This window comes from Acinetobacter sp. YH12116 (assembly GCF_013418895.1).
Classification (GTDB): Bacteria; Pseudomonadota; Gammaproteobacteria; order Pseudomonadales; family Moraxellaceae; genus Acinetobacter; species Acinetobacter indicus.
In genome coordinates this window covers 57,672-115,342 of record NZ_VPBE01000008.1, presented here as the reverse complement: position 1 = coordinate 115,342, position 57,671 = coordinate 57,672, and the positions used below count along the sequence as shown (strand labels likewise).

Here is a 57,671-nt window from a genome sequence, read left to right as displayed (position 1 = left end):
ACTGAATTTCTGTTTTGATTAATATAGAATAAAATTTCATAATACGAAATTATTTCTTTAAAAATTTAAATTTAAGGATGAATATTAATCAGAAATGATTAAGGGACCATAAAATTAGGCACTAAACAATAAAATTCATTACTTTATTGGAGGTTTTACTCTAAAAGTACAAACGTTACTTTTATCGTGTTATAAAAATTTATCGCAACCTGTTTGGCCGCGATACAGAATAAAAATCATTTATTTTTTGTGCAATTTATCAATAATTTATGTGTTTTATTTTGTATCGTGAAACTAAGTTGCTATCATATTCATTAATTTACTCTATTTATGCTGAACATGACAAAAAATAAAACAGGTGAAATCCCTAACTTTGATGAAATTCGCTTGGATCCGATTTCGCATATTCACCGCGAAAATAATCCGCAGTTCATTGCCTCTATTGCACGTGGACTTGAGATTTTAAGATGCTTCTCGGCGACCAATCAGTTGTTAGGTAATCAGGAAATTGCGCAAATGACCAATTTGCCCAAACCGACCGTGGCGCGTATTACCAGCACCCTGGTTTCTCTGGGCTATTTAAAACAGTTGCCAAATACGACCAAATATCTACTTGATGTAGGCGTACTGGCATTGGGTTATTCGGCATTAAGCAATATTTCTGCGCGAACGCAGGCTCATCCGTTCATGGAAGAAATGTCACGCTATGCCCAGGCGCCGGTCGCCATGGCCACCCGTGACCGTCTGAATATGATTTATCTGGAAGTAGTCCATACTGACACGACCCTGACCATGCGCCGTTCGGTCGGTTCAACATTACCGATTCATTCCAGTGCCATGGGACGTGCCTGCCTAGCCGCTATGGACGTGAAAGAACGTGAATATCTGTTTGATGCGATCAAGAAAAGACACGAAGAGCAATGGACGACCATTAAACGTAATCTGGAACGTGCGATCCGCGACTATCAGGATTATGGCTACTGTCTGTCTTTAGGTGACTGGGCCAAAGATGTCAACTCTGTGGCGGTGCCATTGATTCATCCTAAACATGGTATTTTGACCTTTAACTGCGGCGCGCCTAGTTATCTGTTAAATCAGGAAAAACTGGAAAACGAGATTGGCCCGCGTCTGATTCATATGGTCAACAATATTGCGATGAATCTCAATAATATCTAAGCACATCATAATCAGGGCGACACAGGTCGCTCTTTTTATTTCGTTCGATATAACCTAATCCAACACCGCCCTTCCCATGCAAAGCAGCTTTTCTCCTGCGCAACAAAGCTCACAAATCTAAACGTTGAATACAGTCCTATTTCAAATAAAAAGTTAAAAAATAAACTTCAAAACCGATTTATATAATGATATAAATATCGTATAGCGAAACAGGATTTCTTATTATGGAAGATATTAACCGAGAAGCCATGGAGTTTGATGTCGTTATCGTAGGTGCTGGCCCTGCGGGTCTGTCTGCGGCGATTAAAATCCGTCAACTTGCAATTGAAAATAACCTGAATGATCTGTCCGTTTGTGTCGTAGAAAAAGGCTCCGAAGTCGGTGCGCACATCTTGTCAGGTGCGGTGCTGGAACCACGTGCCATCAATGAGCTGTTCCCGAACTGGAAAGAAGAAGGTGCACCTTTAAATGTACCGGTGACAGAAGATAAAACGTTCTTCCTGCTGTCTGAAACCACTTCGAAAGAAGCGCCACACTGGATGGTACCAAAAACCATGCACAACGATGGCAACTATGTCATTTCACTGGGCAACGTGGTGCGCTGGTTAGGCCAGAAAGCCGAAGAACTGGAAGTGTCTATTTTCCCGGGCTTTGCGGCGTCTGAAATTCTGTACCATGAAGATGGCACAGTAAAAGGCATTCAAACCGGTGATATGGGCATTGGTAAAGATGGTGAACCGACCCACAACTTTGCCCCAGGTTATGAACTGCATGCCAAATACACCCTGTTTGCTGAAGGCTGTCGTGGTCACTTAGGCAAACGCCTGATCCAAAAATTTAATCTGGACAAAGATGCCGACCCTCAACACTACGGTATCGGCATTAAAGAGCTGTGGGAAATTGATCCGGCCAAACATAAACCAGGTCTGGTGATGCACGGTGCCGGCTGGCCATTGTCTGAAACCGGTTCTTCCGGCGGCTGGTGGCTCTACCACGCGGAAAACAACCAGGTCACGCTGGGGATGATCGTCGATCTGTCTTATGAAAATCCGCATATGTATCCATTTATGGAAATGCAGCGCTGGAAGACTCATCCTCTGATTAAGCAATACTTGGAAGGCGGTAAGCGTATTTCTTATGGTGCGCGTGCCGTAACCAAAGGTGGCTTTAACTCGCTGCCTAAATTCACTTTCCCGGGTGGTTCTTTAATTGGTGATGATGCAGGCTTTCTGAACTTTGCCAAAATCAAAGGCTCTCATACCGCAATGAAATCCGGCATGCTTTGTGGTGAAGCAGTCTTTGAAGCGATTGCTGCTGGTGTCGAAAAAGGTGGTGACTTGGCGATTGCCCGCGTGACTGAGGGTGAAGATTTCTTTGTAAAAGAATTAACCTCTTACACTGAGAAGTTCAACAACAGCTGGCTAAAAGAAGAGCTTTACAACGCGCGTAACTTTGGCCCGGCAATGCACAAGTTTGGTCAATGGTTTGGTGGTGCGTTTAACTTTATCGACCAGAACATCTTTAAAGTGCCATTTACCCTGCATGACTTGGTGCCTGACTTCAGTGCGCTGAAAACCGTAGATGCGGTAAGCTTTAAGCCGAACTATCCAAAACCGGATGGCAAGCTGACCTTTGACCGTTTGTCTTCGGTGTTTGTATCCAATACCGTACACGAAGAAAACCAGCCAGCGCACCTGAAACTAACCAATGCCTCGATTCCGGTCGATGTGAACTTGCCTAAATGGGATGAGCCGGCACAGCGTTACTGCCCTGCGGGTGTGTATGAAATTATGGAAAATGATGATGGTTCCAAGCGCTTCCAGATTAACGCAGCCAACTGCGTACACTGTAAGACTTGCGACATTAAAGATCCATCACAGAACATCACCTGGGTAACACCGGAAGGTGGTGGTGGTCCGAATTACCCGAATATGTAAGGTAATTCCGATGAGTCAGAACGAAGCTTCTGGCTCATTTACCCAATCCTGAAGACGTTATGAATAACTCTTCACTTTAATTTTGTAGGTAATCCCAGTTCCTTCGGGAGCTGGGATTAATACATTTTAAGCGCGGATTTCATCATCAAAATGGGGCTGTATTGAAACGACAATCGCTGAGCCAAGTGGCTCTGATTTTATAATCAGTCCAGCATTGAAAAATCACTGATTTAATTTAAACACTAAACATCAACGCCAAAGACAACAGCAAGCATAAAAATAACATAGCTGAAACCGCCTGCCAGAATCTAACAGGATTTTTATCCAGCAAGGAAGACTGAACCGGCTTTAAAAAATACCGGTTAGGATGCTTAAGATCATACAGAAATTCCGACAATACCTCATAGCGTTCATTTGGCATCAGGGCCAAGGCCTTATGCAAGGCTCCATCAATCCACACCGGAATATCTGGCCGATATTCTAAAATTGAATGATAACGCACCGTTTTTAGCTGTTTAAGCGTCTGACAACGCGCCAGTTCGGTGCCATAGGGTAACTGTTTGCTAAGTACATAATACAGTACCACGGCCAGTGAAAACTGGTCTGAACGGGTGGAAACCGGCCGCGAGCAAAAATATTCCGGCGCCATAAAGGCTAAGGTGCCCAAAGCCGCGGCATGTTGCGGCTGTGATTCGGAAATCCCCTTGACCAGGGTTGCACCAAAATCAATCAGTTTTAGCTCTAACTGTGCATTCAGCATGATATTTTCAGGGCGAATATCCTGATGCAGCATGTCCAGCCGGTGAAAAGCCTGCAAACCTTTAATGATCTGTTCCGTAATCTGGATGGCGGTTTCAAGCGCAATCGGCTGGCGCTGCTGATGCAGCCAGGTATTTAAGGTCTGGCCAGATAAATATTCATAGGTTTGAAAATAATAAGATTTACTGCGCTGATGCGGATAGGCCGCTAAAACTTGTGGATGCTGAATCCGTTTCGCCACCCACTCTTCCAGCAAAAAACGCTCCAGTGCCTGCACATCGTGGGTTAAATCCAGTGACGGAATTTTAATGACCAGTTGCTGCTGCCACGTTTCATCCCAAGCCAGATATAAACGGCTACGATGGTTCTGGTGCAGTACATTTTGAATCCAGTAGCCTTCAAACTGCTGACCTATGCTTAAATCCGGGGCCAGACTTAGCTGGTTGTGACTTGGCTGAAATTGTGACTGGGCCTGTTGTGGCAGCTGCTGTACCTGCACAATTTGCAGGGTTAAATTGTCAGGACTGCCCTGCGCATCGGCCAGATGGACCAGCATTTCTGCTACCTGGTCAAGATCTAAAGTTTCGGGGCTGTGAAGTGCCTCGATAATTTGGCTGTCCGACAGATATTCATATACACCATCGGTCATCAACAGGAAAATATCATCCTGTGCCAACGGCAGACTCAAATAATCCACCTCTACTTTCTGCGCCACGCCCAAAGCCCGGCTTAAATAGCTTTCCCGGGAAGATAACCAGACTCGATGATCGACACTGAGCTGTTCCAGCTGTTGCTCACGCAAGCGGTAAATACGGGCATCACCAATATGAAACAGATGTACAGTTTCATGTTTGAATACCAGCGCGCTAAAAGTGCAGACATAGCCGCGGTCTTTATCGACACGGCTCTGACTTTGCTGGGTCTGGGCATAGAGCCAGGAATTGGTGGCACGAATCACCCGGTCGACCGAAGTTTTGACGCTCCAGGAATCGGGCGTCGAAAAGTAATCGGCCAGAAAACTGGACACAGCGGTTTCACTGGCGATATGACTGACATTGCTGCTGCTAATGCCATCGGCAATGGCGCAGGCAATGCCCTTTTGCTGTGCCAGATAGCCCTCCGGAACAGCCGCGCCGTGAAAATCCTGATTGCTCTCTTTGCGGCCGGCAGCACTATATTGCCCAAGCCGAATTTGAAGTGAAGTCTGGTGTGAAGATGGCAAAGTGGACATGCGCTGATCTCAACTGGCTGGAATCTTCCCTGATTCCAAAATTCATCCTGTGGGCTTAAAACTTAGAACTCGCGTTTTGGTGCAGTGCGGACATGCGTGGTATAAAGCGCAAGACCAGTTAAAGCCAAACCACCTACCAGGTTCCCCAGCGCTACCGGTAACTCATTCCAGATAAAGTAGTCCATCACCGAGAAATCGCCGCCCATCATCATCGCGAACGGGAACAGGAACATATTCACCACCGAATGTTCAAAGCCCATGGCAAAGAACAGCATGATCGGCATCCACATCGCAATAAACTTGCCACTAACGGTGGTCGACATCATCGCGCCAATCACGCCAAGCGACACCATCCAGTTACAGAGCATGCCGCGAATGAAAATTGTGATCCACCCAGCTACGCCATATTCTTTGTAGCCCAGCGTCCGGTCTTCACCAATATGTGCAATCGCCAGACCGACCTTGTTTGGTTCGGTCGAAAAGCCGTAGGTATAGACCGCTGCCATCATCACCGCCACAATCAGCGCACCAGTGAAGTTGCCGACAAACACCACACCCCAGTTTTTCAGGATTCTGGCCCAAGTCACGCCCGGACGTTTATCCAGCCAGGCCAATGGTGTCAGGACAAATACCCCGGTCAGCAGGTCATAGCCCAGCAGATACAGCATACAAAAGCCCACCGGGAATAATAATGCACCAATTAAAGGCACGCCGGTTTGCACTGCAATGGTGACTGCAAAAACCGCTGCCAGCGCCAGAATAGCCCCGGCCATGGTGGCGCGGATCAGCACATCACGGTTTGCCATATGTAGTTTCGATTCACCGGCATCCACAACTTTGGTTGCAAATTCGGAAGGTGCAAGATAAGCCATTGCGAGTACCCCTCAACGATTGAAATTTAGCGGTGGGATGATTTGCAAATAAAAAGCGCCCAAGACGACTTTCACGTCTTAGGCGCCATTGCCTGAATCATCCAGCATGTTTTAAAAAATTATGGCGTCGTTGCCATCAGTTCAGTGGAGATACAGCAAGGAACGTACCAACTTTGTGTGAAAGATAAATTTACGCCATGGTCAGATTCAAGATCTGAGCTGATTTCAAGCTGGCATACATTGTGCTTTTCCCTTCTCAGTGTTTTAGCCATAAGCAGTTGAGGAAATAGATATGATTAGCCATCGCCAACAAGTGACAGACATGATTTTATCTGCCAAGGTGCTGAACAATATTCAGTGGTCCAGCGTGGCGCAGGAAATTGGTTTATCCAAAGAATGGGTAACGGCAGCCTGTTTGGGGCAAATGGCATTGAATAAGGAACAGGCCGAAAAAATTGGTCAGATATTTAACCTGAGTGATGAAGCCGTGGCCTGGTTACAGATTGTGCCGTATAAAGGCTCTCTGCCAACCAGCGTTCCGACCGATCCTTTAATTTACCGCTGGTATGAAGTGGTGAATGTCTATGGTTCTACCATTAAAGAGCTGATTCATGAAGAATTTGGCGACGGGATTATGAGTGCAATTGATTTTAGTATGGATATTCAACGGGAAAGCCATGAAAATGGCGACCGGGTAAATGTGGTGCTATCCGGGAAATTTTTGCCGTATAAATCCTATTAAGATGAGTTTGTGTTGAGCTTAAAACTCTAAGCAATCACAAAAATCTGCGCTTACCTTATTCATAAAGATGATCAAGTAAAGATCAAAACCACATTCATTCCCCCATAAAAATAGGCTTAATCTTCCCGGACAAAAACGATTGCTGTTTTATCCGGTCAGATTAAGCCTATGTTTTTTAGCAAGCTGTACTAGTCCGAGGTAAAGCGTCCATAACGGTCGCGTTTACGTGTGCCCGAAGATGAGCTACGACCACGACCTCTGCCACGGCCACGGTAATCGTCGTCATCATCATCGTCATCGCGGTTGCGACCACGGCGATTGTCATCGTTTATATGACTTCTGGCGCCGGCACGGCGTGCTTCTTCTGACGTAAACTCATGCGCATTGCCGCTGGCATGGGCTGCGCGGCCGGCTTCACGCGCTTCTTCGGATGTAAATTCATGCGCATTGCCGCTGGCATGGGCTGCGCGCCCACCACCACTGGCAATTTCTCTTTGTTCATCTGGATCCATACTCGCAAATCCACGATTTGAAGTACCCTCATTACGTGTATTGGCCATGATTCACCCTTCCTGTTATTTATTTTGATTGTCTATGTTGCGACTCTTTTAAGATAAGAGTGAAAATTAAAATAAACAGCTAGGCTTTGTTTCAGATCATTGGAATGTAGCAGGTCTTTTTTATTTTAAAAAATTAACAGGCTGTATTTAAAATAGTAAAATTTTATTCCTTTAAATATCTTTTTAAATTTTTTACTATTTTTATATTTCAGCTGTTTTTATTTACAAAATTAAATAATAGACGCGTTAAGATGAGGTAGTTTATTTTTCTAAAAATAAAAAATATTTAAATAGATTCTATAAATTTTAAATATATTCTCTAGTCCCTTGATTTCACTTTTTATTGTCTTAGTTATTGCTGCTTAAATATAAAAAAAGCCAGTCAGTGAGCGCTGACTGGCAAAAAAGGAAGACACAGATAAGTAAGTGAATGTCCGATTTAGTCGACCTGGGTAAAGCGATTTAAGACAGCAATCGACAGCAGCAATAAGGCCACCAGCGCAAAGACGGTGCTCAGGCCAATGGCTTCACTTAGGAAACCGACCAGCGCCGGGCCACTTAATGAACCGCTATAGGCAATGGTCGATACCAGCGATAAAGCAGCCGCTTTAGGCATAATATTCTGACGTCCGACACGAGAGAACATCACTGGTACAATATTGGAACAACCAAAACCGAGTAAAGCATAGCCCAGCAGGACCACCGCCCAGTGCGGCGCCATCACAATAATGCCTAGACCCAAGGCCGCACACAGCGCGCTATAGGTGATGATGTTTTTCTCGCCCCACATTCTTAATAAACGACGTCCGGAAAAACGGCCGATGGTCATGGTAATGGCAAAGAAGGTATAGGCCAGACCGGCAAAAGAAGCGTCCATCCCAAAGTTGCTAACCAGATAAATTCCGCTCCAGTCCATTGCTGAGCCTTCTGATAAAAAGGCAATAAAACAGACCAAACCAATTAACAGAATCATCGGGCTTGGGCGAAATTTCTGCTTCGCTGATGGTGCGGTGTCTTCTGGGGCTGTGTCTGATTTTTTCTCAATTTCAGACAGGCTGTTGGGAACGGCCAGAATGGCAATAAAGGCCAGCACCGCGCTCATGATTAAAGCGCTCATTAGCGGTGAAACACCCAATGACAGCAGCACAGTCACAGTCAGCACACCAAGTAAACCGCCCAGACTGCACATACCATGGAAGCTGGACATCATATTTTTCAGGCTGTTCTTTTCAACAATCACCGCCTGTAAATTAATGGCCACACCAAATGCACCCACCGCGGTCCCAAAGATAAACAGCACAATTGCCATGCTTAAGGCAGTACCAAATACCGTCAGTAACGGCAAAATGATCATCGCTGCAACCAGCGCAATCCCGATTAAAATACGGCAGCCAATACGCTGGATTAACAGACCGGCCGCAGGCATGGCCAGCATCGATCCAATCCCCATACAGAGTAGCAACAGGCCAAAGTCTGCATGGTTTAAAGAAAGACGTTGTTGTGCAAATGGAATGAGCGGTGCCCAAGATGCCGTACTTAAACCCAGACCAAAAAAGCTGAGTTTGGTTGCCAGACCTTGTGCATTGAGCTGGGCAGATGCATCGACGACTGTGGTTTTGGAAAACAACATGTATGTGCCACCTTCTAAAAACAGGGCATCCCATTCCAAAAAATTGTCCATAGAAAAACCCCTGCACACTTATAGGAAAATCTATAAACTTGCAGGGGCTTTTGTTGGCGGAATTATACACAATTCACAGCGCTGTACAGCCCTTTTTTGTCTATTTTACAAACAATTTTGTAATGACAAAAAGTACTTCATTTTTCTCGTTTTTTTGAAAAATTCCAGCTGTAATATTTTTATATAATTATTAAGAAACAAACACTTAATACACTTATTGTTTTATTCAATCAGTTTAATGAGTTTTAGTGATTGCCTGAAAATTGGTTTATATACAGAAACACAGCACTACCCCTTCAGTTTTGATTATTCCGACCACTCAACCATCTAGCTGATGCAGGATTAAGCGTTTAAACCAATAAGTAGCTAGAGATCTTCTGTAGTTTATAATTTTTATTTAAAAATAATAAAATGAGATTTATAAATATATGATTTTTGATTATCTCAACTCATCTATTTCAATATAACAATAGCTTTAATTATTTAAATTTAGCCTCAATCATTTAGATATTTCATAATGTGTAATATATATCTGCATGTAGTGAATTGTTATACTCTATGGCGGAGTTGTTTCGATTTTAAATAAAGCTATTTTTATCTCTTTGAGGCGTTTAAATTAAATAGAGATATTTATTTCATCTGAAATGGAGTAATAAAAATGGCTGATATTAATTTAAATAACATTCAGAAACATAGCGAAGTTATTGCCTCCTGCGGCACCCATGTCGGTACGGTCGATCATCTGGAAGGCAGCGATAAAATCAAACTGACCAAGCAGGATTCTGGCGATGGGATGCATCATTACATTCCGACCTCTTGGGTGGAAGAAATTCGTGGCAACCAGATTATCCTGAACAAGAATTCTGAAGAAGTCACCCGTCAGTGGGAAGCGGTATAACTTCTAAAAAGCACGATCTGCCCAGACTCGTGCTTTTTTATCGCTAAAAATTGCATCTGATTGAGCAAAACAATAAATCGACCCTAAAATTTGGAGAACTCCATGAATCATTATCCTGACAGCCCATCTCCGCAAGAGAAACAGGAGCATCAGCCCGGTGTGCAATATAAAATGACGCCCGAACCTGAAATTATTAAAAGCAATTATCAGGGCAGTCAAAAACTCAAAGACAAGGTGGCCTTAATTACCGGCGGTGATAGCGGCATCGGCCGATCTGTGGCGGTGCTGTTTGCCCGCGAAGGTGCCAATATTATTATTCCCTATTTAGAAGAAGATCAGGATGCGCAAGACACCAAGCGACTGGTTGAGCAGGAAGGTCGTCAATGTCTGCTGATTCAGTGTGACCTGCGCCAACATGCGGCAGTACAGCAGATGGTGGATTTGGCCTTACAGCAATTTCCGCATATTAATATTCTGGTCAATAATGCTGCTGTGCAATATCCACAAAAAACCATTGAAGATATTAATCCCGAACAGCTGCATAAAACCTTTGAAACCAACCTCTACCCGCTGTTTTATGTGACCCAGTTACTCATTCCTCAAATGCAGCCCGGTGACAGTATTATCAATACCACCAGTATCACCAGCTATCAGGGCCATAATGAGCTCATTGATTATGCCAGTACCAAAGGGGCTATTACTGCCTTTACCCGTAGCCTGTCGACCAACCTGCTAAAAAATAAAACCGGGATTCGGGTGAATGGTGTCGCACCTGGCCCAATCTGGACGCCGTTAATTCCAAGCAGTTTTGATGAAGAACAGCTAAAAGGTTTTGGTGAAGATACCCCCATGGGCCGCATGGGTCAGCCAAGTGAAGTTGCGCCGGCTTATCTGTTTTTAGCCTCCGATGAAGCCAGCTATATTTCCGGTCAGGTGATTCATGTTAATGGCGGTACCATTGTCAATGGTTAACGGCATTTAAAGGCACACAAGCAATGTAGATAACATTTTGAGTTTTATTGAAACATGCAGATCTATACAGGAGTGAAACTGATGTCTAGAGGTGATAAGTCGGCCTATACCGACAAGCAGAAACGTCAGGCCCGCCATATTATTGAATCGGAAAAAGAGCGAGGCCATTCCGAAGAAGAAGCAGAACGCATTGGCTGGTCTACCGTCAATAAACAGGATGGCGGCGGTAAAAAGAAATCCCACTAAATGCCCTTCTGTTCTGCTGGAACCCTTTTAAACTTCTATAAAAATGCCAATCCTTAGGATTGGCATTTTGTTAGGTGATGACAAGTAGATCATCAGATTTTATTGAATCTGCTGCAGCGCCTGCGGGAATAAAAACTGGGTCAGTTGACGCGTGGCCCATAAACCAGTGGGATTATGATGCTGATGCGGCGCCAAGTAAGGCAATAGCAGATTGATTTTTTCTTCCGCGCTACGCGCCAGTTTTAATTGCTGCTGCAAGGCCTGCTGTTCGCTTGAATTGAAATAATCGACAATATAATCATCGACCTGCTGCACCGGGGTTACTGCCTTAAACGGCACACGGCGTTCGGTATAGGCTTGGGCAATCCAGTCATAAATAATCTGCTGTTCAGCGACTGAAAACACCCCAAACATTTTACCTTCTTCATTGTGAATCAGCTGCCAGAAGCGGCTTTCACTCGGATGCTGGCCGCGTTTAATCCACTGTTTATCCTGTAATACCTGAAGGAACTCGACCACTTTCTGGTCATTGCTGAGCCATTCATTCACCGATGCCTGGGCAAAGCGGCAGCGGTTATTATGAATCAGCTTGCCGACCACGGCTTTTTTCTTGAAAATCTTTTCAATCAGCGGGGTTAAATCACTGTTTTTAATAATTTCAGTCGAGCCTAGGCCAACATCATTCAGAGCATAGCCGCGTTTCAGTTTGTCAATAAACTCTGTTTTATTGGCGGCCTGACTATAGCCATATTCCAGTGCGGCGACTGAACGATGCGCGTGACCATTGTCCAGGTTATCAATGGTAATGTGCACATTAAAATACTGATGATCCAGCCCCAGTTCAGCCAGTTCATAATTACTGATCAGCAAATGCAACGGCAACTGTTCATAGCCTAAATTAAAACCAATCACTTCCGGCAGATATTGCTGCGGCGCATAGGCCAGCGCCAGTTGTACCACGGGCTGATAATAGTATTCATCTTCCAGTCCTTCGACCAGATCTTGCAGATTCAGACTGCTGAGCAATTGCTGATACATCGACACGTGATTGGCTTTGGCTGAACCGAGGCCCAGCTCTTCCAGATAAATCATGATCAGATGCTGAAAATTCGGATCAGACCAATGTTTTAAGGTGCTATACAGCCAGGAACCATCGACATATTTTACTGGCGCGACTTTCACCAGAAAGTCATAGGCTGCTGCTACATGCTGAAAGTATTCACGCTGACCACCAGCCTGACGCCGGCTTAAATACTGCTGATAGCGTTCACAATTCTGCATATTCTGCTGAAAAAGCCAGTCTTTGATCTGGACTGGCTCATCGGGTAAAGGAATAGATGGGGGATCTATCTGGTGAAGCTCGCGCTGTAAAAGCTGGGCCGAAAGCTTTTCTTTTTCTGGTGCTGGCGTGCTTTCATCCAGAAAGAAATGAAACAGCTCCCGATAGCTTTTTTGTCGTTCGAGTTTTAAGGGGCGATAACTGTTCTGAGAGACAACTGACATCTTGTTATTTTCCATTATTTTTCACTCAAACCAGCTTAGGAGATTCGCCAAAATCACCATAGTTCAGTTTTGTTAAACCACGTTAACTTGCCAGCTGCTCAAAAATAAAGCGCAGAGATATCAGAAATTTATAAAGATAATTCAGTTACATAATCGGCAAGACCGGGCGTTTTTCTGTAAAAATAGCTCATGCTCCTGTAGCGCTGTTGCACTCAAGTTTGAGTCTTGAGTAAAAAATGCAGCAGTTATGCAAAATAAAAAAGACCAAAAGACATCTTATCTTCTGGTCTTATAAAAGCTGGCTAAAATCTGCTGTTACTGGAATTTGGCTTTCAGCTGGGCCAGACAGGTACGAATCAGGTGACCGCCCTGCCCGATTTTGTCCTGCCAGTGATTTGGCACCGAACACTTGGCCAGACGCACCCAGACACTGGAAAACTGCTGGATAAAATTGGCTTCATTATAATGAATACCATATTCTGCACACAGCGCTTTAATTTTTGGCGCTACTTCGGCATAACGGTTGGCCGGCATATCCGGAAATAAATGGTGCTCAATCTGATGGCTTAAATTTCCACTTAAAATATGCAGCCACTGGGTGCCACTAAAATTACTCGAACCGCGAATCTGGCGGATATACCATTCAGCCCGGCTTTCATTTTCGGTGTTGTCGGCTTCAAAATTTTCCGCATCTTCAGTGAAATGGCCATTGAAGATGACTGCAGATGCCCACAGGCTGCGAATCACATTGGCGACAGCATTGCCGGCAAAAACCGGAATGGCATTTGGCCCGGCAAGCAGCGGGAAAAAGACATAATCTTTGACCACCTGACGGCGCATTTTCTTTCTTAAACCGGCCGCTTCATCCCAGACCTGTTTCCAGGTTTTGGTTTTATAAACCAGTACATCTTCTAAATGCAGACGTTGCAGCCCCACATACCATTCAAAAAATACCATCAGCTGAATGGCCAGCGGAATATTCATCAAAAAACGCGGTTCCCATTTTTGTGCTTCGCTAACCCGTAGCAAGCCATAGCCGACATCGTGGTCTTTGTCGACAATATTGGTATAGGTGTGATGAATATAGTTATGGGTATATTTCCAGTCGTCTCCGGTGGCAATGGTGTCCCAGTCATAACTGGCACCGTTCAGGGTCGGATCATTCATCCAGTCAAACTGGCCATGCATGACGTTATGACCCAGCTCCATATTTTCAACAATTTTGGATAATCCTAGTAAACCAGTCCCCAATAACCATACTGGCGGAATCCAGCCGCCAAACATCAGCATCCCACGTGAGGCAATTTCACTATAGCGGACAAAATTACGGATTTTATAAATATACTGGGCATCTTTTTCCCCCAGATCGTCCATGACTTCACGGCGGATGGCTTCCACTTTGGCACCAAATTCCTGAATCTGAGCCTCGGTTAAATATTTTGACTTGCTGTTCGGATGTAACGCGGCAGGCATATTCATGTAATGTTCCCTCCAGATTATAAGTTAATCACGACAGGACTGATTGCCTGCGTCACACAAAGTTTGATTTGGGTATTATGGTTATGGTCAATTTCACCGGTCAGCAGATTACGCACGCTGCCGCTGACTTTGGTACAGGAACAGGTATTGCAAATACCCATGCGACAGCCATGGGCCGGTCTTAACCCGGCGGCTTCGGCACTGTCCAGCAAATTGCTGTTGGCCTGAAAATCCTGCTGCGAGCGCAAGAACTGCACCGGCTGCGCCTCCAGAGTTTCATCTGCGGTCATTTGAAAATACTCGGAATGAAACTGCTCGCTTAAATCCAGCTGCTGACAAATCTGCTGGGCAGCCTGCATCATCGAGGCTGAACCACAAGCATAAATATGTCGCTCACCCAGTTGCTCGACCGTGTTTTGCAGTAAGCTCAAAGACAGATGCTGATGCTGTTCTACAGTATTAAAATGATGATATTTAAAATGCGGATACATCAGCGCCAGGGTTTTAATTTCGGCATGGAAGGCATCATCCCGGGTGAAATACAGCAGGTCTATCGGCTGGGTCGAGCTGACCACGGCTTTTTGTAATAAGGAATAAATGGCGGTAATCCCACTGCCCGATGCAATAAAACATAAGGATGGAACTGGTGCCGGCAGTACAAAATTGCCCTGCGGCTGGGACAGCTCCACCACAGCCCCTGCCGGTAACCGGGTCAAGGCATTGGACATTTTGCCTTGCCGTTTGATGGCCAGAATCACATCGCCGTTATCGAGCAAAGTGACAATGGAATAGCTGCGCTGCTGGCGGACCCCATTCATCGCCAGCGTGATCAGAATACTTTGTCCGGCCTGAAAACGCTGTGCCTGAAAATTCTGGTTGGGACGTAAATGAATTTTATAAAAGTCTGGACTTAATGCCTGAATTTCAACAACGCAGGCTTTGACTTTTTTCAATGCCCAGACTGGATTTATTTTTTCTGCAATAAAATCAATAAAATCTTCTCGAATCCACTCGGGTTTATACTCTACAGAAGTGCTCATAACGGCCTCATGATTTTTTCAATGAACGGATGTTCTTTTTTTAATGTTCATGCCCACTATATAGATTCATGATCTCGATTCCATGTGAATGCAGGACAAAACTTGTCTTTTCCTTATGTTTTAGCTGGTTTTGTCTGACAAGATTCTGCACTTTTTCGGTCCCAACTTCGATGGGAGAAGTTTTATTGTTCTGATTTGCTTTTGTGCAGGCGCAGGATTTTTCATGAAAATGTCGTATGCTTTTGTCAGACTCGGTGAAAATGCCTGATATTTTTGCTGTAATTGTCCCCCACATTAGACTTAAGTCCAAAAAAGTCTAAAAACAAAAAAGCCAGAAGTGTCCTTCTGGCTTTTTTAATCTATAGCGTGTAATTAGAAGTTATAGATGGCCACCATATTAATACGGTTGTCTTCGCCTGTACGACCGCTAACTGGTTGATCGTCTTCATCTAAAACAGGACCATAGGCTTTACGTTCACCATAGACATATTCTAGACCGAAGCTAAGTGGTTTACGTGGGCTATAGAATATATTGGCCCATGCCTGCCAAAGATCTTTATTCGCAGCACTCTTGTTACTTAAAGCATTAATGTAATCTTGATCATCATCAAACTTCATATAGCCATAGCCCAAAGTACCACGCAATTTGTCATTAAACTTCTGGGTCAGACCGACAGTAATCGAATCAAACTCGCTTTGGGCTGCGATAGCGCTCGTTGCAGTAATCACACCTTTGTCATCAAGGTTGGTTACAGCAACACCTTTATTGGCAAATGACACAAAGCTGCTATCACCCTTCACATGGTAGTAGTCCGCTTTTAAAGTCGTGCTTGGGGTCACATCATATTTAGCGCCCAAGCCAACGCCCCACGCCATTTCTTCATCAGAATTGATGCGTTTTTCATGGCCCATGGCACGTGCGCTCACGCTCATGTTATCGGCGAACTGATGATTTAAGCGCGCAGTCAAAGCCGGTAAACGCTGGGTGATGCTGTTATCTTTTGGGTCTTCAGCAGCCACCACCAGATTGGTTTGCGGGCTGAATTTCGCGGTATAACGCACTTGCGGGGTACGTTTAACTGCGCCACCGGCATAGGCCAAAGCATCGACTGTTTCCGGCATATAATCCGGTACCGCAAAGTTAGACCAGGTTTGACCAATTAACCAGTTGCCATAATTTAAGTAAGCATGACGAATACGTAAGTTATCAAAATTTGAACCGCCCAAGAAGTCGACTTCAATTTTACCTTTTACGTCTTGATCACCCACAGGGCTTTTGAAATCCAAACCTAAACGTGTAGCAGAAAGCGTTGATCTTAAACGATCACTACTTTCATTATTGCCTTCTAACGCTACGGCATTAATATGGTTATATGGCAAATCTCGGCTACTGCCCTCAACCTGATAAGAACCATCCATACGGACGTTTCCATACAGGTTAAATTCAGCATTACCCAGCGTCATACCCAAGCCGCGCTTTTCAGTGCTGGCTTTTTGTGCAACAGGTGGTTGTACCGCAGTATTGGAAAGTTGGTTTAAATTCGCTTGAACCGTTTGATTTTGTTGAGCATATTGATGAACAAGTGCTTTCAGTTGTTGCACTTCCTGACGAAGCTGCTCAACTTCCTGGCTGCTTTGCGCATTGGCCATTACACTCATTGTTAAACCGACAGCAATTACTAAAGGTTTGATCATCATTGTTTTCATGGGCACACTTATCCTGTGACTATCCGTTTTTGTCGTTCCTGACAAAGTTTCATTGTTTTAAAGTTTGGCTAGCCTGAAGAACTCAAGCTAGCGGTTTGCTCAGAGATTAATGTGCAGAGCTTTTGACTGCTTTGACATTGCTGTTGGCGAAGCTTTCCTGCTTGGCTTTGGCACCATCTACCGAGACTTTCAGATTTACCATAAAGATCGCTACGGCTGCAATTAGACCAGGGATGGCAATCATCATGAAATTCATCTGGTGTGGCAGGTTTAAAGTCAGCAGTGCACCAGTCAGCACAGGCCCGACAATCGCGCCGATCCGGCCAATTCCAGAGGCCCAACCCATACCGGTTGAACGTACTGTAGTCGGGTAAAACTGTGCGACGAAAGTATATAGTAAAATTTGTGATCCAATGGTGGCTGCACCGGCAATGGCAATTAAGGTATACAGCACTGGCTGTGGACTGTTAAAGCCAAGCAGGATTAGCGCAATTGCCCCCACGGTGAACATAATGGTCAATACCGGTTTCAGATGGAAACGATCTGACAAGGCACCGCCACCAATTGCACCGACCATACCGCCAATATTCAGCGCGAACAGGAACAGCATACTTGCACCGAGTGAATAACCGGCCTGAATCATCAGTTTTGGTAACCAGCTGCCCAATGCATAGACCATTAACAGACACATGAAGAACGCAACCCAGAACATTAAGGTACTGAAGGTACGACCTTGCTGGAACAGTGCACGTAATGGGGCTTCATCACCGGCCATCACTTCATTCAGCACAAACTGGGTATTTGGCGCAATATTCTGTTCTGGAGCAATTTTCTGTACAAAGGTGCGGACCTGTTCTGTTTCACCTTTTTTGGTGAGGAACATCAGGGATTCTGGCAAGAATTTCCACAGCAGCGGTAACAGCAATAATGGTATACCGGCTAGGAAGAACATGATTTTCCAGCCATAATCTGCCACCAGCCATGCACCTAACAAGGCAGAGGTCATCCCGCCAATGGCATAGCCACTGAACATCACGGCAACCAGAGTACTCCGAATCCGTTTTGGTGCGTATTCGGTCATCAGTGCCACCACGTTTGGCATCACACCGCCAATGCCTAAACCGGCAAGGAAACGTAAAATACCAAACTCAATCGGGTTACTGGCAAAAGCACCGAGGAAGGTAAAGCCACTGAAAATGGCCACACAGATCATAATGGTCTTTTTCCGGCCCAGTTTATCGGAGAGCGTTCCGAAACTCATGGCACCGAACATCATCCCGAACAGCGCGGTACTGGCCAATAGCCCTGCCTCTACCGCACCAAGTGACCATTCCTGCATCAATAGTGGTAAAGCCACCCCGTAAATAACCAGGTCATAGCCGTCGAAGATAATAATTAATAAACACCATAAAAGTACGCCCCAGTGAAATGGCGTAAATTTCGCGTTATCAACTACCGTATTGATGTTTACTGAATCTGTTGTATTCACGATAAGCCTCCTGCTTGTGAAACCGTCCAAATTTTTGTAAACAATGACCCAATGCGTTATTTTTGTCCAAAACCGATTGCATATATATTCATACCTAAAAAGTTAGGCGAAAAAATTAGTTTTATAAACAATTGTTTATGTTTTAAACAATCTATCTTTATGTAGGAAATATAAATTAAAGTTTATTTTTAAACTGTGAAACATAAAAAAAGGTCTGAACAAAAGCGCGCCGTTCAGACCTGTTGCAACTTTATCTATATAAAGGATGGAAAGAGCTAAACTTCAACGCCCTTAAATTACAGTACGATCATATTTAATCGCTTCCAGATCATAGACCTGATAAATACTGTCAAACAGTGAGCGGATATCTTCGCTTTCATCCATACTGCGAATCGCCAGGAAAATCGGGCTTTTAGCAGCATCATCGAGTAAAGGAATATAGTTCAAATGCGGCAACTGTATGGTACGCGCGCTTTCCGGGACTATACACATACCTTCGCCGGCAGCTACCAGCCCCAAAGCCAGCTGAATTTCACGCACTTCTTTTAAACTGCGTGGCTCCAGACTGTATTCGGAAAACAGTCCGCGCACCTGGGTCGAAAAATTCGGTTTGGGATGGTTTGGATAGAGAAAAATATTTTCTTCGACAATATCTGAAAGGTATATACCCTGCCGCTTTGTTGCAAATATATGACTGTCATGCACTGCCACCATGAGCGGTTCTTCACGTAATAAAATACGTCGAATGGCCGGATCGGAAATGCGTAAACGACCAAATCCGACATCTATACGACCTTCCTTTAAGGCCTGAATCTGGTTGGTGGTAGTCATTTCAACCAGTTCTATCTTTAAATTAGGATGTTGTTGGCGGAATAAATAGACTATTCTGGGGAGTAAACCATAAAGTAAAGAGCCCACAAAACCAATGGTCACGGTTTTCTCGACCATTCCCACCCGCTTGGTCATGGTTTTGATCTCTTCCGCATTAGACAAAAGTTTTACGGCATGCTGATAGAAAAATTGGCCTGCCGGAGTGGTCTGTAATGGGCGGCTACCGCGCTCAAATAGCTGAATTCCAAGCTCACTTTCCAGATTTTGGATCTGACGGCTTAAAGGTGGTTGCGCAATAAACAGTTTTTCAGCTGCTTTGGTAAAACTCTGTTCTTCTACCACAGCAACAAAGTATCTGAGATGTCTAAGTTCCATACCCTTTCCATACCTTTAGAATATAATAAAATGCCAAAATGATCTTCGACAGTGCGTTTCTATTCTTTTAAGGTATATCACATCAGATACACAACGCAAGATTGCGAAGAGTAAAGTGATGTATAAATCCATTGAAACCATGCTTGTCGAGATTCCTACCATTCGTCCACACAAAATGGCGGTGGCGACAATGCAGACGCAAACCCTGGTATTGGTAAAGATCTCCACAGACGATGGTTTTGTGGGCTGGGGCGAAGCAACCACAATTGGTGGATTAGGCTACGGTGAAGAAAGCCCAGAAAGCGTAAAAACCAATATTGATACTTACTTCGCACCTTTACTAAAAACATTGGCTGGTTTGAACTTTGCACAAACCATGCGCGCCCTGAAAAAGAATATTAACGGCAACCGTTTTGCCAAATGTGCCATCCAGACTGCTTTACTGGACATTCAGGCACAGCGCCTCGGTTTACCACTGAGTGAAATTCTTGGTGGCCGTTTACGTGACAGCGTTCCTGTGCTTTGGGTATTGGCTTCAGGCAATACTGAAAAAGACATCGCTGAAGCGCAGAAGATGATTGAAATCAAACGTCACAATGTGTTCAAGCTGAAAATCGGTTCTCGTCCGGTTGAAGAAGATGTTGAACACGTGCTGGCAATCAAAAAAGCATTAGGCAAAGACGTTTCTATTCGTGTTGACGTCAACCGTGCCTGGTCAGAGCTTGAAGCCATTAAAGGTATTCAGCTGCTGCAAGATGGCGGTGTTGACCTGATTGAACAGCCATGCGGCATTGAAAACCTCGATGCGATGCGTCGCCTCACCCGCCGTTTCGATATTGCCATTATGGCAGACGAATCGTTAATGGGTCCAAACAGCGCTTACCAGATTGCCCGTAACAATAGTGCATCAGTTTTCGCAGTGAAAGTTGCACAATCTGGTGGTCTAATCGAAGGATGTGAGGTTGGCAAAATTGCCAAGCTAGCCAATATCGACCTATACGGCGGCACCATGCTAGAAGGCCCGGTAGGAACCATTGCTTCAGCGCATGTGTTCTCGACGTTTGAAAGCCTGGCTTACGGCACCGAACTGTTTGGTCCATTGCTACTGACGGAAGAAATTTTAAAAACACCATTGCAATATCAAAACTTTGAATTGGTGTTACCAACCACTGCCGGTTTAGGTATTGAACTGGATGAAGACAAGCTTGACCGCTTACGTCGTCAATAAAGGAGCTAGACATGCTTTTTCACGTACGCATGGATGTCAATATTCCACTCGATATGCCAGCTGAACGCGCTAATGAAATTAAAGCCGTTGAAAAGGCATATTCGCAGGAATTACAGCGCCAAGGTAAATGGCGTCATATCTGGCGCATTACAGGCCAGTATTCAAACATCAGTATTTTTGATGTTGAAAGCAACGAAGAACTGCACAACCTGCTGCAAGGTCTGCCGTTGTATCCATACATGAATATTGAAGTGATGGCGCTTAACCGCCACCCATCTTCTGTCCGTGATGATGACACCTGATTCACAGTTCATATCGGTATTTTAAGAATTTAAAGCCGCTATCGGGGTAGCGACTTTAGAAGTCCAAAGGGTAAATAAACAAGGATTGTGGCCAGCCAGATCAGCCAGCCAAACAAGCATTCAGGCAGCCACGACAACTATATACATACATTCAAGGAGTAATTGTATGGATCGTCAAACAATTGAAAACGTAGTTAAGGCTTGTAACGTGGACACTTCAGAAGGTCCAGTAAATGCACGTGTACAACAGGTACTTGTTCGTTTAGTTACAGATTTATTCCAAGCGATTGAAGACTTAGATTTAAGCCAATCAGAAGTTTGGAAAGGTATTGAAACTATCATTGATATTGCAAAAGCTGATGAGTTTGCATTGATGGGTTCTGCTGTAGGTCTTGAACACTTCCTAGACTTACGTGCTGACGAAGCTGACGCGAAAGCAGGCTTGACTGGTGGTACGCCACGTACAATTGAAGGTCCATTGTATGTTGCAGGTGCGCCTGAATCTACTGGTTTTGCTCGTATGGACGATGGTTCTGAAGAAGGCAAAATCCCGACTTTAATCATTGAAGGTACAGTAACTGACACTGACGGCAACATCATTCCTGGTGCTAAAGTTGAAGTATGGCATGCAAACAGCCATGGTAACTATTCATTCTTTGATAAGTCACAAAGCCACTTCAACCTACGTCGCTCAATCTTAGCTGACGAAAAAGGTCAATATGTTGCTCAAACAACTATGCCTGTAGGTTATGGCTTAAACCCTGAAGGTCCACTTCAAGGTGTATTGAACCAAATCTCTCGTCACGGTCAACGTCCAGCTCACGTGCACTACTTCATCTCTGCACCTGGCTACCGTAAGCTTACGACTCAGTTCAACATCGAAGGTGATAAATACCTTTGGGACGACTTCGCATTCGGTACTCGTGAAGGTCTAGTTGCTGAAGCTGTAGACGTAACTGACGAAGCTGAAATCGCACGTCGTGGTTTGAAAGGTCCTTTCAAATACATCCAATTCAACGTTGTTCTTCAGAAAGATAAAGAAGGCGCTCCTTCTACTGAAGTTGAACGTCGCCGCGCAAGCGCATAATTTGAATGGAATCGGGATGTAATCATTAGATTCATCCCGATGACTTCCCCTCCTTGGAAAGTCGGAGAAAGGACATGCCTCGTATTCCTGTAATTAACACCAGCCACTTAGACCGCATTGATGAGCTATTGGTTGATGATTTTGAATCTGGTGAATTTAAACTACACCGTTCAGTATTCACAGACCAAGCCCTGTTTGACCTAGAAATGAAATACATTTTTGAAGGCAACTGGGTTTATTTGGCACACGAAAGCCAAATTCCAAACAACAATGACTACTACACCACTTACATTGGCCGTCAGCCAATCATCATTGCACGTAACCGCAATGGCGAATTAAATGCCATGATCAATGCGTGTTCACACCGTGGTGCACAGTTATGTCGTTACAAGCGTGGTAACAAAGCAACTTATACTTGCCCATTCCACGGTTGGACTTTCAACAACTCTGGTAAGTTGTTAAAAGTGAAAGACCCTGCCGATGCGGGTTATTCAGATTGCTTCAATAAAGACGGTTCACACGACTTGAAAAAAGTTGCCCGTTTTGAAAGCTATAAAGGTTTCTTGTTTGGTAGCTTAAACCCAGATGTTCCTTCTTTAGAAGAATACCTAGGTGAAGCAACTAAAATCATTGACATGATTGTGGGTCAATCACAACAAGGTCTTGAAGTTTTACGTGGTTCTTCTACTTACACTTATGAAGGTAACTGGAAGTTAACTGCTGAAAACGGTGCCGATGGTTACCACGTATCTGCAGTACACTGGAACTACGCTGCAACAACTCAGCAACGTAAAGAAAAAGAAGCTGGCGACAATATTCGTGCTATGAGTGCAGGTTCATGGGGCAAACAAGGCGGTGGTTCTTACGGCTTTGAAAATGGTCACATGCTACTTTGGACACAATGGGCAAACCCTGAAGACCGTCCTAACTTTGCCAAGAAAGATGAATACACCGAGCAATACGGTGAAGCGATGGCGAAATGGATGATCGAACGTTCACGTAACTTGTGCATCTATCCAAACGTGTACTTCATGGATCAGTTCGGTTCACAAATTCGTGTGTTACGTCCGCTGTCTGTAGATAAGACTGAAGTGACTATTTACTGTATCGCACCTGTGGGTGAAGAGCCAGAAGCACGCGCACGCCGTATCCGTCAATACGAAGATTTCTTTAACGCATCAGGTATGGCAACCCCAGACGATCTTGAAGAATTCCGTGCATGTCAGGCAGGTTACGCAGGTATCGCACTTGAGTGGAACGATATGTGCCGTGGCTCTAAGCACTGGATCCAAGGTCCAGACGATGCAGCCAACGAAATTGGTTTAAAACCAAAACTTTCAGGTATTAAAACTGAAGACGAAGGTTTATACCTTGCTCAGCACCAACACTGGTTAGAACTCATCAAACAAGGCATCGCAACTGAAAAAGAAATTGCGGCATCTACTGAAGGAGAAAACGCATGAGCGACATCACTTTAGAAAAAGTTGCACAGTTCCTTTATCAAGAAGCTCGCTTTTTAGATGATGAACAATGGGATGAGTGGTTACAGTGCTACGCTCCTACTGCTTCTTTCTGGATGCCAGCTTGGGATGACGATGACCAATTAACTACAGATCCACATTCTGAAATCTCTTTGATTTACTACCCAGACCGTCAAGGTTTGGAAGACCGTGTGTTCCGTATCAAAACTGAACGTTCGTCTGCAACCATGCCAGACACACGTACGAGCCACAACATCAACAACATCGAAATTGTTGAACGTGATGGCGATAAAGTGACTGTACGTTTTAACTGGAACACCTTAAGTTTCCGTTACAAAACCAACTACAGCTACTTTGGTATGTCACGCTACGAAATCGACTTTTCTGGCGACAAACCACAAATTTTAAGCAAGTACGTGGTGCTGAAAAACGATTACATCAACCAAGTAATCGACATTTATCACCTCTAAGACTGTATTGATTTACAGCTAGGTAAAAACCTTTCAGCCAGATGGAATTTTGGCTGAAAGGTCAAGTTTTAAAGATTTCTATAGGATATTCAGCCATGTCAAACCACAATGTTGCACTTCAATTTGAAGATGGCGTTACACGTTTTATTTCTGTTACAGATGGTGAAACACTGTCAGACGCAGCTTACCGTCAAAAGATCAATATTCCTTTGGACTGCCGTGACGGTGCATGTGGAACGTGCCGTGCGTTTTGTGAATCAGGTTCGTATGACATGCCTGAAGAAACTTATATTGAAGATGCATTGACACCAGAAGAAGCTGAACAAGGCTATATTCTTGCATGCCAATGTAAACCAACTTCAGACGCAGTATTCCAAATTCAAGCCACTTCTGATGTATGTAAAACTGAAATTCATGCATTTGAAGGTACATTGGCACGTGTTGAAAACTTATCTGACTCGACTATTACCTTTGATATTCAGTTAGATGAAGGTCAACCAGATATTCACTTCCTTGCAGGTCAATATGTGAATGTGGGTATTCCAGGCACAACAGAAACTCGTTCGTATTCTTTCAGCTCTAAGCCTGGCAACCGCTTAACTGGCTTTGTGGTACGTAACGTACCAAACGGCAAAATGAGCGAATTCTTAAGCCAAAACGCTAAAGCTGGCGACAAAATGACCTTTACGGGTCCATTTGGTAGCTTCTACTTACGTAATGTAGCACGCCCTGTGGTGATGTTAGCGGGTGGTACGGGTATTGCACCATTTATGTCTATGCTGCAAGTGCTTGAAGAAAAAGGTTCTGAGCACCCTGTACGTTTAGTCTTTGGTGTGACCAATGACTTTGACTTGGTTGCAATTGAAAAATTAAACGAACTACAAGAAAAATTCTCTTGGTTCGAGTACCGCACTGTTGTGGCAAATCCAGAATCTGCACACGAGCGTAAAGGTTACGTGACTGGCCATATCGAAAACGAATGGCTCAACGGTGGTGATGTAGACATCTACCTATGTGGTCCAGTGCCAATGGTAGAAGCGGTACGTGGCTGGTTAGATGCAGAAGGTGTTAAACCTGCAAGCTTCCTATTTGAAAAATTCTCTGCCAACTAAGTTTGTTAGACAGTCTAGAAACATAGTCGGAGAATACAATGAATCGCTCAAAAAGATTTGAAAACAAAGTTGTAATCGTGACTGGTGCTGCTCAAGGCATTGGTCGCGGTGTGGCTTTACAAGTGGCTAGCGAAGGCGCACAAGTAGTCATGGCTGACCTTTCTCCTTATGTAGAAGAAGTGTTGGCTGAAATTGAAGAGCTTGGTGGCGATGCTGTTACTGTAAAAGCCAATCTTGAAACTTTTGCAGGTGCAGAATCTGTCGTTGCAAAAGCACTCGATACCTATGGCCGTGTAGATGTACTCATCAACAACGTCGGTGGTGCAATCTGGATGAAACCTTTCCAAGAATTTTCTGAAGAAGAAATTATCAAGGAAGTGAATCGTTCATTGTTCCCAACCCTATGGTGCTGCCGTGCCGTGTTGCCAGAAATGATTAAGAATCAAAAAGGTACGATTGTAAACGTATCTTCTATTGCAACACGTGGTATTAACCGTGTGCCGTATTCGGCTTCAAAAGGTGGTGTGAATGGCTTAACCGCTTCCCTTGCCTTTGAACACGCCAAAGACGGTATTCGCGTCAATGCAATTGCCACAGGCGGCACTGAAGCACCACCACGCAAAGTACCACGTAATGCCAACCCGCTTTCTGAATCAGAACAAGCGTGGATGCAAGAAGTGGTAGATCAAACAATTGATCGTACTTTCTTGGGGCGCTACGGCACCATTCAGGAACAAGTGAATGCGATTTTATTCCTTGCTTCTGATGAATCATCGTACATGACAGGTACGGTTGTACCTGTAGGTGGTGGTGATCAGGGTTAACCTGATCATCTTTTTTGTACAGGATCATTGCCAGACTTGCACGGAGGCAAACAATGAGTCACCTGTTAGATACCTTAAGAAAAGACTGGTCCTTATCAGCCACAGTTGCAGGATTTTTAGCTGTACTGATTTCCTATGCCGGTCCTTTAATCATCTTCTTCCAGGCAGCCCAACAGGCTCAAGTGTCCAATGCCATGATGATTTCATGGATTTGGGGCATTTCTATTGGCGCAGCCGTTGCCGGTATCTTCCTTTCAATTAAATTCAAAGTTCCGGTGGTCACCGCCTGGTCGGCACCCGGAACGGCCTTGCTGGTCACCCTCTTTCCTGATATTTCCCTGAACGAAGCCGTTGCAGCCTACATCACCTCAGCCGTGGTGATTTTCATTATTGGGATTACCGGTTATTTCGACAAATTGCTGGCCTTAATTCCGCAAGCAGTTGCAGCAGGCATGATGGCCGGCATTTTGTGCCAGTTTGGCTTTGGTCTGTTTACCGCCAGTAACAACATGCCGTTTATTGTATTTGGCATGTTGCTGGTGTTCTTACTGGCCAAACGTTTTAGTCCGCGCTATGCCATGCTGTATGTACTATTGACCGGAATTGGCCTGAGCCTGTTGCTCGGCACCATGAATCCGGTCGAAATGAGTTTTAGCCTGGCAGTGCCGCAGTTTATTGCGCCGGAATGGACCTGGAACTCGACCCTTAACCTGGCCTTACCGCTGATTTTAGTCAGCCTGTCTGGTCAGTTTCTACCGGGGATGGCCATTTTAAAGCTCAGTGGCTACGACACGCCGGCTAAACCCATTATTACCACCACCAGTATCGCTTCGCTGGCGGTGGCGTGTGTTGGCGGGATCACTATTGTCCTGGCCTCAATTACCGCCGCGCTGTGCATGGGCAAAGACGCGCATGAACTGAAAGAAAAGCGCTATATCGCCGGGATTGCCAACGGCCTGTTCTACATTTTAGGCGGTTTATTTGCCGGCAGCATTGTGATGCTGTTTAGCCTGCTCCCGAAAGAATTGGTGGCAGCATTGGCCGGTCTGGCACTTCTAGGAGCCATTGGCATCAATTTAAATGCCGCCATGCATCAGGAAAACCAGCGTGACGCAGCACTTATTACCTTCCTGGCAACTGCATCGGGTATGCAGTTTTTAGGTCTCAGCTCAGTTTTTTGGGGAATTTGTCTGGGTATTCTGGCTCATGTCATTTTAAGCAGAACCGGTTTATCAGGACTGACCTCACCTTCAAGCCCAAGCAAAAGCACGGGTCAATGAAGTTTGTTTGACTAGGAAACAACTATGATTGATAAAAGCTCAGCATCTTTAAAAGATGTGCTCTCTCAAATTAAAGATGGTTCAACCATCATGATTGGTGGTTTCGGTACAGCAGGTCAGCCTGCTGAACTGATTGATGGCCTGATTGAACTGGGCATCAAGGATTTGGTCATCGTCAATAACAATGCCGGTAATGGCGACTACGGTTTGGCCAAATTACTCAAAGCAGGCGCTGTACGTAAAATCATCTGCTCGTTCCCTCGTCAGTCTGACTCTTATATTTTTGATGAACTGTATCGTGCTGGCAAAATCGAGCTGGAACTGGTGCCGCAAGGTAACCTGGCTTGCCGTATTCAGGCTGCAGGTATGGGTTTAGGCCCAATCTACACCCCAACTGGCTTTGGTACTTTACTGGCTGAAGGTAAACCGACCTTAAATTACGAAGGCAAAGAATTCGTTCTGGAAAACCCGATTAAAGCCGATTTTGCTTTAATTAAAGCCTACAAAGGCGACCGTTGGGGCAACCTGGTGTACCGTAAATCTGCTCGTAACTTTGGCCCGATTATGGCCATGGCGGCAGATGTCACCATTGCACAGGTCGCAGAAGTGGTTGAACTGGGTGAGATTGATCCTGAGCACATCATCACTCCGGGTATTTTTGTACAGCATGTGGTGTCAGTTGCTGCCAAACAGCCTGAACAATCAGCATAAATACGTGAAGGAGAACACGATGAGCTATACCAAATTAACACGTGACCAGATTGCTGAACGCGTTGCCCAAGACATTCCAGATGGTGCCTATGTCAACCTCGGGATTGGCCTGCCAACCAAAATTTCAAACTACCTGCCTGCAGATAAAGATGTATTCCTGCATTCTGAAAACGGTTTATTGGCCTTTGGTCCAAAACCTGCGCCAGGTGAAGAAGATCCGGAACTGATCAATGCCGGTAAAGAATATGTAACCATGCTAACCGGTGGCTGTTTCTTCCATCATGGAGATTCTTTCGCGATGATGCGTGGCGGTCACTTGGACATCGCTGTATTGGGTGCCTTCCAGATTGCAGAAAATGGTGACCTGGCCAACTGGCATACTGGTGCCCCGGATGCAATTCCTGCAGTAGGTGGTGCAATGGACCTTGCAGTTGGTGCCAAGAAAGTCTTTATCACTACCGATCACGTGACTAAAAAAGGCGAGCCGAAAATTGTAGCGGAGCTGAGCTATCCAGCAACTGGCCTGAAATGTGTAGATCGTATTTATACCGACCTGTGCGTGATTGATGTGACTGCTGAAGGCATGAAAGTGATTGAGAAAGTTGACGGTCTGTCATTTGAAGAGCTGCAATCCCTGACCGGTGCGAAGCTGATTGATGCGACACAGGGTTAAGTAATCCCTCCCAACCTCCCTGAGCGAGTTTTAAAGCACGGCTTTAAAAACTCAGCGCAAGCAAGGGAGGAAAAGTCCCTCTTTTCTAAAGGGGGATTTAGGGGGATTAAAAAAGAATTTAGGAAACAGAAAAAATGAAAAACGCATATATCATTGATGCTATTCGCACCCCATTCGGTCGCTACGCAGGCGGACTTGCCCCTGTACGTGCAGATGACCTGGGTGCCATTCCCATTCAGGCGCTGATGGAGCGTAACCCAAGTGTTAACTGGGAAAAAGTAGATGACGTGATTTACGGCTGTGCCAACCAGGCCGGTGAAGACAACCGTAACGTCGGCCGTATGTCTGCGCTATTGGCGGGTGTGCCGCATCAGGTGCCTGCAACAACCTTAAACCGTTTATGCGGTTCATCACTGGATGCAGTTGCCATGGCAGCGCGTACCATTAAAGCTGGTGAAGCACATCTGATTGTGGCGGGTGGCGTAGAAAGCATGTCACGTGCGCCATTTGTGATGGGTAAATCTGAATCTGCCTATGGCCGTAGCCAGAAAATTGAAGACACCACCATGGGCTGGCGCTTCATTAACCCGAAACTCAAAGAAATGTATGGTGTTGAAACCATGCCTCAAACTGCTGAAAATGTGGCAGAACAATTCAACATTAACCGTGAAGATCAGGACAAGTTTGCGTTTGAAAGCCAGCAACGTACTGCTGCTGCACAAGCCAAAGGTTTCTTTAAAAATGAAATCGTACCTGTAGTGATTCCACAGCGTAAAGGCGAACCAGTTGTGGTCGATACCGATGAGCATCCACGTGCATCAACCACGTTAGAAGGTTTGGCCAAGCTAAAACCTGTGGTCAAAGCCGATGGTACCGTGACTGCTGGTAATGCCTCAGGTATTAACGATGGTGCAGCAGCATTATTAATTGCCTCTGATGAAGCGGTAGCGGAATATGGTTTAAAACCACGTGCCAAAATTATTGGTGCAACTGTGGTGGGTGTGGAACCACGTATCATGGGCTTTGGTCCAGCGCCAGCCATTAAAAAACTGTTGGCCCAAACCGGTCTGACGTTAGAGCAGATGGATGTCATTGAGCTAAACGAAGCTTTTGCTGCTCAAGCACTGGCGTGTACCCGCGACCTTGGTCTGGAAGATGGAGCTGCGAAAGTAAACCCGAATGGTGGTGCCATTTCACTGGGTCATCCACTCGGTGCATCAGGTGCGCGTCTGGTCACCACGGCCCTGAACCAGCTGGAAGCCACTGGCGGCAAATATGGCCTGTGCTCAATGTGTATTGGTGTCGGTCAAGGCATCGCTTTGATTATTGAACGCGTTTAAAGATACGATAACAAATTAAATTTCCCCTCCCTTTTTTAAAGGGAGGTCGGGAGGGATTCAATGCCAACATTTACATCTCAAGATGCTGAAATTAATTACCAAACCTTTGGTGATGCGACAAAACCTGCGCTGGTATTTTCTAACTCGCTAGGTACCAACTTTAAAATGTGGCAACCGCAAATTGACCACTTCCAGCAGGACTTTTTTGTCATTTGCTATGACACCCGTGGTCACGGCGCATCTTCTGCTCCACAAGGTCCATATACGCTTGACCAGCTCGGCCAAGACGTGGTGAATCTGCTCGATCATTTAAATATTGAAAAAGCAGCCTTCTGTGGGATTTCGATGGGTGGTTTGACCGGTCAGTGGCTAGCAATTAACAAGCCTGAACGTTTTAGCCATGTTGTGGTCTGTAATACGGCCGCTAAAATTGGTCAGGAACAGGCCTGGAATGAGCGTGCCGCACTGGTCCGTGAACAAGGTTTGGCCCCTATTGCATCAACGGCGGCGGGTCGTTGGTTTACCGAACCCTTTATCCAAAGTAACGCAGCAACTGTAGCGACTCTTTCAAACGACCTGGGAGCTGGCAGCCCTGAGGGTTATGCAAGCTGCTGCGAAGCTTTGGCTAAAGCGGATGTACGTGAACAGTTAAAAGACATTCAGGTACCGGTATTCATTGTTGCTGGTCAGCAAGACCCGGTAACAACTGTAGCCGATGGTGAATTTATGCAACAACGCATTGCCAACGCTGAACTGTTTGAAATTAATGCTTCGCATATTTCCAATATTGAACAGCCAGAAGCCTTTAATCAGGCGGTGCAGGCGTTTATTCAACGCTAAACCCAGCTCGGTTGAAAGCATTTAAAAAAAGATAATCTCCGGATTATCTTTTTTGTTTTTAGGCAATTTTTAAAAAGATTGATGATTCTACTGAGATGCCCTGCCCATCTACTTCAACTTTAAGCCCAGATCACCAGCATCGCGGCAATCACCACCAGTACCAAGCCCAGATGATCGGTTCGGGCCAGTTTTTCCTTAAAGAAAAAGGCAGAAATCAGCAAGCTAAATAGAATTTCAATCTGTCCCAAAGTTTTGACCAAGGCCACAGTCTGCATACTCATGGCACTAAACCAGCCAAGGGAGGCCAGAAAACTGCAAATACTCACCTTAAAGGTCAGTCCCAGTCGCTGCCACATGGCCTGTAAGGTATGCCGGCTAAACAGCCCCAAATACAACAACATGCTGATACATTGCAGCCCGATCACAAAACATAATACCCAGCCGGCACGATGTAAAAAGGGTAAATTCTCCAGTTCCAGACTCGCTTCACGCACCAGCAGTGAGGTAATGGCAAAACTGAGACCACTGCCCACCCCAATCGCCAACGTGCTGACAGAAAGCTTGGTATTGGCCGGCCCTTTACTGAGTAAAAAGACTGCCACGCCGCCTAATACGACGCCAACCCAGCCCAGCAGACTTAAATATTCGCCCAGTAGTGCCACGCCAATTAAAGCCGCCAGAATCGCCTCGCTTTTGGCCAGTCCGACCCCAATGGCATAGTTTTTCTGCTTGAACAGCTGCACCATGAGAATGGTGGCCAGAATCTGGCAAAAAGCCGCCACAGCAATATACAGCCAGAATTTCCCGCTAAAGCTAACCGGCGTTGCGGCAGGCTGCTGCAGATATAAAAAACTCAAATAACCGACCGCAAACGGCAAGGCAAAAATAAAGCGTGCCAGCGTGACGCCATAAACGTCGACCGTCATGCTGAGCTGTTTTTGAAAGGCATTGCGCCAGGCCTGCATAAATGCAGCCATCAGGGTAAAAAGAATCCAGGTACTGGCCATGCGAGTATGAAAAATATGATCGGGAATAAGGTTTAATCTACTCCTTTCATGGCGCATATTCGACCATTTTTCATTCATTTACCGTGGCTTTGCTGAATAAATCTCCAATTCTGTCTATTTGCAGCTTTTATGTTCCTTTTAATCCGGAATGCAATGACTGCAAGGCACATGCTTGCCGTTTGCATCCACCTGGTTTTTCGACTCAAAATGAGGCTAAGCGACTGATCGCATCAGGCAACTTTGTAAATCTGCTACAATTTTATAGCGGGTTTCAAATACCCTCCTGACTCAATCTATGTTTAGATAAATGGACGTATCCTGCAGGCTGAGGACCAAGAATGAAGTATTTTGAATGTGCGGTATGCCATCAGCAGATTTTTTTTGGTGCCTCATTTTGTGAATATTGCAAGGCGCCCATTGGCTTTGTTGCCTCCGAAAAAGATATGGGCACCTTTCGTAAGGATAGCGAAAATGAATGGGGCAGCCTGAATGAAAGCTATCGTAATCAGAAATTTAAGCCCTGTTTTAATTATAGTCACTATCAGGTCTGCAACTGGATGATTCCTGTCGATGATGAAAATATCTATTGCGAATCCTGCCAGCTTACCCACACCATCCCCAATTTAGATGAACCGGAAAATATCCAGTACTGGCGTTATCTGGAACAGGCTAAACGGCGGTTTTTATATCTGGCGCAGCGCATGAATATTATGCCGCGGCCAAAACGTTCTGAAGATGACCGCTATGGCCTGCGCTATGAATTTTTAATGCCCATGGAAGGCCAACCGGTGCTGACCGGCCACGCCAATGGTCTGATTACCCTCAATGCCATTGAAGCCGATGTGGTGTACCGGGAAACCACGCGCGTAACCATGGGAGAAAACTACCGCACCCTGCTTGGCCATTTTCGCCATGAAAGCGGCCATTATTATTTTGATGTGATGCAAAACCGCCATCCGGAACTGGTCGATGAATTCCGCTACTATTTTGGTGATGAACGTCAGGATTATGGCATGGCACTCAAACGCCATTATGAACAAGGCCCGCCCTCCGACTGGCAAGACAGCTATATCAGCACCTATGCCACCACCCATCCCTGGGAAGACTGGGCTGAAACCTGGGCGCATTATCTGCACATGATGGATACTTTGGAAACCGCCTATTTTGCCGGAATCCGGGTGCAAGGTAACGGCCGTACCCTGGCCAATCTGTACTTTACCGAATGCCCGATTGGCGGCAAGGATATTGAACACATTTTAGAAAACTGGATTGCCCTGACCTTTAATCTGAATGCGCTGAATCGCAGTATCGGGCTGGATGATGCCTATCCGTTTAAACTGACCGAGCCGGTAAAAGACAAACTGCGTTTTATTCACCGGCATGTGCTGGATAAAGCCTTTAAATCCAATCAGGCCAGTCGTCCTGCTTAAGCTCACTTTCAATTCCTCGCTTTCAATTCAATGAGATTTGCTACACGATATAGCGTTTACTTAGGCCCCATTCGGCCAGAATCCGGCGGTATAAGGCCGATGCGCGATCTGCTTCAAAATGGGCTTCCATGCTTAAATCCAGCGGCAGTTCTTCCGGTTTCTGGCTTTCTACCATGTCCTGATCTTCGGCAAAAATCTGCGCATTAAAATCGTAAACTGCTTGCAGGTCGCCGGTGGTATCAAAATTCCGGGTTAAAGGCACAAATAACCGGGTCTGATGGGCCGATACCGGACAACAGGCATTTAAGATTTTCAAGATGCCATCATTCGGAAAATAAATGGTCAAGGTCGCTGCAAAAGGTGGATAAACATCAAATTCACGCGTCCATAAAAAGCCTTCGGGTGCTAAATGCTGCATACCATGCGGATAATTGCTGACATTGGAAATATAGATACTTTTCAGGCCATAGTCAGTGCGTTCGGTATGATATTTCGGTACCACCGGATTGTCCCGATCAGCAAAGGCCTGATGATGCACCCAGGCAAAATGTGCAACATCAATAAAACCTTCTAACTGACGGCCGCTAGAACCGGCAATATCCACACTGGGTGGTAAAATGGATTGATGCTCAGCATCTTCCCAAGTATCCAGCACCGGAAAATTGGCTGCCTGTTCATCCCGCCCGAACAGGCTGGTCCAGACCAGACCATATTTCAGCACCACCGGAAACGTGGTCAGGCTAAAACGCTCCGAAATCTGGGTCAGGTCGGGCTGGGCCGGAATTTTGGTGCATTTGCCGGCCCGGTTATAGTGCAACCCATGGTAAGGACAGACAATTTCATCGCCCTCCACCCAGCCTTTGCTTAAAGGCACACCGCGATGCGGGCAAATATCCCGTACCAGCTGGATGTCACCGCTTTCTGTCCGGTACAGCGCCATTTTCACATCCAATAAAGTCACCTGTTGCGGCTGGCTGCTGACATCCTGAATTCGTGCCACCGGATACCAATGCTGCGCCAGAATATGCCAGTCACTGGCATCAAAGCGGCTGTCATGGGGTTGGGCAAACAGGTTGATTACAGGAATCGCATTCATAGGCTGGCTCACTTTTAAGCTATACAGGGTCAAGAACAAACGGAAATCCGCGGTTTTCTCATGTCGTTTATTGTTAATTTCCTGTTTTAAATTAAGAGCTTCTGCTTTTTCTGTCTATTAGAATGTTTTTGATGATCTGTTCTAAAAATTCGAACACTTTAGTCAAAATTGGCCTGAACTGGCGCAGATCTTGCTCTTTTAAAATCTATCAATATCACGCTGGCCAGGTTTTAAATAGTGAATACCCCGTTTTCGCGTTTTTCAGACTATTTTATTGCGGTGGCGCAAACCGGTAGCTTGCGCAAGGCAGCCGAGCAGCTGTTTATTTCGGTATCTGCCGTGCATCGGCAAATTGTACTGGCCGAACAGGAACTCGGGATTGCGCTGTTTGAACGTCTGAATCATGGGCTACGGCTGACTTTGGCCGGAGAGTTGCTGTATGCCGATCTATTAAAATGGCACAAAGAATTTCAGCAGACCCGCATCCGTTTTGATGAAATTCAGGGCCTGCATCGTGGCAGCATTGAATTTGGCTTAATTTCAGCGCTCAGCGAAAGTTTTGTGCTGCAGTCGATGCAACACATGAGCCAGCATTATCCCTGGATTGATTTTCATGTGCATGTGCTGGACAGTGAAAAAGTCGCGCAGATGATTCAGGCTGCGGAGCTGGATTTTGGCCTGCTGCTGAATCCGCAAGCGCATCCGCATTTAGAAGTGGTGGCTTTTGTGGAAATTCCGCTGGGTTTTGTGATTCCGGTTGAGCATCCTCTGGCAGAACAAACACTGCTGTATTTTTCCGATACCTTGCCTTATGCCCATTTAATACCAGCACCCCCACTGATTATTCATGAATATGTCAGCGCGCTGTATAAGCACCATCAGTTTAGTCCGCGTAGCCGCATCGAATGTAATGACATTCGCATGTTAATGTCATTGTTAAAGCAGAATTTGGGGCTGGGGCTAATGAGTTATTTAGATGCACTGCCGCTCCTGGAACATCAAACAGCCATCTTTAAACCGGTTCAGGACAAAGGTTTATATCCACTGACGCTGGCCCTGTGTGTGGCACCGAAACGGCAGCTTTCCCGGATTGCGCAAATCATGATGAAACAGTTAACCGAGCAGATGGAGCAGCTACAACAGCAAATTGCCCAGCTTTAAAAAACCGGCTGAATCAAAGGTACTACATTGTCCCGTTGTAAACGGCTGATGCCCTGCACTTTTTGCATTTGATACACCGTGGCCTGAAGTTCCAGCAATTCTTCCGGATGATGGGTCACATAGATCATGCCCAGCTGCAATTCGCGCTGAATGCGTTTTAAAAATGGCAGTATCTGCTGTTTTAACTGCTGATCCAGTCCGCTTAAGGGTTCATCCAGCAGCAATAACTGCGGTGCAGATAATAAAGCCCGGCCAATCGAAACGCGCTGTGCTTCCCCGCCGGATAATTGATGCGCTTTGCGTCGAATCAGCTTAGATAGTTCTAACAACTCAACAATCTGCTCAAACTCAAATTTACGCTGTGCCAGCGGCTGTAAACCTTCTGCATATCTTAAATTCTGCTCAACATTCAAATGCGGAAATAACAGGGCCTTTTGAAAAATCAGGGCAATTTTACGTTGATGCACGGGCACAAACACCTGCTGCTGGGTATCGAGCAGTAAACGGTGATTCAGCACAATCCGGCCCTGTTGCGGCCGTAACAGTCCAGCCAGCAGATGCAGAAAGCTGGTTTTCCCGGAACCGGAGGGCCCCAGAATCCCGACAATCTGCTCTGCACAGGTCAGCTGCAGCTGTAATTTGAACTGCGCATTCTGATAATCGATCTGACAATCCAGCATCAGTTTTGCCCCAATTTACGTTGATATCTGTGCAAAATAAAATAATTGGCCAGCAAGGCGGCAAAAGCCAAGCCGGTAGATAACAGCACCAGACGCATGGCAGCAGCTTCGCCATCAGGCTGTTGAATGAGCGTATAAATAGCGATGGGAATGGTGCGGGTTTCATCCGGGATATTGCCAACAAAGGTAATGGTGGCGCCAAATTCACCCAGACTGCGGCTAAAGCCCAGAATACTGCCCATAAGAATCCCGGGCAGCACCAGCGGTAAGCTAATACTGAAAAAGACTTTCAGCGGTGCAGCCCCAAGTGAGGCTGCCACCTGTTCCAGCTGTGGATTTAACATTTGAAAAGACAAACGAATCGGTTGAACCAGCAAGGGAAACGCCACCAGCATGGCAGCCAGTACTGCGCCTTTCCAGTTAAACGCCAGCTCAATGCCCCAGTGGGCCAAAACCTGTCCAATCCAGCCTTGCGGGCTAAACAGCACCAGCAATACATAGCCCAGCACTACCGGTGGTAAAACCATCGGCAGTTGTAACATGGCTTCAAGCAAAAACTTGCTGCGAAATTCATAGCGTGCCAGCATCCAGCCCAGACAAATTGCAAATGGCAGGCAAAACAAGGTCGCGACACTGGCCACTTTAGCAGACAGATATAAACCACTTAGTTCTTCGGGACTGAGCATCAAAGCAGCAACCTAGGGACGAAAACCATGTTGAACAAAAATCTTGTGAGCCGCGACGCTACCCAGATAGCGCCGGAACTTGACCGCCTGACGATTCTTTTCACCCTGTTTGGTTAAAGCCGCGGTATAAACAATGTCCGGATGGGTCTGTACCGGAAACGCACCCAGCACTTTTACTTTATCGCTACTGACGGCATCGCTGCGATAAACAATGCCGACCTGACAGGCACCGCGCTCGACAAAGGCCAAAGCAGCCCGGGCATCCGACGCGCCAATAATGCGTTTTTCCAGCCGTTTATACCAGCCCAGCTTGGTCAGACTATGTTTGGCATATTTTCCAACCGCCACCGAATCGACCTGTCCGGTACACAGCCGGCCCGTAAAGGCCTGAGGAAAATTAAAGGTAGGATGCGCCCGAAACGGAATCCGCGCATCTTTCAGGGCAATTGCCACCAGCTGGTTATAAATAATTGGTTTGACCTGACTGGCTTTGACCTTGTTGCGTTTCACCAGATAGGTCATCCAGTCCTGATCGGCCGGAAAATAAAGATCGACTTTTGCACCGCGGACAATATGTTTGGCCAAGGTCGATGAAGTGCCAAAAACCGGTACAATCTTGGCTTCTGGATGTTGCAGCTGATAATGCCGAATCACATCCGTCAATGCCGGGCCCAGACTTGCAGCTGCATACACCTGAACGGAATTGGCTCGACTGAATGTGCTTAAGCACAAGGCGACACAGATTAAACCCAGTTGGATGGTCTTCAAAACGCACTCCCTCAATGCTGTATGAATATTCCCTTTAAGCATTGGCCTTTTTGAATCGGCTGATGGGCCGGCACACGCACCAGACAGTTGGCATACATCAGATTACTGAGCATATGCGACTGCTGCTTGGCTAAACTGTGCAGTTTCAACACCCCATCTTCAAAACAGGCGGCCATTCTTAAAATCCTTTCTCTCGCATCGGGCTTTAAGTCATGTTGTATTTGCCCTGTCCACCACGCGGGCGGCTGACTTTGCCCTTGTAATACTTCTAATAAAGTTTGCGTATAGATCGAGATTCCAACATATACCGCCGCAGGATTGCCCGGCAATGCCAATAAGTGACAAAATTTGTTAGCCGATTTTCGGTATCTGGCGAAAAAAACCGGTTTCCCCGGCTTCTGTTTCACTTTCCAGAACACCTGCTCAAAGCCTACATTTAAAGCCACCGGACGGATAAAATCATAATCACCAACCGAAATTCCGCCAGTGCTGATGATGACATCATACTCCTCCTGAAGTTGCTGAAAGTATCGGATTAAGGCAATTTCATTATCTTCCACATGCACAATATGCACAGGTTGATGCCGTGCCTGACACCAGGATGCAATTAAAGGCGCATTGGCATCAAAAATTTTTCCTGCTTGCAGATCTGCAGCCGACTGCGCGACTTCATCGCCGGTAATCAGCACGGCAACTTTAGGCTGCTGATAGACCTGTACCTGATCAATACCGGCCATGCTTAAGGCGGCAATTGCGCCGATATTTAAATATTGTCCGGCTGATGCCAGTAACTGACCTTGGCTAATTTCTTCGCCCACATCCCGGATATCGGCATGCAGTTTGAGCGCAGTCTCTAGCTGAATCAGATGGCTAGACATCCGCTGCACAATTTCCTGACGTGCCACCGTGGTGGTACCGGCAGGAATGGGCGCGCCGGTAAAAATACGCATCGCCTGTCCACGCTGCAGCGTCACATCGGCTGATTGACCTGCCCGGATTTCACCGACCAACTGGAACTGCGCGCCTGGCGCTATCTCTCCATCGCTACACAGGGCATAACCATCGACTGCACTTTGGGAAAATAAAGGCAGATCAATCCCCGCATAAATATCTTCAGCTAAATAGCGATGCAGGCCCTGTTGTAGTTGCAGGGTTTCCACCTCCAGACAGGGTGTTGCCGCAATCATCTTATCTAGTGCTTGATCCAGACTGATCAACCCGCTTTCTACACCACAACCTGACATTATTGATAGCCTCCTGCATGTGGAATATTTTTCTGCACATCAAAGACATGCACCAAGGCCGGTAATACCGCCAGCAAGGATTCCTTCGCCCCCTGACGACTGCCCGGTAAAGTCATCACCAGACTATTTTCGATATAGCCGGCGACTCCACGGCTTAAAGCCGCATACGGCGTGCGTTTCTGGCCAAAACTGCGCGAGGCTTCCATCAGCCCCGGAATTTCCCGTTCTAATAGCGGAGCCAGGGTTTCTACGGTTAAATCTTTCGGGCCAAGACCGGTGCCGCCGACGGTTAAAATCAGCGGATACTGATTTTTCTGCTGTTCAATTAAAGCCAGCAGCTGTTCCGGGCTATCCGGAATCACCTGATACTGAACCTGCTGGAAATTGGCCTCTGCCAATATTTCCAGAATATTCTGGCCGGCGGTATCCGGTTTTTTACCCGCGGCGACGGTATCGGACAGCACAATCACCGAGGCTGGCATCGGCTGCGCCAAGACCCGGCTAAAATGGGATTTACCGCCTTTTTTCTGCTGTAATTTGCATTGATCCAGACACAAATCTTCCGGTTCACAATGCGGTTTCAGCATGTCGTATAAGGTCAGTCCGGCCAGACTGGCTGCGGTTAAGGCTTCCATCTCGACACCGGTCGGACCAATAGTTTCTACCGTGGCAATAATCTCGACATGCTGTTCATGCAGTTCATAATCCACATCGGCCCGATAAATGGGTAAAGGATGGCACAGCGGAATCAGCTCATCGGTACGTTTGGCTGCCAGAATACCGGCAATACGCGCAGTTTTCAGCGCATCGCCTTTTTCAGTATTTCCCTGACGCAGCAGCTCGATACAATGCGGCGGCGCATATAAAATGGCACTGGCCACCGCAGTACGATAGGTTTCGGCTTTCATGCCTACATTTTTCATGACGGTATTCCGGAATTATTGATTTAAAAAAATTAGGCTTAACATCGGATTTAAAGCGGCCATTGATAGGCGTTTTCGCCTGCATGGGAGTGATTGCAGCAATCGGTTTGCGTATTCGCTTCCACTGGTGGATGATCTTTACGAATACAACAGCCTTCGACATACTGGCTGCTGCCATCGCAATAAAATTCTTCTTTCCAAACCGGGACTTCATGTTTGACCCGCTCCACCGCCACCTCGCAGGCCTGAAAGGCTTCACGGCGATGCGGCGCATACGCCATGGCAATAATTGCGGTTTCACCAATGGCTAAATCCCCAATCCGGTGGATGACCCGCACATAAGACACGCCATATTGCTGCTGAATTTCCTGCTCAATCTGCCGGATCATTTTTTCTGCCACCGGTGCATAGGCGGTATATTTCAGCGACTGCACCGCTTTACCTTCATGATGGTTGCGAACTGTGCCCACAAAAATGCCAATGCCACCACATTCAGGAAACTGCTGAATCTCATCGAAGCTGGACTGGCTGAGTGGCATATCCTGAATCCGGGCAAACTGTTTTATATGCTGCATCGTTTAACCTCCTGCCACCGGTGACAGCAACACCAGCGTGGTACTGTGCTGCAAGGTCTGCTGGCGCGGCACAATATCTTCACCAATCGCGCAGGCACACCGCTCGACCAGAGACGCTGCCGCTGGATAACTGTGGTTTAACTGCAGCAACAAGTCCGCAATGGCCGTACCGGGCAGGCACTGCATCTGAATAGTTTCTGGCAGCGCCTGTTTTACAGCGCCAAAGGCTTCAATCTGAATCAGGATATCGTGCATACTTAACCTCCAATCATATACATGCTGATTTTCCGGGTGCTCCCGGCAGTGGTTGTGGCTTGAGAATGAATGGCATGAAAGCCGGCTTTTTTCTGCCAGATATAGCTTTGTAATTGCTGCAGTAACTGCTCACGTGCCGCGGGCGCCATGTGAGTCTGCAGCTGTTCAATCAATGCTTTTAAGGGTACAGGCTGTTCGGCAAACAGACAGTTATACAGTTCACCCTGGGCGCTTAAACGCAACCGGTCACACTGGCCGCAAAAGGCATGGCTGATGGTGGAAATAATCCCCACCGGGTGGCCATCGACCCGATATTCCCGTGCCGGATTCGCGCCTTGGCTGTGGATGGCTTCGACCGGAAAATGCTGGCTTAAGCGCTGCAAAATTTCCTGCTCGGTGACTACATGCGCGGCGCTCCAGTGACCATCACCATCCAGCGGCATAAATTCAATAAAACGCAGCGGAATCTGCTCGGCTTTGCTCCACTGCAAAAGTGGCACCATCTGGTCGTCATTAATGCCTTTGATTAGCACGCTATTCAGTTTGATGGGCAAATGCGCCTGCTGCGCGGCCTGAATCCCGTCGAGTACCGGCTGTAACTGTTTTTGGGTTAGCGTAAAAAACTGCTGCGGATCTAAACTGTCCAGACTGATATTTAAATCATCCAGACCGGCCTGTTTTAATTCCTGCGCATAGCGGCTCAGATAATGGCCATTTGTGGTCATGGAAATTCTCGCCAAACCCAATTGGCGTAGTGGCTGTAAATCCCGGATAAAATGCACCACACCCTGGCGCATCAGCGGTTCGCCGCCGGTAATGCGGATATGCTGAATACCCTGCTCAACCATCAACTGGCAAAACTGCAGCAAGGCCTCAAAACTCAGCAGCTGATGTTTCTTCATCCATTCAGGATGTTCAGGCATGCAGTAGACACATTTAAAATTGCAACGATCGGTCACAGAAATCCGCAGCTTGCGTTTGCTCCGGCCAAACTGATCCTGAAAATATGCGGGTCTCACGGGAATCTGGGGATTGATCACGCCTGTTATCCTCTGGGCAATTGCTTCATGGCTGTGCAATGGGCAATAGGTTTGCACGGATCACATGCCGCGCTTTAGGCTTGAATTTGCAATTAATGTTCCAACTTTGAGCTTTTGATAAAGAGAGTGTTTAAATTCTGCCCAGCACATGCTAGAAGCGAAGAAATGAGATGATTTTTAAAGAAATTTCAGCTGACGATACTGTTGCAGTTCATCCAGCGAGTTAATACTGTGAAAAAATAGCGCACGATTTTTAAATTTTGCCACCTGAGCATGCATTTCTGCGAAACAATGCTTTAAACTGCGCTGATGTTGTGCAAGATGCGCGCGAAGTGTGGGCAAACTGCTGCGTTTCATCAGACAAAATGGATACAGCGCCTGCCCGTTCATCATCACATAGGCCACGTCGGCCTGCGGCTGTCTGGCCAGACGCTGATGCAACCGTGGCAGCACATCGGGCGGAATATAGGTCACATCACAGGGAATAAACAGCACATAGTCGGCCTGTACATGGCCCCAGGCGCTTTTCATGCCCATCAACGGGCCTAGAAAACCGCCTTCATCATCATGATAACAATGCAGATGCGGCAGCAATCTGGCATAAATGGAACGATCACGATGGCTATTGATCCACAATTGCTGAATTTCCGTTTTAAAGCGCCGCTGGATTTTGAGCAGCTGGATATCATCATCAAACTTTTGTAGCAGCTTGTTCATGCCATTCATGCGGCGGGCTTGTCCGCCCGCCAGAATGACCAGATCCGTGGCAGGATAATCCATCTGAATGGTGGTGGAGTTGCGACTCATGGCATTTCCTCCACCTGACAGGCTTTAATCAGCCCACGGATTTCCGGTAAACATGAGCCACAATTGCCGCCAGCTTTTAAACAGGCCGTGATCTGTTTTTCATGGCTTAACTGCTGCTCCCGAATGGTCTGGATGATGCGGTTTTTGCCGACTTTAAAGCAGCTACATACCAGCGGTCCTTCATTGTTCTGTACTGACATGGCCTGTCCGGCCAGCAAGGCTTTACGATGCGTGGCACTTAAACGCTCACGTTTAAACAGGCTGGCGACCCAGTCCCGATCGGGCAATAAAGCGTTGGGCGCAATATACAGACTGGCGATTAAAATCCCGTCCTGTAACACCACACTATGGCTGATGAATGCCGATGGATCTTCCAGCTGCAGCCATTCAAAGCAGCTATCTTCCAGTTGTAGCAGCTGTTTAATCTGTGCGGCGGTATGTTTAAATTTTTTCCGGTCGGCCAGTTCATAACGAACCGCTTTGGCGGTCTGAATCTTGCTCCACCACGCTACCTGCGCCAAAGTAATCTGAACTGCCGCTTCATGCCCATGGCGAATATACAACACCCCCTGCCAGTCGGTATAAAATGGCTGGATGCTGACCGGGGTATGTTTAAATTCGGGTTCGCCGGAAATGGCATCCACCACCGGATTGACCACTTTTCCAATTCGCGCATCGGAAGCGACCTGATCATTCCAGTGAATGGGCACAAACAGCTGACCACGGCGAATACCAGTCGAAACTTCAACCCGCAATACACAACTACCCCAGCGGGATTTCAGCTCCACCAGTTCCCCATCTTTCAGGCCATATTTCAGTGCATCATTGGGGTGAATTTCACAATAGGGCTCGGCTTTGTGAGTGCTTAAATTGGCCGATAAACCGGTACGGCTCATGGTGTGCCACTGGTCACGAATCCGGCCAGTATTCAGAATGAGAGGATAATCTTCACAAGCGCCATGTACCGGGTCGATGGCCTGAGTGGCAATAAAACGGGCTTTGCCATTTGGAAAGCTAAACTGTCCCTGGGTAAACAGCTGTTCCACCGGTGGATTCTGCTGAGGCGTTAATACTGGCCATTGCAACGGCTGCAGCTGTTCATACTGTTGCAGGCTTAGCTGGCTCAGACCGCTTAAATTAAAGTAGCGAAATAGCGGATAGTCCTGACGCTGTGTCACCGGACCATTTTCACAGGCCGATAAAGCCGCATGTTCCAGAAAAATCTCATGCACATGCTGATAATCGAAACCGCGAAAGCCCATGGCCTTGGCCACCTGACTGATCGCCCACCAGTCGGCCTTGGCCTGACCCGGTACGGGCAAAAAGGCACGCTGTCTGGAAATGCGCCGTTCGGAATTGGTAACACTGCCTTCTTTTTCGCCCCAGCCCAAAGCTGGTAATAAAACATCGGCATAGGCAGTGCTATCGGTATCCTGACAGATATCCGACACCACCACAAAATCACATTGCGCCAAGGCGCGTTTGACCTGATCGGCATTAGGTAAACTCACCACCGGATTGGTGGCCATAATCCACAGTGCCTTGATTTTCCCGGCTTCTACCGCTTCAAACAGATCGACCGCTTTTAACCCCGCTTGGGTGGCAATTTTTGGACTGTTCCAGAACTGCTGTACCAGCTGCTGATGGGCTGGCTGATCCAGATCCAGATGCGCGGCCAGCATATTGGCCAGTCCACCGACCTCGCGCCCGCCCATGGCATTCGGTTGTCCGGTCATGGAAAACGGTGCTGCGCCCGGCTTGCCAATTTTGCCTGTTAACAGATGGCAATTGATAATACTATTGGCTTTATTCACCCCTTGTGAAGACTGATTGACCCCCATCGAAAACAAGGTCATGACTTTGTCAGTCTGGGCAAACTTTTCAAAAAACAGCTGTAATTTCTCGGCAGAAATCCCGGTACGCGCTGCCACATTTTCCAGCTGCTGCTCCGCGGCGCTGGCTTCTAACGCCTGCTGCAAGCCTTCGGTATAGGCAGCGGTAAAATTGTGGTCCTGATGACCGTTTTGCTGTAAGTACTGCAGCAAGCCGTTAAACAGCGCCACATCTTGCCCGAGCATAATCGGCAAATGTAAATCGGCCGCTTCACAGGTCGCGGTAAAGCGTGGGTCGACCACCACCACAAACAGATTGCGCTGTTCTTTGGCCTGCAACATGCGCTGATACAGAACCGGATGGCACCAGGCGGTATTGGAACCGACCAGCACCACCATCTCGGTCTGTTCAAAATCTGTATAGCTGGCAGGCACCAGATCTTCGCCAAAGGCCCGTTTATGCGCCGCCACCGCAGAAGACATACACAGCCGCGAGTTGGTATCAATATTAGCCGTGCCCAAATAACCTTTGACAAATTTATTGACCACATAATAGTCTTCGGTCAGCAATTGCCCCGAAACATAAAAAGCAATACTTTCCGGGCCATATTGCTCAATACAATGCTGGAATTTTTGCGCAATTTCGGTGGTGGCAGTCTGCCAGTCTGTTGGCTGACGGTTGTCCTTACGGCCCAGCATTGGGGTTAATACCCGTGTCTCTAGCCCCAAGGTATCGGCCAGATTGCTGCCTTTAATACACAGTTTGCCAAAGTTGGCTGGATGCTGCACATCGCCTTCGACTTTCACCTGCACGCCTTGTGGTGAATGGCTGACATGAGCCCTCACCCCACAACCAACCCCACAATAAGGACAGGTGGTTTGCGTAGTCATCGTTTTTAATTCTGTGGAGCTATGCAGTTCCACCACTGGGATACTATTCATTGCTGCTGTGCTCCTTAATTATCTAAATTCACGTAATTCCGATTTTTATCTTGGCTTTATTTGAAATACGAAATTTGTGTAAGCATTCACTATCGTGAGGTGGCATGGATGCCACCGATTCCCATCATTACAGGACGTAATGTATGGGAATCTAAGATTTTTGTTACTTTTGATCTTTCAAAAGTAAGGGAGTGCCTACACGTAAACAGTTGTTTTAGCACTCCATTTGAGGCTATGACATCCTTCTTATGAAGTACTAATTACAGAGATCTAATTACCCTGCTTTCTTTAATGCAAAATCCCGACCAAATAGCAGTTTATTCCGAATCGAAGTGATTGGTGTCTGATCTACAATCAGCTCGGCATACCATGCACCATCCTCGGTATCACCAAACAGTACTGCACCAATGACTTTGTCTTTCTGGATGATGATGCGTTTATAAATCTGACGTTTTTCATCATTCAGGACAATGTCTTCAAAATCATCTTCCGGTTCAAAATTACCGGCCGAGAACACATCACAACCACTGACTTTGAGCTGGGTCGGAACAGTAGGTGCCTTAAAGGTCAAGCTACCGTGTTCTGCCAGATGCGAGGCACAAATAAAGGCTTGGCCCCACAGCGGTTCCACCAGACCAAAAGTTTGACCACGATGTTCGATACACTCACCGACTGCATAAATACTCGGGTCATAACTTTGCATGGTGTCATTGACCAGCACCCCACGCTGACAGCGCAGGCCGGCACTTTGCGCCAGTGCAATATTCGGACGGATTCCCACCGCAAACACCACCAGATCGGCATCGAGCAGCGTGCCATCTTTTAGCCGGACTTGTGTCACATGGCCATTTTCACCAAGCAGCGTTTCGGTATTGGCTTCGGTCAGTACGCGAATACCCTTTTCTTCAATACTGTTTTTCAACATTAAGCTGGCTTTGCTATCCAGCTGGCGGTCCATAATCCGGTCCATTAGATGCAGCACGGTCACGTTCATGCCACGCTGTTTCAAACCATAGGCTGCTTCAAGTCCAAGTAAACCACCACCAATAACCACGGCGTTTTGTTTCTGTTCGCAATATTCCAGCATCCTGTTCACATCATAGATATCGCGGAAGCTGAGCACACCGTCCAGCTCTGTGCCCGGAATTGGTGGAATAAAGGGCTGCGAGCCAGTGGCTAAAATCAGCCGGTCATAATTCACCACCTGCCCCGACTGGGTGAAGACTTGCTTGCGTGGACGATCAATTTTCACCGCAGCATCACCGGCAATCAGCTGAATACCTTTTTCGGCATACCAGGCATGCGGATGCAGCATGATATCGTCCACCGTTTTATCACCGGCCAAGACCGGGGACAGCATAATCCGGTTGTAGTTGCCCCACGGTTCTTCGCCAATCACGGTAATCTCGTAACGATCAGGTGCCATATCCAGCAAATCTTCCAGACAGCGCATGCCCGCCAGACCATTACCCACCAGCACCAGCTTCATTTTTTCCTGTTGCACGCCATTATTGGTGATATAGGTTTTTTGTGCGGTCGGACTGACAAAAACCCGGCCCTGTTCAATTTTGCTTGGAAACACCAGTAATTTCTGGTCTTTATCTTCCAGACAGCGGCCGGTGGCCAGACTGAAATGCTGTTTATAGATTGGTGATGCCACCACACGCTCACCTTGCAAATCACCCAGAATACCGCGCGACATCACATTGGCGCCGCTAAACGGGTCCTGATTACTCAGGGCATAAACACGCTGTTCCTGCCCCACACGGAAAATTGCAATCTGCTGGCCTTCTACCAAGGCTGCCACGCCGGTATGTGGGGTAATCTCCTCCAGATGACAGACCTCTACCCAATCCAGTTCATTCATATCTTTTAAAATTGTCATCATCGTTATCCTGTACTTTGGCATCTTCTGCTGCATATCTCATTTGGTTTTTCTGGCGGATTTGCTTCAGAAGATGTGTCTTGATCTTGAAGGTTATGCCTGCATCACCGGAATCCGGCTTTCATCACGCTCGGCCGCCGTTTTCGGGCGAATCTGCCCACGCTCGGTGGCAAACTGGATGTGCGGATCGTGCTGCTGCTCGGCTTTGGCATTGATAAAGGTTTTAAAGCGTTTACGTACTTCCGGATCTTCAATCGCGGTACGCCATTCATCCTGATAAGTACCCACCACATGCTGCATGCGGCGTTCTAGTTCTTCGGCCAGACCTAAGGAATCGTGCACAATCACGTCTTTCAGATAATCCAGCCCGCCCTCCAGGTTGTCGCGCCAAACCGAAGTACGTTGTAAACGGTCTGCGGTTTGAATGTAGAACATAAAGAAGCGGTCGATGTATTTGATTAAGGTACTGGTATCCAGATCGGAAGCCAGCAGCTCGGCATGACGCGGTTTCATGCCGCCGTTGCCGCAAACATACAGGTTCCAGCCTTTTTCAGTGGCAATCACGCCCACATCTTTACTTTGTGCTTCGGCACATTCACGGGTACAGCCCGATACGGCCATTTTCAGTTTGTGTGGAGAGCGCAGGCCTTTGTAACGGTTTTCCAGGAAAATCGCCAAGCCAACTGAATCATCCACGCCATAACGGCACCAGGTGCTACCCACGCAAGATTTTACGGTACGCAGTGACTTGCCGTAGGCATGACCCGATTCAAAACCGGCATCAATCAGTTTTTGCCAGATTTCCGGTAACTGATGTACCTGCGCCCCAAACATATCCACGCGCTGACCACCGGTCAGTTTGGTGTACAGGCCGTATTCCTTGGCAATCTGGCCAATGGCAATCAGGCCATCTGGAGTCACTTCACCACCGGCCATTCGTGGGACCACCGAATAAGAACCATCTTTCTGGATATTGCCCAGATAGTAGTCATTGCTATCTTGCAGGCCGGCATGACTTGGTTTTAGCACAAAGTCATTCCAGCAGGAGGCCAGAATATTGGCCACAGTTGGTTTACAGATATCACAGCCCAGACCGTGACCATGTTGCTGGATTAAATCTTCAAAAGTCTTGATCTCGTTCACACGCACCAGGTGATACAGTTCCTGACGCGAATAGGCAAAGTGTTCACAAAGATGGTTATTGACCGTCACCCCTTGACGCTGCAATTCGGCTTTTAATACCTGAGTCACTAAAGGTGCACAGCCCCCACAAGCAGTTGCGGCCTGGGTACATTTCTTCAGTGCACCGAGTGAAGTTGAACCGGCTTCAATCGCCTGGCAGATATCGGCTTTAGACACGTTATTACAGGAACAGATGGTGGCGCTGTCTGGCAGCAAATCGACACCGCTGCCACCGGCTTTGGCACCTGACTCGGCAAAGCCCGGCATGATCAGGCTTTCTGGCTGTTCTGGAACTGCCAGACCATTCAGCATCATTTGCAGTAGATCGTTATATTCTTTGGCACAGCCAACCAGCACCGCACCCAGCAATCGGTTTTTTTCCGCATTAACCACAATTTTCTTGTAGATCAGCGCATCTTCATCGGCATAAAAATAGCTGAGTGAATTTGGAGTCATGGCATGTGCATCACCAATAGATGCCACATCCACACCCATCAGCTTTAATTTAGTGCTCATGTCGGCGCCAGCAAAGCAGTTCGGGTTTTGCTGCATCACATGCTTGGCGGCAATTCGAGCCATGTCATAGCCCGGTGCGACCAGACCGTAAATCTTGTTTTGCCACAGCGCACATTCCCCAATCGCATAAATATCCGGATTGGAAGTCTGACAGTAATCATTAATCACAATCCCACCGCGCTCGCCAATGCTGAGTCCGCTTTGGCGCGCCAGTTCATCACGTGGACGAATCCCGGCAGAAAACAGGATGATATCGGTTTCCAGTTCAGCACCATCACCAAACTTCATCACATGCTTGGCCGACGCGCCATCTTCAATTGAGGAGGTGGCTTTCTGGGTATGGACTTTCACGCCCAGATCTTCAATTTTGCTGCGCAGCACCTTACCGCCCAGGTCATCAACCTGCACCGCCATCAGACGCGGCGCAAACTCGACTACATGGGTTTCCAGATTTAGGTCTTTTAAGGCTTTGGCTGCTTCCAGACCAAGTAAACCGCCACCAATCACGACACCAGATTTGGCATTCAGACTAGCGGCTTTAATTGCATCCAGATCTTCAATGGTACGGTAAACAAAGCAGTTTTCACGGTCATTGCCCGGAATAGGTGGCACAAAGGCATAAGAGCCCGTCGCCAGTACCAGTTTGTCATAGGCAATCACATCACCCTGATTGGTGGTGACCAGTTTATGTACCGGGTCAATAGCCGTGGCTTTGGTATTGAGGCGCAGATCAATGCCATAGGCATCGGCGAAGTCACTACGGCATAAGCTTAAGTCTTTGGCAGACTTGCCGGTGAAGTATTCGGTTAAATGTACGCGGTCATAAGCCAAACGCGGTTCTTCTGCCAAAATGGTGATTTCAACCTCATCGCCCGCAGTTTCCAAAACCGATTCAATAAATTTGTGGCCGACCATACCGTGGCCAATCATGACAAGTTTCATACAGTTCTCCTCAATAATATTCTGTGTTGGCTTAGGCTGCGTTATTGCGTTCAACAATGGCCTGTTCGAACAGGCGTTGTTCTTTTTCTTTGTGCTCCACCGAGAAGCGAATCATCAGGACAAAACTTGCGGCAATTACCACCAGTCCGCCCAGAACCATCAGGCAGGTCTGAATATCCAGTACGCCTTTTAACAGGAAGCCTGCGGCGACTGCGCCGACGTTCCCACCAGCCCCAATAATGCCAGCCACGCCGCCCAGTGCATCGCGGTCAATAAATGGCACCAGTGCATAGGTCGCGCCGCAGGCCATATGGGTAAACAGGGCAAAAATGGTCATGACTAAAATGGCCAGCATGGCGCTGTTCATTTGCGAGAACAGAATCAGGAACAAGCCTTCCATTAAAATCATGGCAAACAGCACTTTAGTACGCCCATCCAGACCGCTTTTTAGTGCTACCTTGTCAGAGACAATGCCGCCCAATGCACGGGCAAACAGGGCCAGCAAACCGAAGATGCCCGCTGCCATGCCGGCTTCTTTCAGGCCAAAGCTGAAGTGTTCGACGTAATACATCGCCACAATGTTGTGAATAAAGATTTCAATCCCGAAACAGGCAGCATAGGCACCAAATAAAATCCAGACGCGGTAGTTACGTGCAGCATGCAGCAGAATCGCCATACCGCCTTTTTTGTCGCTGCCGACCTGAATGCCCTGTTCGCGTAATTCTTTAAAGTTGCCTTGGGTACAGTCCTGAGTCAGTTTCCAGTACAGGATGCCGACAATAATCATCATGATGCCCGGTACCAGCAAGGCAATACGCCAGCCCATGGCCTGCTCGACCCCAAACATGACCAAGGCAGATAACAGCAAAGGCATCAGTGCCTGGGTAGCGCCGCCGCCGGCATTGCCCCAGCCTGCCGTAGTGGCATTGGCTGTTCCCACCACATTCGGTGCAAACATGATGCTGGTGTGATATTGGGTAATCACGAAGCTGGCACCAATGGCGCCAATCAGCAAACGGAAAAACAGGAAAGATTCATAACTGTTGGAAGCCGCCACCCCAAACACCGGAATACTGCCGATAATTAACAAAGCAGTATAGGTTTTACGCGGGCCGTATTTATCACACAGCGGCCCGACAATTAAACGGACCAGAATGGTGATGGCCACCGCAGCAATATTGATATTGGCAATCTGATCTTTGGTTAGGTTGAACTCGCCGGCAATGACTGGCATTAACGGTGCGCAGGCAAACCAGGCAAAGAAACAGACAAAAAATGCGAGCCAACTCATATGGAAGGCTCTCATCGCTGAAGTTTTAAAGTTAAATAGACTTATTTTTGTCGCTTTATTCGCTTGCAAATTTGAAGACATGACCATCTCCTACCTGAACTGAACGTGTGGGTTAACCTGCTATACGGATAGCTGCATAACAGATTCGAACAGAGCGGACGTCGTTGGCCGTCTTTCAAATTTTGGGAGTCTTCTTTGACTCAGCTGGAATAATGCAGATAGCGTGCCAACTTTTTAGAAAAACTCAGTAGCTTGCTGTTTTTTATTGGGTTTTTAGGGTTATCTATTCTGGGTGAAGGTATTCAGATGCGAGTGGCATCCCAATTTTACGGTTCTGGCAGCCTCCTGTTTTATTTTTTGAAGTCCCCTGCCTTATCTTGGTGCGTTTTGTTTCATGCAAGTGCATCTTCCTGTTAAGTTCAGATTTAATTTTTGATTTTAAAGGTTTTATTTCAATAAATTTGGGTTTGGCACCATCTTTGCATTATTAAAAGCACTCGTTGTACAGACTCTATTGAGAGTTGCATGCCAAAACTGAAAATCGCGTTAATTGATGATGATCTCGAGCGCGCAGAGTTCATCAAAGCCTCCTTAATTCAGCATGAATTTGAGGTGGTTGCCTGTTTAATTATCAATCATTCCAATATGTTCCATTTACAGCAATTGCATGCCGATGTAATTCTGCTGGATATGGACCATCCGCATCGGGACATTATTGAAAGCTGCGTCAGCCAGTTTGATTTACCGACCGTGCTGTTCACCAAAAACAGCCACAAAGACACCATCAAAAATGCCATTGATGCCGGTGTTACTGCCTATATTGTCGATGGGATTGATCCGGCCAAGCTGGACAGCATTCTGGAAATTTCCATCGAGCAGTTTAAAAAACACAAAAAGCTGCTGCACGATCTGGAAGAAACCAAAGGCAAACTGGCCGACCGTAAAGATGTCGAAAAAGCCAAGGTCTTACTGATGCAGATGCATGCCTTAAGCGAAGAAGATGCCTTTGGCCTGCTACGCAAAAATGCCATGAGCCACCGGATGACCATTGGTGAAATGGCACGGCGCCTGCTCGATGCCCAGCAACTCCTGCAAAACCAATTTAAGGATTAGCCATGCATAACTTAGAAAAAACCGAACTTCAGATTGGCTATATTCCTTTGCTCGACTGCGTGGCCATTTTATGGGCCAAACAGCGTGGCTTTTTTGCCGATGCCGGCCTCAATGTCGAACTGCTAAAAGAACCGTCCTGGGCCAGTTTAAGAGACCGGCTGGCCTTTGGTTTTATGGATGCCGCGCATTGCCTGTCGGCCATGTTACCGGCGGCGGCGCTCGGCACCGACCAACTGGGGATTCCGCTGCAAACGCCGCTGGTGCTAAGTACCAATCAGGCTTACATCAGCCTGAGTCAATCGCTGTGTTTTGAACTGGGCATCCAGCCGGAAGATGATGCCGCACACATTGCCAAAAAACTGATAAACGCGCATCAGCAACGCCCGATACAGCTGGCGCACGTCTTTCACGCCTCGATTCATCATTACTGTTTAAGAGAATGGCTGGCCTTGGCCGACCCGATCCTGGCGAAAAATATTCAGCTCAGTACGCTGCCACCGCCATATATGGTCGAAGCGATTTCCCAGCAGCAGATTGATGGCTTTTGTGTTGGCGAACCCTGGAATACCCAGGCCGAATTACAGGGCTATTCTAAAATATTGCTCTCGGGTCAGCAGGTTATTCCGCAAGTGGCCGATAAAGTGCTAGCGGTAACCGCAGAATGGGCCGCCCAGCATCCGAATACCTTAAATGCCATGACCTCTGCCATTCAGCGCGCGCAAGCCGAATTGCACCAGCTGGAAGATGTACAAGCAGTCTGGCAAATGCTAAATGAGGCCGGCATCATCCAGTTTCCTTGTTCCGCACAGGTCCATGTCGAACACTATTATTTTATTCAGAATATTATTCGCAGTTTGGTGGATGAATCGTCAGCCCAGCCGCAAGCGCAGGATTTTGTCTGGCTCACCGAACAAATGTTGAAATGGGATGCGCTGGATGTGCTCGAGGTGGAGAGTGCTGCGGTCAGTCAACGCTGTATTTATCCGCTACCCTCAGGTCACGCCGAATAAAAAAGCCCGCAACGATGGCGAGCTTTTTTATGGCTATTTTTGCAGTCGACAGACTTAGTCGGCAGAAATATCTTCAAACAGCACTGAAGATAAATAGCGCTCGCCACCATCTGGCAAAATCACCACAATATTTTTACCGGCATTTTCCGGACGTGCAGCCAGCTGTGCCGCAGCCGCCATTGCGGCACCACTGGAAATTCCAACCAGAATGCCTTCCTGCGTTGCTGTCTTACGCGCAAAATCAATTGCTTCCTGGCTTGGAATGGCAATGACTTCATCAACCAGGTCTAAATCGAGGTTTTTAGGAATAAAGTTGGCGCCAATACCCTGAATTTTGTGTGGTGCCGGGCTAATCGCTTCACCACGTTTGGCCTGACCAATAATGGCTGATTCTGCCGGCTCAACCGCCACCGAATACAACGGCTGGTTCTGCACTTTTTCGAAATAACGCGAAATACCGGTAAGCGTACCGCCCGTGCCCACGCCGGCAACCAGAATATCGACCTGACCGCCTGTGGCTTGCCAGATTTCAACCCCAGTGGTTTTTTCATGAATGTCCGGGTTGGCCGGGTTTTCAAACTGCTGCGGCATAAAATAGACATCCGGTTGCTCCGCCACCAAACGCTCGGCTTCTTCAATCGCGCCTTTCATGCCTTTGGCTGGTTCGGTCAATACCAGATTGGCGCCCAGCGCTTTTAATACTTTACGGCGTTCAATACTCATGCTGGCCGGCATGGTTAAAGTAATCGGATAACCTTTGGCTGCTGCTACAAAAGCCAGCGCAATACCGGTGTTGCCGCTGGTTGGCTCAACAATATGCATGCCAGCTTTAAGCGCGCCACGCTGTTCTGCATCGGCCACCATTGCCGCACCAATCCGGCACTTGACGGAAAATGCCGGATTACGGCTTTCCACTTTGGCAAATACATTGGCTCCCCCGCCAATGACACGATTAATGCGCACCAGTGGCGTATTGCCAATGGCTTCGGCATTGTTGGCATAAACCGCAATCCCCAAATTGTCCGGGGCGGTAAAAGCTGTATCTGTTGTCATCATGTTTTCCTTAAGTCTTTTTTCATTTACCTCACCTTCTATCATACAGGCTTCTTTAAATTTTAAAATTCGATTTCTCTAAGATTGGTTACAATAAAAACTGAATAAGTTTCACACAAATACGGCCAGTTTTTCGTTAAATTAGGTGATCACTCCATGAAATCTATTCAGTCCAGCCTATAAATCGCTGTAAACTTAGTTCAATTTTGATCTTGACTGACAACCGTGTCAGCCCACCGGCCTCAGGTTCTACTGTAAAAACAGCCCATCCGGCCCATGAAAATATTTAGGGAATGCAATGTCTAACAAGAGTTACAGCCGACTTTATCGTAACCTGACGCAAAAAATTCTAGATAAGATTGTGACCCCGCAAGTCCTGGGCAGCACCAGCGAACTGGAACAGAATCTGGCCCAGAATCAGCTACATACCCGTATCTGCTATGTACTGCAAGACGCTTCTTTAAGTAATACTGTACTGATTGATAAAGAAGCGCAAGCACGTGGTCTGCCTTCGGTATTTTCACCGCTGATTTTAGGCCAGTACAATGAAGATAACTCGATGCTGGCACTGAATGAGCAGGATCATCCGCATGCCAGCTATCATTATTCAGCCCGCCTGATTCGTCTAATTGAGGCCTTGCAGCAGCATCCGGATCAGGATGTGCAGCTAGTACCGGTAACTGTGCTCTGGGGGCGTGCGCCGGAATATGAAGATTCCTGGTTTAAAGCCCTGTTTGCCGATGCCTGGGCCAAACCGAACAAGCTGAAACAAACCCTGAATATTTCCTTATATGGCCGTGAAAACTATATTGAATTTCACAAGCCGGTATCGTTAAGAGCTTTGCTGGAAACCGCGCAGACCGAGCGCCCGAACTTTTCTCCGGCGCATTTTGTGGTGCAAACCCTGGACCAGAACTTTAACCAATATAAAGAAGCCATTTTAGGCCCTGACCTGTCCGACCGCCGCAACCTGATCAATAAACTAATGAAAACCGAGGCGGTGCAACAGGCGATTCGTAAAGAAAGTATTGATAAAAAAGTCAGCATGTTTGAGGCAGAAAACCGCGCCAAAAGCTATCTGACCGAAATTGTATCGGACTTTTCCTATTCGACTTTACGCTTTGCCGAGCTGGCACTGACCAAACTCTGGACCCAGCTCTATGACGGGATTGAAGTGCATCATTTCGATACCGTGCGTGAACTGGCCAAAGACTATGAAATTGTCTATACGCCGTGTCATCGCAGTCATATTGACTATCTGCTGCTGTCCTATGTGATTTTTAACCGTGGCCTGATGGTGCCGCATATTGCTGCCGGCATTAACCTGAATTTACCGGTGGTTGGGCAAATTTTACGTGGTGGCGGTGCCTATTTTATTCGCCGTACCTTTAGTGGTAATGCACTATATACATCGGTATTTAAGGAATATCTGCACAGCCTGCTGTCACGCAATACCCCGCTGGAATATTTTATTGAAGGTGGCCGTTCCCGTACCGGCTTATTGCTGCCACCGAAAAAAGGCATGCTGTCGATGACGGTGCAAAGCCATTTACGCGGTGCCACCAAACCGATTGCCTTTATTCCGACCTATTTTGGCTATGAAAAGCTGATGGAAGGTACCTCTTATTTAAATGAGCTGAATGGCAAGCCCAAAGAAGCTGAATCGTTATGGGGCATTTTGAACTCGGCGCGGAAAATTGAAAAAGTATTTGGCCAGGTCTATGTCAACTTCGGCGAACCGGTGTTCCTGGACAATATTCTGCAACAGAATCAGGCCGATCAGATCCAGCTTTCAATTCATGATGAATTGCCACGTCCAGTCATCAACACGGTTGATCAGGCAGCACGGGAGATTCTGGAAAATATCAATAAAGCGGTGGTGATTAACCCGATTTCGCTGATTTCCACCATCTTGCTGAATGCACCGCAACATGCCTTAAGCCAGGATGATTTACTGCGCCAGATTGAACAGTATCGTGAGCTGCTTAAAGCGACGCATTATGATGATCGGATGATTATCACCCAGCTGTCGGCACCAGAAATTATTGAATATGCGCTGAAGCTGAAACAGGTCGAGCATTATCAGCAGGATAACCAGACCTTGATTCGTGTGGCCGAAAGTCAGCGTATTTTACTCAGCTACTTTAGTAATAATATTCTGCACTGCTTAAGCTTACCGGCGCTGATTGCCCTGCTCGTGCAGGATATGCCGGCGATCACCACAGCGCAGCTTAAGCAGCATGTCAGCCGCTTATATCCATTCCTGAAATCGGAACTGTTTTTAAAATGGTCAGCCACAGAACTTCCTGCGCAGATTGACCGTATTCTCAGCAGCATGCAGCAACTGGGCTGGATTGACGTGTCGGAGAACATTCAGCTGCTTGAACTCCAAGCAACACATCCAATGCATAGTCTGGCAACGCTGGCACGCAGCAGCCTGAACAACTTTGTGTTGATTAGCCAATTATTGCAGGAATATGCCGAGCCGTATCAGTTAGATTTAAAAGCGCTGGAAAAAATGGCCAAAACCGTATTTAAACGGCTGGCAGAGTCAGGCAATTTAAACAGCGGTTATTACTTCGACAGTGCCACGTTAAAGAGCTTTATGGGCAGTTTACAACAGCTTGGACTGCTGGAGATGCAAGGTCAGCAGTTACAACTGAAACCACAATTTGATACAGAAATATCAGATTATCTGGGCTGGTATGCCCCTGAGCTGCAACAGCAGATTGCAGATAAGCTGCTGTTCTCTGAGAAAGAAATCAAACAGTTTAAAGAGTATAGTAAAAAATAAAGTATCAGATTCTCAGATATTATTGTGATACTAATCACACGATCTTATCAGTTAATTTGATATATTTTTTCACAAAAAACAATGGGGTTTTGGCGCTTTTATTCAGCGCTTTGCCCCGACTCGCTCTATACTAGCAGCAACGTGTTTTAGAGAAATTAACTATGAGTGATGGTCTTGAAATAGACGTAATGCGTGATTCTGCTGAAACTGTCGTAACGATTTTAAAATCGCTTGCCAATACCGACCGTCTATTGATTCTTTGCCATCTTTCCCAACAAGAGTTGAATGTATCGCAAATTGAGGAAATTACTCAAATTCGCCAGCCGACCCTGTCGCAACAGCTGATGATGTTGCGTAAAAGTGATGTGGTGAACACCCGCCGAGACGGTAAACAGATTTATTACACCATTAAAGATCCGAAACTGGTTGAAGTTCTCAGCACGCTCTATCGACTGTATTGCCCGGCTACCCCACTTTAATAAATTTTGCATAGGCAGATTTCTTAGCATTTTTTATGCATAATATATCTAAATTTATGATTTAGATTTTTATATGTCAGATTTTAAGTCACGCCTGCTCAATCGCTTACCCGC

At 46.7% G+C, this 57,671-nt stretch carries 50 protein-coding genes and 1 pseudogene (1 of these 51 only partly in view); 25 read left to right on the top strand and 26 right to left on the bottom strand.

Features of this window, described 5'->3' with window-relative positions; translation table 11 throughout:
* The first annotated feature begins 339 nt into the window (after window positions 1-339).
* Window positions 340-1,176 (top strand): IclR family transcriptional regulator, encoded by an 837-nt coding sequence (locus FTU54_RS07290; protein WP_034597686.1) that lies wholly within the window; start codon window positions 340-342, stop codon window positions 1,174-1,176.
* 224 nt (window positions 1,177-1,400) lie between these two features.
* Window positions 1,401-3,113: an electron transfer flavoprotein-ubiquinone oxidoreductase gene (locus tag FTU54_RS07285; RefSeq protein WP_104488878.1), complete on the top strand. Its 1,713-nt coding sequence runs from the start codon at window positions 1,401-1,403 to the stop codon at window positions 3,111-3,113.
* Between the two features lie 235 nt (window positions 3,114-3,348).
* On the opposite strand, the gene FTU54_RS07280 is transcribed toward FTU54_RS07285, so the two are convergent.
* Window positions 3,349-5,103, bottom strand: a complete 1,755-nt coding sequence (locus FTU54_RS07280) for a bifunctional protein-serine/threonine kinase/phosphatase (protein WP_180074601.1) — start codon at window positions 5,101-5,103, stop codon at window positions 3,349-3,351.
* A 62-nt stretch (window positions 5,104-5,165) separates the two neighbouring features.
* On the bottom strand, window positions 5,166-5,975 hold the full coding sequence (locus FTU54_RS07275) for a formate/nitrite transporter family protein (protein WP_005178046.1): 810 nt from the start codon (window positions 5,973-5,975) through the stop codon (window positions 5,166-5,168).
* Window positions 5,976-6,267: 292 nt separating this feature from the next.
* On the opposite strand from FTU54_RS07275, the gene cynS reads away from it, so the two are divergent.
* Entirely contained in the window at window positions 6,268-6,717 is a 450-nt protein-coding gene (cynS, locus tag FTU54_RS07270; protein ID WP_005178047.1) for a cyanase, read from the top strand.
* Between the two features lie 203 nt (window positions 6,718-6,920).
* On the opposite strand, the pseudogene FTU54_RS07265 reads toward cynS, so the two are convergent.
* Window positions 6,921-7,277, bottom strand: a pseudogene (locus FTU54_RS07265) (KGG domain-containing protein); the annotation flags it as partial.
* 439 nt (window positions 7,278-7,716) lie between these two features.
* Window positions 7,717-8,958: an MFS transporter gene (locus FTU54_RS07260; RefSeq protein WP_016658127.1), complete on the bottom strand. Its 1,242-nt coding sequence runs from the start codon at window positions 8,956-8,958 to the stop codon at window positions 7,717-7,719.
* A 658-nt stretch (window positions 8,959-9,616) separates the two neighbouring features.
* Between FTU54_RS07260 and FTU54_RS07255 the strand changes: the two genes are divergently transcribed.
* The 3 genes from FTU54_RS07255 (at window position 9,617) to FTU54_RS07245 (ending at window position 11,074) form a co-directional block, all read left to right on the top strand.
* Window positions 9,617-9,856, top strand: coding sequence for a DUF2171 domain-containing protein (locus FTU54_RS07255; protein ID WP_163170109.1), 240 nt, complete (start codon window positions 9,617-9,619; stop codon window positions 9,854-9,856).
* A 90-nt stretch (window positions 9,857-9,946) separates the two neighbouring features.
* Complete coding sequence (locus FTU54_RS07250) at window positions 9,947-10,828, top strand: SDR family oxidoreductase (protein ID WP_228128862.1); 882 nt, start codon at window positions 9,947-9,949, stop codon at window positions 10,826-10,828.
* Between the two features lie 81 nt (window positions 10,829-10,909).
* The gene (locus FTU54_RS07245) at window positions 10,910-11,074 is read left to right on the top strand and encodes a hypothetical protein (RefSeq protein ID WP_016658124.1); all 165 of its coding nucleotides are present in this window, start codon (window positions 10,910-10,912) and stop codon (window positions 11,072-11,074) included.
* Between the two features lie 99 nt (window positions 11,075-11,173).
* On the opposite strand, the gene FTU54_RS07240 is transcribed toward FTU54_RS07245, so the two are convergent.
* From FTU54_RS07240 to FTU54_RS07215, 6 genes are all read right to left on the bottom strand, one after another.
* Window positions 11,174-12,577 (bottom strand): iron-containing redox enzyme family protein, encoded by a 1,404-nt coding sequence (locus FTU54_RS07240; protein ID WP_257223809.1) that lies wholly within the window; start codon window positions 12,575-12,577, stop codon window positions 11,174-11,176.
* Window positions 12,578-12,892: 315 nt separating this feature from the next.
* Complete coding sequence (locus tag FTU54_RS07235) at window positions 12,893-14,056, bottom strand: acyl-CoA desaturase (RefSeq protein ID WP_005178063.1); 1,164 nt, start codon at window positions 14,054-14,056, stop codon at window positions 12,893-12,895.
* A 17-nt stretch (window positions 14,057-14,073) separates the two neighbouring features.
* On the bottom strand, window positions 14,074-15,096 hold the full coding sequence (locus tag FTU54_RS07230) for a ferredoxin reductase (protein WP_180074598.1): 1,023 nt from the start codon (window positions 15,094-15,096) through the stop codon (window positions 14,074-14,076).
* A 372-nt stretch (window positions 15,097-15,468) separates the two neighbouring features.
* Complete coding sequence (locus FTU54_RS07225) at window positions 15,469-16,803, bottom strand: DcaP family trimeric outer membrane transporter (protein WP_180074597.1); 1,335 nt, start codon at window positions 16,801-16,803, stop codon at window positions 15,469-15,471.
* A 106-nt stretch (window positions 16,804-16,909) separates the two neighbouring features.
* The gene (locus FTU54_RS07220) at window positions 16,910-18,292 is read right to left on the bottom strand and encodes an aromatic acid/H+ symport family MFS transporter (RefSeq protein WP_160243162.1); all 1,383 of its coding nucleotides are present in this window, start codon (window positions 18,290-18,292) and stop codon (window positions 16,910-16,912) included.
* A gap of 291 nt (window positions 18,293-18,583) precedes the next feature.
* Window positions 18,584-19,498: a LysR family transcriptional regulator gene (locus FTU54_RS07215; protein WP_104473128.1), complete on the bottom strand. Its 915-nt coding sequence runs from the start codon at window positions 19,496-19,498 to the stop codon at window positions 18,584-18,586.
* A 118-nt stretch (window positions 19,499-19,616) separates the two neighbouring features.
* Between FTU54_RS07215 and FTU54_RS07210 the strand changes: the two genes are divergently transcribed.
* The 12 genes from FTU54_RS07210 to pcaD all read left to right on the top strand — a co-directional run bounded on the left by FTU54_RS07210 (window position 19,617) and on the right by pcaD (window position 30,846).
* Window positions 19,617-20,726 carry a muconate/chloromuconate family cycloisomerase gene (locus tag FTU54_RS07210; RefSeq protein WP_160241303.1) on the top strand — a complete coding sequence of 370 codons (1,110 nt, stop codon included), beginning with the start codon at window positions 19,617-19,619 and terminating at the stop codon, window positions 20,724-20,726.
* A gap of 11 nt (window positions 20,727-20,737) precedes the next feature.
* Window positions 20,738-21,028 carry a muconolactone Delta-isomerase gene (gene catC / locus FTU54_RS07205; RefSeq protein ID WP_005178078.1) on the top strand — a complete coding sequence of 97 codons (291 nt, stop codon included), beginning with the start codon at window positions 20,738-20,740 and terminating at the stop codon, window positions 21,026-21,028.
* Between the two features lie 166 nt (window positions 21,029-21,194).
* Window positions 21,195-22,115 carry a catechol 1,2-dioxygenase gene (gene catA / locus FTU54_RS07200; RefSeq protein ID WP_160241302.1) on the top strand — a complete coding sequence of 307 codons (921 nt, stop codon included), beginning with the start codon at window positions 21,195-21,197 and terminating at the stop codon, window positions 22,113-22,115.
* 74 nt (window positions 22,116-22,189) lie between these two features.
* Window positions 22,190-23,578: a benzoate 1,2-dioxygenase large subunit gene (gene benA, locus FTU54_RS07195; protein WP_180005949.1), complete on the top strand. Its 1,389-nt coding sequence runs from the start codon at window positions 22,190-22,192 to the stop codon at window positions 23,576-23,578.
* Complete coding sequence (benB, locus tag FTU54_RS07190; protein ID WP_180074596.1) at window positions 23,575-24,066, top strand: benzoate 1,2-dioxygenase small subunit; 492 nt, start codon at window positions 23,575-23,577, stop codon at window positions 24,064-24,066. Before benA ends, benB begins: the two co-directional genes overlap by 4 nt.
* A gap of 95 nt (window positions 24,067-24,161) precedes the next feature.
* On the top strand, window positions 24,162-25,178 hold the full coding sequence (gene benC, locus FTU54_RS07185; protein WP_019837573.1) for a benzoate 1,2-dioxygenase electron transfer component BenC: 1,017 nt from the start codon (window positions 24,162-24,164) through the stop codon (window positions 25,176-25,178).
* Window positions 25,179-25,216: 38 nt separating this feature from the next.
* Window positions 25,217-26,002 (top strand): benzoate diol dehydrogenase BenD, encoded by a 786-nt coding sequence (benD, locus tag FTU54_RS07180; protein WP_160241299.1) that lies wholly within the window; start codon window positions 25,217-25,219, stop codon window positions 26,000-26,002.
* Between the two features lie 53 nt (window positions 26,003-26,055).
* Window positions 26,056-27,282 (top strand): benzoate/H(+) symporter BenE, encoded by a 1,227-nt coding sequence (gene benE / locus FTU54_RS07175; RefSeq protein ID WP_087662389.1) that lies wholly within the window; start codon window positions 26,056-26,058, stop codon window positions 27,280-27,282.
* A gap of 24 nt (window positions 27,283-27,306) precedes the next feature.
* Window positions 27,307-27,993 carry a 3-oxoacid CoA-transferase subunit A gene (locus tag FTU54_RS07170; RefSeq protein WP_180074595.1) on the top strand — a complete coding sequence of 229 codons (687 nt, stop codon included), beginning with the start codon at window positions 27,307-27,309 and terminating at the stop codon, window positions 27,991-27,993.
* Between the two features lie 19 nt (window positions 27,994-28,012).
* The gene (locus FTU54_RS07165; protein ID WP_016658115.1) at window positions 28,013-28,666 is read left to right on the top strand and encodes a 3-oxoacid CoA-transferase subunit B; all 654 of its coding nucleotides are present in this window, start codon (window positions 28,013-28,015) and stop codon (window positions 28,664-28,666) included.
* A 134-nt stretch (window positions 28,667-28,800) separates the two neighbouring features.
* Window positions 28,801-30,006, top strand: a complete 1,206-nt coding sequence (gene pcaF, locus FTU54_RS07160; RefSeq protein WP_016658114.1) for a 3-oxoadipyl-CoA thiolase — start codon at window positions 28,801-28,803, stop codon at window positions 30,004-30,006.
* A gap of 60 nt (window positions 30,007-30,066) precedes the next feature.
* The gene (gene pcaD / locus FTU54_RS07155) at window positions 30,067-30,846 is read left to right on the top strand and encodes a 3-oxoadipate enol-lactonase (RefSeq protein WP_005178103.1); all 780 of its coding nucleotides are present in this window, start codon (window positions 30,067-30,069) and stop codon (window positions 30,844-30,846) included.
* A 119-nt stretch (window positions 30,847-30,965) separates the two neighbouring features.
* Here the strand turns inward: pcaD and FTU54_RS07150 are convergent, their stop codons facing one another.
* Window positions 30,966-31,853: a DMT family transporter gene (locus FTU54_RS07150; protein ID WP_005178106.1), complete on the bottom strand. Its 888-nt coding sequence runs from the start codon at window positions 31,851-31,853 to the stop codon at window positions 30,966-30,968.
* Window positions 31,854-32,191: 338 nt separating this feature from the next.
* Between FTU54_RS07150 and FTU54_RS07145 the strand changes: the two genes are divergently transcribed.
* Entirely contained in the window at window positions 32,192-33,283 is a 1,092-nt protein-coding gene (locus tag FTU54_RS07145) for a putative zinc-binding metallopeptidase (protein ID WP_180074594.1), read from the top strand.
* Between the two features lie 40 nt (window positions 33,284-33,323).
* On the opposite strand, the gene FTU54_RS07140 is transcribed toward FTU54_RS07145, so the two are convergent.
* Window positions 33,324-34,379: an aromatic ring-hydroxylating dioxygenase subunit alpha gene (locus tag FTU54_RS07140; protein WP_104470185.1), complete on the bottom strand. Its 1,056-nt coding sequence runs from the start codon at window positions 34,377-34,379 to the stop codon at window positions 33,324-33,326.
* 237 nt (window positions 34,380-34,616) lie between these two features.
* Here FTU54_RS07140 and FTU54_RS07135 point away from each other — a divergent pair, with 237 nt between their 5' ends.
* Window positions 34,617-35,540: a LysR family transcriptional regulator gene (locus FTU54_RS07135; RefSeq protein WP_180074593.1), complete on the top strand. Its 924-nt coding sequence runs from the start codon at window positions 34,617-34,619 to the stop codon at window positions 35,538-35,540.
* Here FTU54_RS07135 and FTU54_RS07130 read toward each other — a convergent pair.
* The 13 genes from FTU54_RS07130 to FTU54_RS07070 all read right to left on the bottom strand — a co-directional run bounded on the left by FTU54_RS07130 (window position 35,537) and on the right by FTU54_RS07070 (window position 51,189).
* Complete coding sequence (locus FTU54_RS07130) at window positions 35,537-36,220, bottom strand: ATP-binding cassette domain-containing protein (protein ID WP_104498799.1); 684 nt, start codon at window positions 36,218-36,220, stop codon at window positions 35,537-35,539. The two genes, FTU54_RS07135 and FTU54_RS07130, sit on opposite strands and share 4 nt — an antisense overlap.
* On the bottom strand, window positions 36,220-36,906 hold the full coding sequence (gene modB / locus FTU54_RS07125; protein WP_075166595.1) for a molybdate ABC transporter permease subunit: 687 nt from the start codon (window positions 36,904-36,906) through the stop codon (window positions 36,220-36,222). Before modB ends, FTU54_RS07130 begins: the two co-directional genes overlap by 1 nt.
* A 12-nt stretch (window positions 36,907-36,918) precedes the next feature.
* A complete protein-coding gene (gene modA / locus FTU54_RS07120) occupies window positions 36,919-37,674 on the bottom strand; it encodes a molybdate ABC transporter substrate-binding protein (RefSeq protein ID WP_160243147.1) in 756 nt (251 codons plus the stop codon).
* Window positions 37,675-37,685: 11 nt separating this feature from the next.
* The gene (locus FTU54_RS07115; RefSeq protein ID WP_180074592.1) at window positions 37,686-38,918 is read right to left on the bottom strand and encodes a molybdopterin molybdotransferase MoeA; all 1,233 of its coding nucleotides are present in this window, start codon (window positions 38,916-38,918) and stop codon (window positions 37,686-37,688) included.
* On the bottom strand, window positions 38,918-39,841 hold the full coding sequence (moaCB, locus tag FTU54_RS07110; RefSeq protein WP_005178124.1) for a bifunctional molybdenum cofactor biosynthesis protein MoaC/MoaB: 924 nt from the start codon (window positions 39,839-39,841) through the stop codon (window positions 38,918-38,920). The genes FTU54_RS07115 and moaCB overlap by 1 nt, the downstream gene beginning before the upstream one ends.
* Before the next feature lie 50 nt (window positions 39,842-39,891).
* The gene (locus FTU54_RS07105; RefSeq protein WP_180074591.1) at window positions 39,892-40,416 is read right to left on the bottom strand and encodes a molybdenum cofactor biosynthesis protein MoaE; all 525 of its coding nucleotides are present in this window, start codon (window positions 40,414-40,416) and stop codon (window positions 39,892-39,894) included.
* 3 nt (window positions 40,417-40,419) lie between these two features.
* Window positions 40,420-40,671, bottom strand: coding sequence for a MoaD/ThiS family protein (locus tag FTU54_RS07100; RefSeq protein WP_016658102.1), 252 nt, complete (start codon window positions 40,669-40,671; stop codon window positions 40,420-40,422).
* A gap of 2 nt (window positions 40,672-40,673) precedes the next feature.
* Complete coding sequence (moaA, locus tag FTU54_RS07095; protein WP_373685790.1) at window positions 40,674-41,708, bottom strand: GTP 3',8-cyclase MoaA; 1,035 nt, start codon at window positions 41,706-41,708, stop codon at window positions 40,674-40,676.
* Window positions 41,709-41,888: 180 nt separating this feature from the next.
* A complete protein-coding gene (locus FTU54_RS07090) occupies window positions 41,889-42,518 on the bottom strand; it encodes a molybdenum cofactor guanylyltransferase (RefSeq protein ID WP_168397679.1) in 630 nt (209 codons plus the stop codon).
* Window positions 42,515-45,292 carry a nitrate reductase gene (locus FTU54_RS07085; protein ID WP_180074589.1) on the bottom strand — a complete coding sequence of 926 codons (2,778 nt, stop codon included), beginning with the start codon at window positions 45,290-45,292 and terminating at the stop codon, window positions 42,515-42,517. Before FTU54_RS07085 ends, FTU54_RS07090 begins: the two co-directional genes overlap by 4 nt.
* Before the next feature lie 274 nt (window positions 45,293-45,566).
* The gene (gene nirD, locus FTU54_RS07080) at window positions 45,567-47,177 is read right to left on the bottom strand and encodes a nitrite reductase small subunit NirD (RefSeq protein WP_180074588.1); all 1,611 of its coding nucleotides are present in this window, start codon (window positions 47,175-47,177) and stop codon (window positions 45,567-45,569) included.
* Between the two features lie 93 nt (window positions 47,178-47,270).
* Complete coding sequence (gene nirB / locus FTU54_RS07075) at window positions 47,271-49,817, bottom strand: nitrite reductase large subunit NirB (RefSeq protein WP_016658097.1); 2,547 nt, start codon at window positions 49,815-49,817, stop codon at window positions 47,271-47,273.
* Between the two features lie 31 nt (window positions 49,818-49,848).
* On the bottom strand, window positions 49,849-51,189 hold the full coding sequence (locus FTU54_RS07070) for an MFS transporter (RefSeq protein WP_005178146.1): 1,341 nt from the start codon (window positions 51,187-51,189) through the stop codon (window positions 49,849-49,851).
* A gap of 444 nt (window positions 51,190-51,633) precedes the next feature.
* On the opposite strand from FTU54_RS07070, the gene FTU54_RS07065 reads away from it, so the two are divergent.
* Together FTU54_RS07065 and FTU54_RS07060 are read left to right on the top strand one after the other, a co-directional pair.
* Window positions 51,634-52,221, top strand: a complete 588-nt coding sequence (locus FTU54_RS07065) for an ANTAR domain-containing response regulator (protein WP_005178149.1) — start codon at window positions 51,634-51,636, stop codon at window positions 52,219-52,221.
* A 2-nt stretch (window positions 52,222-52,223) separates the two neighbouring features.
* Window positions 52,224-53,231, top strand: a complete 1,008-nt coding sequence (locus FTU54_RS07060) for an ABC transporter substrate-binding protein (RefSeq protein ID WP_180074587.1) — start codon at window positions 52,224-52,226, stop codon at window positions 53,229-53,231.
* A 54-nt stretch (window positions 53,232-53,285) separates the two neighbouring features.
* Here the strand turns inward: FTU54_RS07060 and cysK are convergent, their stop codons facing one another.
* Window positions 53,286-54,284 (bottom strand): cysteine synthase A, encoded by a 999-nt coding sequence (gene cysK / locus FTU54_RS07055; protein ID WP_016658093.1) that lies wholly within the window; start codon window positions 54,282-54,284, stop codon window positions 53,286-53,288.
* 298 nt (window positions 54,285-54,582) lie between these two features.
* On the opposite strand from cysK, the gene plsB reads away from it, so the two are divergent.
* From plsB to FTU54_RS07040, 3 genes are all read left to right on the top strand, one after another.
* Window positions 54,583-57,078: a glycerol-3-phosphate 1-O-acyltransferase PlsB gene (plsB, locus tag FTU54_RS07050; RefSeq protein WP_180074586.1), complete on the top strand. Its 2,496-nt coding sequence runs from the start codon at window positions 54,583-54,585 to the stop codon at window positions 57,076-57,078.
* Between the two features lie 161 nt (window positions 57,079-57,239).
* Window positions 57,240-57,557, top strand: coding sequence for a helix-turn-helix transcriptional regulator (locus tag FTU54_RS07045; protein ID WP_005178157.1), 318 nt, complete (start codon window positions 57,240-57,242; stop codon window positions 57,555-57,557).
* Window positions 57,558-57,630: 73 nt separating this feature from the next.
* Window positions 57,631-57,671 carry the start of a SulP family inorganic anion transporter gene (locus FTU54_RS07040; protein ID WP_104494982.1) on the top strand. It continues 1,684 nt past the right edge of the window, so the window shows 41 of its 1,725 coding nt (coding positions 1-41); the start codon lies at window positions 57,631-57,633; the stop codon falls past the right edge of the window.

Coding starts and splice junctions, on each gene's coding strand:
- FTU54_RS07290 (WP_034597686.1), top strand. CDS start 340: ATGACAAAAAATAAAACAGGTGAAATCCCTAACTTTGATGAAATTCGC.
- FTU54_RS07285 (WP_104488878.1), top strand. CDS start 1,401: ATGGAAGATATTAACCGAGAAGCCATGGAGTTTGATGTCGTTATCGTA.
- FTU54_RS07280 (WP_180074601.1), bottom strand. CDS start 5,103: ATGTCCACTTTGCCATCTTCACACCAGACTTCACTTCAAATTCGGCTT.
- FTU54_RS07275 (WP_005178046.1), bottom strand. CDS start 5,975: ATGGCTTATCTTGCACCTTCCGAATTTGCAACCAAAGTTGTGGATGCC.
- cynS (WP_005178047.1), top strand. CDS start 6,268: ATGATTAGCCATCGCCAACAAGTGACAGACATGATTTTATCTGCCAAG.
- FTU54_RS07260 (WP_016658127.1), bottom strand. CDS start 8,958: ATGGACAATTTTTTGGAATGGGATGCCCTGTTTTTAGAAGGTGGCACA.
- FTU54_RS07255 (WP_163170109.1), top strand. CDS start 9,617: ATGGCTGATATTAATTTAAATAACATTCAGAAACATAGCGAAGTTATT.
- FTU54_RS07245 (WP_016658124.1), top strand. CDS start 10,910: ATGTCTAGAGGTGATAAGTCGGCCTATACCGACAAGCAGAAACGTCAG.
- FTU54_RS07240 (WP_257223809.1), bottom strand. CDS start 12,577: ATGTCAGTTGTCTCTCAGAACAGTTATCGCCCCTTAAAACTCGAACGA.
- FTU54_RS07235 (WP_005178063.1), bottom strand. CDS start 14,056: ATGAATATGCCTGCCGCGTTACATCCGAACAGCAAGTCAAAATATTTA.
- FTU54_RS07230 (WP_180074598.1), bottom strand. CDS start 15,096: ATGAGCACTTCTGTAGAGTATAAACCCGAGTGGATTCGAGAAGATTTT.
- FTU54_RS07225 (WP_180074597.1), bottom strand. CDS start 16,803: ATGAAAACAATGATGATCAAACCTTTAGTAATTGCTGTCGGTTTAACA.
- FTU54_RS07215 (WP_104473128.1), bottom strand. CDS start 19,498: ATGGAACTTAGACATCTCAGATACTTTGTTGCTGTGGTAGAAGAACAG.
- FTU54_RS07210 (WP_160241303.1), top strand. CDS start 19,617: ATGTATAAATCCATTGAAACCATGCTTGTCGAGATTCCTACCATTCGT.
- catC (WP_005178078.1), top strand. CDS start 20,738: ATGCTTTTTCACGTACGCATGGATGTCAATATTCCACTCGATATGCCA.
- catA (WP_160241302.1), top strand. CDS start 21,195: ATGGATCGTCAAACAATTGAAAACGTAGTTAAGGCTTGTAACGTGGAC.
- benA (WP_180005949.1), top strand. CDS start 22,190: ATGCCTCGTATTCCTGTAATTAACACCAGCCACTTAGACCGCATTGAT.
- benB (WP_180074596.1), top strand. CDS start 23,575: ATGAGCGACATCACTTTAGAAAAAGTTGCACAGTTCCTTTATCAAGAA.
- benC (WP_019837573.1), top strand. CDS start 24,162: ATGTCAAACCACAATGTTGCACTTCAATTTGAAGATGGCGTTACACGT.
- benD (WP_160241299.1), top strand. CDS start 25,217: ATGAATCGCTCAAAAAGATTTGAAAACAAAGTTGTAATCGTGACTGGT.
- benE (WP_087662389.1), top strand. CDS start 26,056: ATGAGTCACCTGTTAGATACCTTAAGAAAAGACTGGTCCTTATCAGCC.
- FTU54_RS07170 (WP_180074595.1), top strand. CDS start 27,307: ATGATTGATAAAAGCTCAGCATCTTTAAAAGATGTGCTCTCTCAAATT.
- FTU54_RS07165 (WP_016658115.1), top strand. CDS start 28,013: ATGAGCTATACCAAATTAACACGTGACCAGATTGCTGAACGCGTTGCC.
- pcaF (WP_016658114.1), top strand. CDS start 28,801: ATGAAAAACGCATATATCATTGATGCTATTCGCACCCCATTCGGTCGC.
- pcaD (WP_005178103.1), top strand. CDS start 30,067: ATGCCAACATTTACATCTCAAGATGCTGAAATTAATTACCAAACCTTT.
- FTU54_RS07150 (WP_005178106.1), bottom strand. CDS start 31,853: ATGGCCAGTACCTGGATTCTTTTTACCCTGATGGCTGCATTTATGCAG.
- FTU54_RS07145 (WP_180074594.1), top strand. CDS start 32,192: ATGAAGTATTTTGAATGTGCGGTATGCCATCAGCAGATTTTTTTTGGT.
- FTU54_RS07140 (WP_104470185.1), bottom strand. CDS start 34,379: ATGAATGCGATTCCTGTAATCAACCTGTTTGCCCAACCCCATGACAGC.
- FTU54_RS07130 (WP_104498799.1), bottom strand. CDS start 36,220: ATGCTGGATTGTCAGATCGATTATCAGAATGCGCAGTTCAAATTACAG.
- modB (WP_075166595.1), bottom strand. CDS start 36,906: ATGCTCAGTCCCGAAGAACTAAGTGGTTTATATCTGTCTGCTAAAGTG.
- FTU54_RS07115 (WP_180074592.1), bottom strand. CDS start 38,918: ATGTCAGGTTGTGGTGTAGAAAGCGGGTTGATCAGTCTGGATCAAGCA.
- moaCB (WP_005178124.1), bottom strand. CDS start 39,841: ATGAAAAATGTAGGCATGAAAGCCGAAACCTATCGTACTGCGGTGGCC.
- FTU54_RS07105 (WP_180074591.1), bottom strand. CDS start 40,416: ATGCAGCATATAAAACAGTTTGCCCGGATTCAGGATATGCCACTCAGC.
- FTU54_RS07100 (WP_016658102.1), bottom strand. CDS start 40,671: ATGCACGATATCCTGATTCAGATTGAAGCCTTTGGCGCTGTAAAACAG.
- FTU54_RS07090 (WP_168397679.1), bottom strand. CDS start 42,518: ATGAGTCGCAACTCCACCACCATTCAGATGGATTATCCTGCCACGGAT.
- FTU54_RS07085 (WP_180074589.1), bottom strand. CDS start 45,292: ATGAATAGTATCCCAGTGGTGGAACTGCATAGCTCCACAGAATTAAAA.
- nirD (WP_180074588.1), bottom strand. CDS start 47,177: ATGACAATTTTAAAAGATATGAATGAACTGGATTGGGTAGAGGTCTGT.
- nirB (WP_016658097.1), bottom strand. CDS start 49,817: ATGAAACTTGTCATGATTGGCCACGGTATGGTCGGCCACAAATTTATT.
- FTU54_RS07070 (WP_005178146.1), bottom strand. CDS start 51,189: ATGTCTTCAAATTTGCAAGCGAATAAAGCGACAAAAATAAGTCTATTT.
- FTU54_RS07065 (WP_005178149.1), top strand. CDS start 51,634: ATGCCAAAACTGAAAATCGCGTTAATTGATGATGATCTCGAGCGCGCA.
- FTU54_RS07060 (WP_180074587.1), top strand. CDS start 52,224: ATGCATAACTTAGAAAAAACCGAACTTCAGATTGGCTATATTCCTTTG.
- cysK (WP_016658093.1), bottom strand. CDS start 54,284: ATGACAACAGATACAGCTTTTACCGCCCCGGACAATTTGGGGATTGCG.
- plsB (WP_180074586.1), top strand. CDS start 54,583: ATGTCTAACAAGAGTTACAGCCGACTTTATCGTAACCTGACGCAAAAA.
- FTU54_RS07045 (WP_005178157.1), top strand. CDS start 57,240: ATGAGTGATGGTCTTGAAATAGACGTAATGCGTGATTCTGCTGAAACT.